This window comes from Alphaproteobacteria bacterium (assembly GCA_037200005.1).
Lineage (GTDB): Bacteria > Pseudomonadota > Alphaproteobacteria > UBA9219 > RFNS01 > JBBCGY01.
Genome location: JBBCGY010000001.1, coordinates 1237034 through 1294704 on the forward strand (window position 1 = coordinate 1237034; position 57671 = coordinate 1294704).

The 57671-nt window shown below is 59.8% G+C and carries 49 protein-coding genes and 1 pseudogene (2 of these 50 running past the window's edge); 20 read left to right on the forward strand and 30 right to left on the reverse strand.

Annotation, left to right across the window (positions count from 1 at the left end; translation table 11 throughout):
- From WDO70_06450 to WDO70_06475, 6 genes are all read right to left on the reverse strand, one after another.
- Positions 1 to 387, reverse strand: the 5' end (the start) of a protein-coding gene (locus WDO70_06450; GenBank protein MEJ0062836.1) for a hypothetical protein. 462 nt of this gene lie to the left of the window's left edge; the window shows 387 of its 849 coding nt (coding positions 1–387); its start codon is at positions 385 to 387; its stop codon lies off the left edge, out of view.
- Positions 388 to 462: 75 nt separating this feature from the next.
- Entirely contained in the window at positions 463 to 1815 is a 1353-nt protein-coding gene (gene der / locus WDO70_06455) for a ribosome biogenesis GTPase Der (GenBank protein MEJ0062837.1), read from the reverse strand.
- Entirely contained in the window at positions 1812 to 3158 is a 1347-nt protein-coding gene (locus WDO70_06460) for a PQQ-binding-like beta-propeller repeat protein (GenBank protein ID MEJ0062838.1), read from the reverse strand. The genes der and WDO70_06460 overlap by 4 nt, the downstream gene beginning before the upstream one ends.
- A 3-nt stretch (positions 3159 to 3161) precedes the next feature.
- Positions 3162 to 3812, reverse strand: a complete 651-nt coding sequence (locus WDO70_06465) for a tetratricopeptide repeat protein (GenBank protein ID MEJ0062839.1) — start codon at positions 3810 to 3812, stop codon at positions 3162 to 3164.
- An 89-nt stretch (positions 3813 to 3901) separates the two neighbouring features.
- Positions 3902 to 4786, reverse strand: coding sequence for an ROK family protein (locus tag WDO70_06470; GenBank protein MEJ0062840.1), 885 nt, complete (start codon positions 4784 to 4786; stop codon positions 3902 to 3904).
- Positions 4787 to 4855: 69 nt separating this feature from the next.
- Entirely contained in the window at positions 4856 to 5605 is a 750-nt protein-coding gene (locus WDO70_06475) for a PEP-CTERM/exosortase system-associated acyltransferase (GenBank protein MEJ0062841.1), read from the reverse strand.
- Between the two features lie 371 nt (positions 5606 to 5976).
- Between WDO70_06475 and fliF the strand changes: the two genes are divergently transcribed.
- The 10 genes from fliF (at position 5977) to WDO70_06525 (ending at position 17547) form a co-directional block, all read left to right on the forward strand.
- Entirely contained in the window at positions 5977 to 7641 is a 1665-nt protein-coding gene (gene fliF, locus WDO70_06480) for a flagellar basal-body MS-ring/collar protein FliF (protein MEJ0062842.1), read from the forward strand.
- A gap of 17 nt (positions 7642 to 7658) precedes the next feature.
- The gene (gene fliG, locus WDO70_06485) at positions 7659 to 8681 is read left to right on the forward strand and encodes a flagellar motor switch protein FliG (GenBank protein MEJ0062843.1); all 1023 of its coding nucleotides are present in this window, start codon (positions 7659 to 7661) and stop codon (positions 8679 to 8681) included.
- A gap of 2 nt (positions 8682 to 8683) precedes the next feature.
- Entirely contained in the window at positions 8684 to 9376 is a 693-nt protein-coding gene (locus WDO70_06490; GenBank protein MEJ0062844.1) for a FliH/SctL family protein, read from the forward strand.
- 12 nt (positions 9377 to 9388) lie between these two features.
- Entirely contained in the window at positions 9389 to 9715 is a 327-nt protein-coding gene (fliN, locus tag WDO70_06495) for a flagellar motor switch protein FliN (protein MEJ0062845.1), read from the forward strand.
- A gap of 7 nt (positions 9716 to 9722) precedes the next feature.
- Positions 9723 to 11096: a sigma-54 dependent transcriptional regulator gene (locus WDO70_06500; GenBank protein MEJ0062846.1), complete on the forward strand. Its 1374-nt coding sequence runs from the start codon at positions 9723 to 9725 to the stop codon at positions 11094 to 11096.
- A gap of 65 nt (positions 11097 to 11161) precedes the next feature.
- Positions 11162 to 13207: a flagellar biosynthesis protein FlhA gene (gene flhA / locus WDO70_06505; GenBank protein ID MEJ0062847.1), complete on the forward strand. Its 2046-nt coding sequence runs from the start codon at positions 11162 to 11164 to the stop codon at positions 13205 to 13207.
- A 7-nt stretch (positions 13208 to 13214) separates the two neighbouring features.
- Positions 13215 to 14195 carry a GTPase gene (locus WDO70_06510; GenBank protein ID MEJ0062848.1) on the forward strand — a complete coding sequence of 327 codons (981 nt, stop codon included), beginning with the start codon at positions 13215 to 13217 and terminating at the stop codon, positions 14193 to 14195.
- Positions 14196 to 14207: 12 nt separating this feature from the next.
- Positions 14208 to 14996, forward strand: coding sequence for a MinD/ParA family protein (locus WDO70_06515; protein ID MEJ0062849.1), 789 nt, complete (start codon positions 14208 to 14210; stop codon positions 14994 to 14996).
- Between the two features lie 69 nt (positions 14997 to 15065).
- Positions 15066 to 15944, forward strand: a complete 879-nt coding sequence (locus WDO70_06520; protein ID MEJ0062850.1) for a transporter substrate-binding domain-containing protein — start codon at positions 15066 to 15068, stop codon at positions 15942 to 15944.
- 91 nt (positions 15945 to 16035) lie between these two features.
- Positions 16036 to 17547 (forward strand): hypothetical protein, encoded by a 1512-nt coding sequence (locus tag WDO70_06525; GenBank protein MEJ0062851.1) that lies wholly within the window; start codon positions 16036 to 16038, stop codon positions 17545 to 17547.
- A 2-nt stretch (positions 17548 to 17549) separates the two neighbouring features.
- Here WDO70_06525 and WDO70_06530 read toward each other — a convergent pair whose 3' ends face one another.
- Positions 17550 to 17981, reverse strand: coding sequence for a flagellar FliJ family protein (locus WDO70_06530; protein ID MEJ0062852.1), 432 nt, complete (start codon positions 17979 to 17981; stop codon positions 17550 to 17552).
- On the reverse strand, positions 17972 to 19306 hold the full coding sequence (gene fliI, locus WDO70_06535; GenBank protein MEJ0062853.1) for a flagellar protein export ATPase FliI: 1335 nt from the start codon (positions 19304 to 19306) through the stop codon (positions 17972 to 17974). The genes WDO70_06530 and fliI overlap by 10 nt, the downstream gene beginning before the upstream one ends.
- A 178-nt stretch (positions 19307 to 19484) precedes the next feature.
- On the opposite strand from fliI, the gene WDO70_06540 reads away from it, so the two are divergent.
- Positions 19485 to 20216 carry a response regulator transcription factor gene (locus WDO70_06540; GenBank protein MEJ0062854.1) on the forward strand — a complete coding sequence of 244 codons (732 nt, stop codon included), beginning with the start codon at positions 19485 to 19487 and terminating at the stop codon, positions 20214 to 20216.
- Positions 20217 to 20244: 28 nt separating this feature from the next.
- Here WDO70_06540 and WDO70_06545 read toward each other — a convergent pair whose 3' ends face one another.
- The 7 genes and pseudogenes from WDO70_06545 to WDO70_06575 form a co-directional block, all read right to left on the reverse strand.
- Positions 20245 to 20766 carry a hypothetical protein gene (locus WDO70_06545; protein MEJ0062855.1) on the reverse strand — a complete coding sequence of 174 codons (522 nt, stop codon included), beginning with the start codon at positions 20764 to 20766 and terminating at the stop codon, positions 20245 to 20247.
- Between the two features lie 131 nt (positions 20767 to 20897).
- On the reverse strand, positions 20898 to 21731 hold the full coding sequence (locus WDO70_06550; GenBank protein ID MEJ0062856.1) for a protein-glutamate O-methyltransferase: 834 nt from the start codon (positions 21729 to 21731) through the stop codon (positions 20898 to 20900).
- Positions 21728 to 22849, reverse strand: coding sequence for a chemotaxis response regulator protein-glutamate methylesterase (locus WDO70_06555; protein MEJ0062857.1), 1122 nt, complete (start codon positions 22847 to 22849; stop codon positions 21728 to 21730). The genes WDO70_06550 and WDO70_06555 overlap by 4 nt, the downstream gene beginning before the upstream one ends.
- 107 nt (positions 22850 to 22956) lie before the next feature.
- Positions 22957 to 23334: a response regulator gene (locus WDO70_06560; GenBank protein ID MEJ0062858.1), complete on the reverse strand. Its 378-nt coding sequence runs from the start codon at positions 23332 to 23334 to the stop codon at positions 22957 to 22959.
- Between the two features lie 15 nt (positions 23335 to 23349).
- Complete coding sequence (locus tag WDO70_06565) at positions 23350 to 23850, reverse strand: chemotaxis protein CheW (protein ID MEJ0062859.1); 501 nt, start codon at positions 23848 to 23850, stop codon at positions 23350 to 23352.
- Positions 23847 to 26487, reverse strand: a pseudogene (locus WDO70_06570) (hybrid sensor histidine kinase/response regulator). The gene WDO70_06565 and the pseudogene WDO70_06570 overlap by 4 nt, the downstream one beginning before the upstream one ends.
- 202 nt (positions 26488 to 26689) lie before the next feature.
- The gene (locus WDO70_06575) at positions 26690 to 27328 is read right to left on the reverse strand and encodes a histidine phosphotransferase family protein (GenBank protein ID MEJ0062860.1); all 639 of its coding nucleotides are present in this window, start codon (positions 27326 to 27328) and stop codon (positions 26690 to 26692) included.
- A gap of 98 nt (positions 27329 to 27426) precedes the next feature.
- On the opposite strand from WDO70_06575, the gene WDO70_06580 reads away from it, so the two are divergent.
- The 3 genes from WDO70_06580 to WDO70_06590 all read left to right on the forward strand — a co-directional run bounded on the left by WDO70_06580 (position 27427) and on the right by WDO70_06590 (position 29409).
- Entirely contained in the window at positions 27427 to 28185 is a 759-nt protein-coding gene (locus tag WDO70_06580; GenBank protein ID MEJ0062861.1) for an NAD kinase, read from the forward strand.
- A gap of 108 nt (positions 28186 to 28293) precedes the next feature.
- On the forward strand, positions 28294 to 28566 hold the full coding sequence (locus WDO70_06585; GenBank protein ID MEJ0062862.1) for a hypothetical protein: 273 nt from the start codon (positions 28294 to 28296) through the stop codon (positions 28564 to 28566).
- Between the two features lie 15 nt (positions 28567 to 28581).
- A complete protein-coding gene (locus WDO70_06590) occupies positions 28582 to 29409 on the forward strand; it encodes a hypothetical protein (protein MEJ0062863.1) in 828 nt (275 codons plus the stop codon).
- 5 nt (positions 29410 to 29414) lie between these two features.
- Here WDO70_06590 and WDO70_06595 read toward each other — a convergent pair whose 3' ends face one another.
- The 3 genes from WDO70_06595 to WDO70_06605 all read right to left on the reverse strand — a co-directional run bounded on the left by WDO70_06595 (position 29415) and on the right by WDO70_06605 (position 32748).
- Positions 29415 to 31112, reverse strand: a complete 1698-nt coding sequence (locus WDO70_06595; GenBank protein ID MEJ0062864.1) for a mucoidy inhibitor MuiA family protein — start codon at positions 31110 to 31112, stop codon at positions 29415 to 29417.
- Between the two features lie 24 nt (positions 31113 to 31136).
- Positions 31137 to 32399, reverse strand: a complete 1263-nt coding sequence (gene fabF / locus WDO70_06600) for a beta-ketoacyl-ACP synthase II (GenBank protein ID MEJ0062865.1) — start codon at positions 32397 to 32399, stop codon at positions 31137 to 31139.
- Positions 32400 to 32508: 109 nt separating this feature from the next.
- Positions 32509 to 32748 (reverse strand): acyl carrier protein, encoded by a 240-nt coding sequence (locus tag WDO70_06605; protein ID MEJ0062866.1) that lies wholly within the window; start codon positions 32746 to 32748, stop codon positions 32509 to 32511.
- A 221-nt stretch (positions 32749 to 32969) separates the two neighbouring features.
- On the opposite strand from WDO70_06605, the gene WDO70_06610 reads away from it, so the two are divergent.
- Positions 32970 to 34778: an ABC transporter transmembrane domain-containing protein gene (locus WDO70_06610; GenBank protein ID MEJ0062867.1), complete on the forward strand. Its 1809-nt coding sequence runs from the start codon at positions 32970 to 32972 to the stop codon at positions 34776 to 34778.
- On the opposite strand, the gene WDO70_06615 is transcribed toward WDO70_06610, so the two are convergent.
- The 7 genes from WDO70_06615 to carA all read right to left on the reverse strand — a co-directional run bounded on the left by WDO70_06615 (position 34749) and on the right by carA (position 46841).
- Positions 34749 to 35342: a DedA family protein gene (locus WDO70_06615; GenBank protein ID MEJ0062868.1), complete on the reverse strand. Its 594-nt coding sequence runs from the start codon at positions 35340 to 35342 to the stop codon at positions 34749 to 34751. The two genes, WDO70_06610 and WDO70_06615, sit on opposite strands and share 30 nt — an antisense overlap.
- 16 nt (positions 35343 to 35358) lie before the next feature.
- Positions 35359 to 35832 (reverse strand): transcription elongation factor GreA, encoded by a 474-nt coding sequence (greA, locus tag WDO70_06620; protein ID MEJ0062869.1) that lies wholly within the window; start codon positions 35830 to 35832, stop codon positions 35359 to 35361.
- A gap of 84 nt (positions 35833 to 35916) precedes the next feature.
- Positions 35917 to 39159 (reverse strand): carbamoyl-phosphate synthase large subunit, encoded by a 3243-nt coding sequence (gene carB / locus WDO70_06625; protein ID MEJ0062870.1) that lies wholly within the window; start codon positions 39157 to 39159, stop codon positions 35917 to 35919.
- The gene (locus WDO70_06630; protein ID MEJ0062871.1) at positions 39143 to 41302 is read right to left on the reverse strand and encodes a fused MFS/spermidine synthase; all 2160 of its coding nucleotides are present in this window, start codon (positions 41300 to 41302) and stop codon (positions 39143 to 39145) included. Before WDO70_06630 ends, carB begins: the two co-directional genes overlap by 17 nt.
- Positions 41292 to 43466: a fused MFS/spermidine synthase gene (locus tag WDO70_06635; GenBank protein ID MEJ0062872.1), complete on the reverse strand. Its 2175-nt coding sequence runs from the start codon at positions 43464 to 43466 to the stop codon at positions 41292 to 41294. The genes WDO70_06630 and WDO70_06635 overlap by 11 nt, the downstream gene beginning before the upstream one ends.
- A 4-nt stretch (positions 43467 to 43470) precedes the next feature.
- Positions 43471 to 45651, reverse strand: coding sequence for a fused MFS/spermidine synthase (locus WDO70_06640; GenBank protein MEJ0062873.1), 2181 nt, complete (start codon positions 45649 to 45651; stop codon positions 43471 to 43473).
- Positions 45648 to 46841: a glutamine-hydrolyzing carbamoyl-phosphate synthase small subunit gene (gene carA, locus WDO70_06645; protein ID MEJ0062874.1), complete on the reverse strand. Its 1194-nt coding sequence runs from the start codon at positions 46839 to 46841 to the stop codon at positions 45648 to 45650. The genes WDO70_06640 and carA overlap by 4 nt, the downstream gene beginning before the upstream one ends.
- Positions 46842 to 46942: 101 nt before the next feature.
- Here carA and WDO70_06650 point away from each other — a divergent pair, with 101 nt between their 5' ends.
- Both WDO70_06650 and WDO70_06655 read left to right on the forward strand, forming a co-directional pair.
- Positions 46943 to 47410 carry a GatB/YqeY domain-containing protein gene (locus WDO70_06650; protein ID MEJ0062875.1) on the forward strand — a complete coding sequence of 156 codons (468 nt, stop codon included), beginning with the start codon at positions 46943 to 46945 and terminating at the stop codon, positions 47408 to 47410.
- Positions 47411 to 47416: 6 nt separating this feature from the next.
- A complete protein-coding gene (locus tag WDO70_06655) occupies positions 47417 to 48214 on the forward strand; it encodes a BtpA/SgcQ family protein (GenBank protein ID MEJ0062876.1) in 798 nt (265 codons plus the stop codon).
- On the opposite strand, the gene WDO70_06660 is transcribed toward WDO70_06655, so the two are convergent.
- Positions 48211 to 48855, reverse strand: coding sequence for a hypothetical protein (locus tag WDO70_06660; protein ID MEJ0062877.1), 645 nt, complete (start codon positions 48853 to 48855; stop codon positions 48211 to 48213). The genes WDO70_06655 and WDO70_06660 overlap by 4 nt on opposite strands.
- A gap of 96 nt (positions 48856 to 48951) precedes the next feature.
- Between WDO70_06660 and dnaG the strand changes: the two genes are divergently transcribed.
- The gene (gene dnaG, locus WDO70_06665; protein MEJ0062878.1) at positions 48952 to 50829 is read left to right on the forward strand and encodes a DNA primase; all 1878 of its coding nucleotides are present in this window, start codon (positions 48952 to 48954) and stop codon (positions 50827 to 50829) included.
- A gap of 66 nt (positions 50830 to 50895) precedes the next feature.
- The gene (gene rpoD, locus WDO70_06670) at positions 50896 to 53061 is read left to right on the forward strand and encodes an RNA polymerase sigma factor RpoD (protein ID MEJ0062879.1); all 2166 of its coding nucleotides are present in this window, start codon (positions 50896 to 50898) and stop codon (positions 53059 to 53061) included.
- On the opposite strand, the gene WDO70_06675 is transcribed toward rpoD, so the two are convergent.
- Positions 53058 to 53342, reverse strand: coding sequence for a hypothetical protein (locus WDO70_06675; GenBank protein ID MEJ0062880.1), 285 nt, complete (start codon positions 53340 to 53342; stop codon positions 53058 to 53060). The genes rpoD and WDO70_06675 overlap by 4 nt on opposite strands.
- 232 nt (positions 53343 to 53574) lie before the next feature.
- Positions 53575 to 53913: a hypothetical protein gene (locus WDO70_06680; protein MEJ0062881.1), complete on the reverse strand. Its 339-nt coding sequence runs from the start codon at positions 53911 to 53913 to the stop codon at positions 53575 to 53577.
- Positions 53914 to 54710: 797 nt separating this feature from the next.
- Between WDO70_06680 and WDO70_06685 the strand changes: the two genes are divergently transcribed.
- Entirely contained in the window at positions 54711 to 56243 is a 1533-nt protein-coding gene (locus WDO70_06685) for a DegQ family serine endoprotease (protein ID MEJ0062882.1), read from the forward strand.
- Position 56244: 1 nt separating this feature from the next.
- Here the strand turns inward: WDO70_06685 and serB are convergent, their stop codons facing one another.
- Positions 56245 to 57165, reverse strand: a complete 921-nt coding sequence (gene serB, locus WDO70_06690; protein ID MEJ0062883.1) for a phosphoserine phosphatase SerB — start codon at positions 57163 to 57165, stop codon at positions 56245 to 56247.
- Positions 57166 to 57179: 14 nt separating this feature from the next.
- On the reverse strand, positions 57180 to 57671 hold the 3' portion of the coding sequence (gene scpB, locus WDO70_06695; GenBank protein ID MEJ0062884.1) for an SMC-Scp complex subunit ScpB. The gene runs 168 nt beyond the window's last position; only the last 492 of its 660 coding nucleotides appear in the window; its start codon lies beyond the right edge, outside the window — the gene reads right to left on this strand; the stop codon is at positions 57180 to 57182.

A 57671-nucleotide genomic window follows, 5' to 3' on the forward strand; every position in this document is an offset into this window, starting at 1 on the left:
CCTGACGGGAAATGCCCGCATTTCATAATCCCAGATGCAGCCGACGGCGCCGAGCACGATAATTCCGCCCGCCAAAATATCGCCGGATGCAACCTTATCGCCGAACAGGAGATAACCGATTAAAAGCGTCATGAACGGGATGATCTGATAGACGGGAATGACGGCGCTTATATCCTTGTCTCGAATGGCCGCGCTGTAAGGGAATAGCGAGGCCACATACAGCGCTCCGACCAGCATCATCGACAGGGCGGAAGCCGGAGCGACATCGAAAACATCGGGCGCGGCTATCGCGATAGCGGCCAGCCAGAACACGCTGCACAGGGCGCTGACATACACATAAGTTTGCGACCGCGCCGGGAAATACCGGCGCAGGATATATTGATCCACATAATTGCATCCGACCCAAAACAAAGGCGCGGCCAAGGCGGGAACGAACCAGGGCAGCTCACTTATCATAAGGGCTCATTTATCATAGGGATTGTCGCCCTTTTTCATCTGCCAGCGGATCGGCACGCCGCGCAGGTCGAACGCTTCGCGCAGATGGTTGGTGAGATAGCGCAGATAGGCGTCGGGCAGATCGTCGAGCTTATTGCCCCATAGCGCGAACGTCGGCGGGCGGCTTTTGAATTGGGTCATATAGCGCAGCTTGATGCGCCGCCCGGTGACCATCGGCGGCGGATGATTTTCGGTCAGATGCTTGAGCCAGCGGTTGAGCGCGGGCGTGCCCGCGCGCCGGTTCCAAGTTTCGTAGGTCGCCGTCACGGCCTTCATCAGATCGTTGAGGCCGGTCTTGCGCGAAGCGGACATCGGCACCACCGCCACGCCCGCGAGCTGCGCCAGAACGTGATCGAGCCGATGCCGCGTTTGCTTGAGATAGGCGGCGCGGTCTTTCTCGCCGATCAAGTCCCACTTGTTGACGGCGATGACGAGCGCGCGGCCTTCCTCCGCCACATGCTCGGCGATGGTCATATCCTGCTTTTCCAGCGCCTGCGTCGCGTCGGCGACCAGCACGACGACATGAGCCAGCCTTATCGCGCGCAGCGTTTCCTGCACGCTCATTTTCTCGAGCTTCTCCTCCACCCGCGCGCGCTTGCGCATGCCGGCGGTATCGACCAGCCGCACCGCCTTGCCGTTATGCTCCCAGGCGATATGCACCGCGTCGCGCGTCAGGCCCGGTTCCGGGCCGGTCAGCATGCGCTCCTCGCCGACCAGCGCGTTGACCAGCGTGGATTTTCCGGCATTGGGCCGCCCGACGATGGCGAGATGCAGGGATTTTTCGGCATCTTCATCCTCTTCTTCTTCGTGGACGATAAACGCATCTTTCGGCGCGAGCGCCTTCAGCCGATCGTAAACCTCGCCGAGGCCGATGGCATGGGCGGCGGAAAAAGCGATCGGCTCGCCGCAATTAAGCGCATAGCTCTCGGTAAAGGCGGCGGGATGCCGCTGGTTATCACATTTATTGACGGCGAGAATGACCGGCTTGCCGGATTTATGCAGCAGTCGGGCAAGCTGCCTATCGTCAGGCAGCAATCCGGCGCGCCCGTCGAGCATGAACAGCGCGACATCCGCCTGCGCCAGCGATCGCATCGTCTGTTTCCACATCCGCGCCGAGAGCGTGTCCGGCGCGCCTTCCTCGTAACCGGCAGTGTCGATAAGATCGAACGCGATATCGTCGAGCCGCGCAGGAGCGATCCGCCAGTCCCGCGTCACGCCCGGCGTGTCGTCGATCAGCGCGAGCTTCTTCCCGGCCAGCCGGTTGAACAAGGTCGATTTACCGACATTGGGCCGCCCGATAATGGCGACGGTGAAGCTCATCGAAACGCCACCAGATCCCCGCCGTCGGTGACGACATAAAGCGTGCCGCCCGCGACCACCGGCGGAATCATGCTGGGATCGGGCAGGTCATGCTCGGCCAGATCCTTGCCGTCCACCGGAGAAAACTCATCCAGCTTTCCGTGCGAGCTGACGGCAAACAGCCTCCCGCCCGCCAAGACGGGGCCGGTCCATATGATCGGAGACGAGTTGTGATCTTCGGGATCGGTAAGGTCGGGCAAATCCCGGGTCCATATGACCTTGCCGTTATCGCGCCGCATGGCGAGAAGCTTATGATTGCCGCCGATCAGGAACACCGCATTGCCCGCGACGGCAGGCGTATTGATTCCTCCCACATCGACATCCCAGGCTCTTTCCCCGGTGCGTAACACCAGCGCCACGGTCTCGCCGTTCTGGCCGCTGACGAAGACGCCGCCGCGCTCGGCGACCGGAAAACCGTGGATCGCCGACATGGCGGGCAACGATCCCGCCGCTGCCGGCGCGGTCAGAAGATCGCTCCACGCCATGCGCCCGTTCTGGACGCGCAGCGCGAAAATCTCTCCCGAACCGTAGGCGACGATGACGCTATCGCCCAGAACGGCGGGACTGGGCGAGCCCATCAGCGTCGCCGGTTCGTTGATGCCGTTATGGCGCCATAATACGGTGCCGTTATGGGCGTCGAGCGCGACGGCCTCGTTGGCGATAGTGACGACGAAAACGCGGCCATCGCTTACGGTCGGCGCGGCGCGCAAGGGATGGTTCAGACTCCGCCGCCACGCCACCTGGCCGTCTTTGGCCGACAGCGCGACCACTTCGCCATGGCCCGTCGCCGCGAAGATCGTATCGTCCGCGTAGGCGATGCCGCCGCCGACGGCATCGGCGTCGCTGTCTTCAGGGGCGGTATCCGAACGCCATATCCGCTCGCCTTCTCGCGTATCGAACGCCGACACGCGCCCGCGGGCGTCCATGGCATAAACATGATCTCCCGCGACGATAGGCCGCGCCACGATGCGTAAAGCGCCGCCGGAGCCTTTGCCGATATCCGACCGCCAGGCCTTCTCGATCTTCGCGCCCAAAGCGGGATGTCCCGGCATATTGCCGCTGGCGCCGCCCGGCTGAAGCCAATCGCGGTTGGAGACGACTTCCGGCAGCTTGATCCAATCCCCGCTTGTCCCGGCATCGGTCTTCAACTGATGCGAAATCGCCATGACCGCTTCGCGCTTGCCCGGCGTCGAGCCTATGCCCTTCTTATCTTTTTCGTTGGAAAACACGGAATCGAACGTCTCGCAGGCGCCAAGCGCCAAGACCAGGCCGGCAAGCGCGGCAATACGATAAAGTTTTTTCATCGGCTAACCTTGGGTCGCGTAATACCGGGCAAGGTCATGCGCTTCTTCGCGCAGGCCGTCCGGAATCTCGGCTTCGGCCTCGAGCGCCTGGAAAATCTCCCGCGCTTTGGCATTGTCGCCGTTCTTGCCGTACAGCAAGCCCAGCAGGGTGCGAGCCGTAAAGCGCCACGGCTGCTGATCGGCGATCAGCGGCGTCAATTTCTGGCGCAGGGCGACGGCATCGCCGGTATCGAGTTGCGCCTCGACCCATAATAACGCCGCGTATTGCCGGATATATTCCGGCGCGCCTTCTTCCCGCGTCAGGCCATCGAGAATCGTCAAAGCTTTCGGCGCCTGTCCCGCATCGAGATAGGCGCGCGCCGCAGCTATTTTGGCCAGGACCGCATGGCCGGTGCCTGGAAATTCACCAGCATAGGCCGCGAACGCTTCCGCCTTTTCCTCGTCCTTTTGATCGATTCTGGAAATGATGGCATTCAGGCCGACCGAACGGCTGACGTCTCCCTGAAGCCGGTGTCCATTCCACGCCGAATAGGAAGCCGTGCCGATCAGCAGCGCGGCAATCGCAATAATGATAGGCTTGTTATATTTGTTCCAAAGCACGAGCATCCGCTCGCGCTCAAGCTCTTCATCGATTTCACGGAGAAGATCGGTCATAGGAATTCCTGCCCTGGTTCATGTCAGACAGGCAATTTAGGGCCGAAACGGCGCGGCGTCGAGGGGGGATTTATAATGGCCGTAGCGGCCTAAAGCCACGCCGCGCCGCGAACGCCGCTGTCGGCGCCGTAGAGAGCGGGCAGGATCGCGGTCTTGATCTCCTTGACGTAACTATAGCGCGGCAAACGGGCTTTAATCGCCTCGCATAGTCCCGGCAGCGTACATAACCCGCCGCCGATGACGATGACGTCGGGATCGATGAGATGCAGGATCGTGGAAAATCCTTTTGCCGCCAATTCGTAGAAATGATCCAGAGTGGCCCGCGCCGCCGGATCGCCCGCAACCGCCCGTTCGACGACCAATGGCGGCAAAAGCTCTTCTCCGGTGCAATGCCGGTGCAGCCGCGCCAGTCCCGGACCGGACACGAACATCTCGGTACAGCCCTTCAGGCCGCAAAAGCATTGCAGCACAGGCCCGTCCTCCGGCGCATGGAAGGGCAAAGGCACATGCCCCCAGCCGCCGCCGATGCCATGCGGGCCAAGAACGAGCTTTCGATCCACGGCCTGCACGCCGCCAGCGCCGGTGCCCATGATGACTCCGAAGACATGGCTATAAGACGCGCCCGCGCCGTCGGCGGCTTCCGACATGACGAAGCATTCCGCGTCATTGGCGATTTTCACCGGACGCCCCAGCGCGGCGGCAAGATCGGCGGCCACCGGGCGATGCGTCAGATACGCGACCTTGCAGACCCCAACCACGCCCTGCCGATGATCGACGACGCCCGGGAATCCCACGCCGACTGAGCAACGGGCGCCAGCCGCCCTATCCAATTCCTCAACAATATCCTTTATCTCATTCAGAAATAACGAGTAATCACCCGGCATTAACGCGTGCCGTTTGCCCGCGACGCTTCCGTCAGGGGCAAGCAAAATGGCGGCAATTTTTGTGCCGCCGATATCGAGACCGATGCGCATCAGATGACGGAAACAGATGTCAGAGGAGAAGATTTATAGACGCATCCTCGCGGTCTGTCATCCGCCGCCTTATCCGAACCGCCCGCTATCCGTAATGTAATACCAGATTTCCGGCCGTTCGGTCTTGATGCGGCGCAGAAGGCTTTCGACTTTGGCGTAACAGGGCTGGCGCAGGCCATGGCATTCGACCAGGCCGCCGACGGGAGCGAAATGAAAGCCTAGCCCCTCGAACATTTTCAGCAGCGCCGGTTCGGCCAGAGCCGCGACATGGGTAACGCCCCTCCCCTGAATGAATTCGAGCGCCACGCGCATGAGGCCGAGCGCCATATGCGGAATGCGCCGCTGATTGTCGCCCGCGAGCCACTCGCTCACCTCGCCGTAATAGCCGTCGTTCCAGCGGCGGCGAAAATCCCTGGCGACGATGAAGCGCGACAGCTCGACCGCCGCCCTCATATCGATGTCGTCATGAAGCTGCGGCGCGCGCGCGAAAACGGGCAGCGTCACGCCCGCGTCGGGAAAAATGACCCGCATGGTGGCGACGAGGCTGTTATCGGGACGGTAGCGCAATACGGCATGCATGGCATGGGCGTCAAATTCATCGCTTTCCATATGATCGGGATAGGCTTTCGCTTTCAGTATTTGCCGCTCGTCGCACAGCACGCGGTAGCGCAGGCGAAATGCCTCATTCAGCATCGGCCCGGGAAGCGCGGGCATGGCATCGAAATACTGGTGATAATGATCGGCCAATTCCTGCGGCGCGGAATGCCGGGGAAGAAGCGGTTTGCGGCCGCGCCGCTTGGTTTGGGCTTCTGTCGCCATGTTTATCACCTGCTAGAAAATGATTCGCTTCATCAATAATCCTTTCATCATGCCTCGCATAAATTAACGCGCGGTTTTTTGTGTCTCGCATTTGCCGCGCTATCGATTCAGTTTTCGTTTGAGTTTCGTCTCATTTTCCGCCGCGGATGCGAGCCGCCCGTTAAAAAAACGCTAATATTCCGGGTGCCGGAGCCGCGCGCGCGCCACAGGGAAAAAATTTCCGCCTTTGCCGTTCAACCAGGCATTTTTTGCCGGTTATCTTAATCACATCTTCATAAAATTCTCGCCATTCTTGGTTAATCGCGCGGCTTAACAGCGCGTTCAGACTCAAGATTTATAAAACAGGGGCGGTCTCATTAAGGAGCGGCGACGTGGATAATTTCTTTCAGACTTTAAAAAATCTCGGCCCGCTGCGCATGGCCGCTATCGGCATCGTGGGCGTCGCCCTGCTCGGCTTTTTCACCTTCATGACCTCGCGGATGACATCGGCGCAGATGTCGCTGCTCTACAGCGATCTCGACAGCCAGGACGCATCGGCCATCGGCAAAAAACTCGAAGGCATGAAAATCCCCTTCGACATTTCGCCCGACGGCAAATCGATCAAAGTGGCGAGCGACATGGTCGGACGGGCGAGAATGGCCGCCGCCGGAGAAGGGCTGCCGCGCGGCGGCTCCATCGGCTACGAAATTTTCGACCAGAAGGAAGGCTTCGGCACCACCAGCTTCGTTCAGAACATCAATCATCTGCGCGCGCTCGAAGGCGAGCTGGCGCGCACGATCTCGACGCTCAATTCCGTCACCTCGGCGCGGGTTCACCTGGTGCTGCCGCAGCGCGAACTGTTCAGCCGCACCGAGACTAACGCGACCGCCAGTGTTTTCCTGCGTTTGCGCTCCGGCGGCCTGTCGCAGGCCCAGATCGCCGCGATCCAGAATCTCATCGCCGCCGCCGTGCCGCAATTGCATACCGACCAGATTTCGATCGTGGACGACAAGGGCAATTTGCTCGCCAAGCCGAAAACCGGCGAGGACGCGGGGCTGATGGGCGCCGCCAACCAAGACGAAATGCGTCTCAATTATGAACAGACTCAGGCGCGCAAGATTGAAGACTTGCTGAGCCAGAGCATGGGATTCGGCAAGGTCCGCGCCAAAGTCTCGGCGGAAATGGACTTCGACCGCATCACGACGCAATCGGAAATCTACGATCCCGACAGCCAGGTCGTAAGATCGCAGCAAACCACGTCCGAGGAAGCCAAGAACGCAGAAGGCGCGGGCGGAAGCAACGCCGTGACGGTGCAGAATAATCTCCCCGCCGGAATCGAGCAGAGCGGCGCGCCCGGCGCGAGCAATAACTCGAACAACCGCACCGAGGAAACGCTCAATTACGAAATCAACAAAACCGTGCGCAACCAGGTACGCGAAGCCGGGCAAGTGCGGCGGCTGTCCGTGGCCGTCGTGGTGGACGGCAAATACGAAACCGACAAGGACGGCAAGCAGACCTATGTGCCGCGCACCACGGAAGAAATGGACCAGGTCAAGGCGCTAGTGCGTTCGGCGGTCACGTTCGAAGCCTCGCGCGGCGATACGATCGAGGTGGTCAACATGAAATTCCAGCAGGCCGAAGCGCCGCCGGAACAGCCTTTGATCGACATGATGTTCGGCGTGCCGAAGGAAGATTTATTCCATCTGGTCGAAATCCTGGTCATGGCGGGCATCGGCGTCCTTGTGCTGCTCCTGGTGGTCAGGCCCCTGCTCAACCGCGTTCTGGAAGCCGCCAACACCATGGGCGCCAGCGCCAATGCGGAAGGCGGCAATGCCGCTCTGACCGGCGGCGGCATGGCGCAACTCGCCGGCCCGGGAGGCAGCTTGAGCCCCATGGACGAGGGCGGCGACAGCGCGCTCGAGCAAATGATCGACATCGGCCGCGTCGAAGGCCGCGTCAAGGCGTCGTCGCTGCGCAAGATCGGCGAGATTATCGAGAAACATCCGGAAGAATCCGTATCGATCCTGCGCAATTGGATCTACCAGGAAACCCGTTAAACTGAGGCAAGAGAAATATGGCTGTTCGCGTTCGTGACGACATTCGCGGCCTGAGCGGGGCGGAAAAAGCCGCCATCGTCATCCTGTCGCTGGGCGAGGAGCAGGCTGCGCGGATTTTCTCGCATATGAACGATGACGAGATCAAGGAACTGTCCCAGGTGATGGCCAATCTCGGCAATGTCAGTTCCAACCTCGTCGAGCGGCTGTTCGTGGAATTCGCCGAGCAAATGTCCTCGACCGGGTCGCTGTCGGGCACGCTCGAATCCACCGAGAGGCTGCTGATGAAGGTTCTGGACAAGAGCCGCGTCAGCAACATCATGGAAGACATACGCGGCCCGGCCGGTCGCACGATGTGGGACAAGCTCGCCAACGTCAACGAGGCCATGCTGGCCAGCTATCTCAAGAACGAATATCCCCAGACCGTGGCCGTCGTGGTTTCGAAGATCACGCCCGAACATGCCGCCCGCGTTCTCTCGCAGCTTCCGGAAAATTTCTCCATGGAAGTGGTCAACCGGATGCTCAGCATGGAATCGGTGCAGAAAGACGTGCTTGACGATATCGAGCGCACGCTGCGCAACGAATTCATGAGCAATCTCGCCCGCACCAACCGCCGCGATCCGCATGAAATCATGGCCGAAATCTTCAACAATCTCGACCGCGCCAGCGAAGCGAAGTTCCTCACGGCCCTGGAAGAGCGCAACCGCGACGCCTCGGAGAAGATCAAGGCCCTGATGTTCACGTTCGAGGATTTGGGCAAGCTCAAAGGTCCAGCCGTCCAGGCGATGCTGCGCGTCGCCGACAAGACGAAGCTGCCGACGGCGCTCAAGGGCGCGTCGGAAACCATGCGCGACCTGTTCTTCAGCAATATGTCGGAACGCGCCGCCAAGCTGCTGCGCGAAGACATGCAGGCGCTCGGCCCGGTCCGCATCCGCGATGTCGAGGAAAGCCAGCAGCATCTGGTGCAGGTCGCCAAAGACCTCGCGGCGAAAGGCGAAATCGTCATCAGCAAGGATGAAGAAGAAGACGAGATGTTGTACTGACCATGACCACACCTCAGCCACCCACCCGGCAGAAATTCCTTTTCGACCGTTCCTTCGACGGGCTGCAGCCCGACGACGCGGGCGCGCAGAAAATAGAGCCGACCTTCTCGCAGGCGCAGCTGGACGAAGCCAGGCAGGCCGCTTACGCCGAAGGCCATGCCGCCGCCGAGCAAGCCTCCATCAAGACCCAGACGGCGGCCGTCCTGACGGCGGCGCAGCAAATCGAACGGCATCTGGAACGCCTGCTCGATCAGGCGGCCAAGGACAGCGCGGAACAGAAAGCCGATATCATGGCTATCGCCCTGACCATCGCGCACAAGCTTTTGCCGGACTTCGCGGCGCAGCACGGCTTCGGTGAAATTCAGTCGCTGGTCAACCGGGCGCTGGAGGCCATGGCGCGCGAGCCGCGTCTGGTGATCCGGGTGCATGACGAGCTGCTCGACTCGCTGAAAATCGCGCTTGAATCCATCACGACGCGCCACGCCTATGCCGGAAAGATCGTTCTGCTCGCCGACGACATGCTGGGACACTACGATTGCAAGATCGAATGGGCGGATGGCGGCATGGAACGCGACGCCAATCTCATCTGGCAGGAAATCGACCGCGCCGTCGCGCAAGCTAAAGGAACGGCCACGGCAAGCTCCGGCGCGCCCTCGGCCACTGTTCCGGAATCCACCACTGATGTTGCTGTTTAGGAGTGAAAGACCATGACGAATAACGACCCCTTAACGCTAAGCGAGCTTGAAGGCCAGGCTGTCGAACAGCCGCAACAAGCCGCGCCCGTCGCCACGGTGGAAGACCTTGGCGCGGTCTACGGCATCCCGGTGCAGGTGTCCGCCGTCCTCGGCAAAGCGGAAATGCCGGTCAGCCATTTGCTCAAGCTGGGCCGCGGCGCGGTGATCGAGCTTGATCGCAAGGTCGGCGAAGCCGTCGACATCTACGTCAACAACCGTCTCGTCGCGCGCGGCGAGGTGGTGGTGGTCGAAGACCGCCTGGGCATTACCATGACGGAAATCATCAAGACGGAGCAGTAGAAACATCATGCGGTTATTGATCGTCGGTCATTTGGAAGGCTATATCACCGAAGCGGGGCGCATCGCCGTCAGCCGCGGGGCCAAGGTCGCCCATATCCACGACGTCGAGCCGGCGCTTGCCGCGCTGCGCGGCGGCCAGGGCGCCGATCTGGTCATGTGCGACATCAAGCTGGATATCGCGACCTTGATCACCAGCCTGAGAACCGAGCGGATTACCGTCCCGGTCGTCGCCTGCGGCATCGGCACCGACGCCAGCGCCGCCGTTCGCGCCATCCGCGCGGGCGCCAAGGAATATGTGCCCCTGCCTCCCGACGCCGACCTGATCGCCGCCGTTCTCGAAGCCGTGGCCGAGGAAAACAACGCCATCATCGCCCGCGACCCGGCCATGAGGCCCGCCATCGAGCTCGCCGAAAAAATCGCCCCCAGCGACGCCTCCGTCCTCATTACCGGCGAAAGCGGAACCGGCAAGGAAGTCATGGCGCGGCTGATCCACCGCAAGAGCAAGCGGGCGCATCATAATTTCGTGTCGGTCAATTGCGCCGCCATTCCCGACAATCTGCTGGAATCCGAACTGTTCGGCCATGAAAAGGGAGCCTTCACCGGCGCCGTGGCGCGCCGGATCGGCAAATTCGAGGAGGCCAACGGCGGCACACTGCTGCTCGACGAAATCAGCGAAATGGATTTGCGCCTGCAGGCCAAGCTGCTGCGCGCCGTTCAGGAGCGCGAGATCGACCGCGTCGGCGGCACGCAGCCGGTGAAAATCGATATCCGCCTGCTGGCCACGTCCAACCGCAATCTGGAAGCCGAGGTCAAGGCCAAGCGGTTCCGGGAGGATTTGTATTACCGCCTGAACGTCGTGAATCTCGCGCTGCCTGCCTTGCGGGAGCGTCCGGGCGACATTCCGCTGCTGGCGGAGCATTTTGCCGAGAAATATTCCAAGACCAACGGCGTGGCTTCCCGGCCTCTTACCCCCGCGACGATCAATCTTCTGGTCGGCCACCACTGGCGCGGCAATGTCCGCGAACTGGAAAATACCATGCACCGCGCCGTGTTGCTGGCGCGGGGCAACGAGATCGGGCCGGAAGCGATCATGCTCTCCGGGCAGGATATGGCGCCCGACCATGTATCCCCCGCCGCCATAGCGGCCCAGCTTACCGGACGGTCGCAAGGCGGCCCCGCCGGATCGCAGGTGGGACGCACGGTCGCCGACGTCGAACGCGATCTCATCATCGATACGTTGCAGCATACGCTCGGCAATCGCACGCATGCCGCCAATATTCTCGGCATTTCGATCCGCACCTTGCGCAACAAGCTCAAGCAATATTCCGAAGACGGCGTGCCGGTTCCCGCGGCGGGTGAAGCCGAGCGGGCCATCTCATGATCGAGACGACCGGAACCAATCTGGCCGTTGCCGGAGGTTCGGGCGGCGCGAATGACAATGTAAGCATGTGGCGTCGCGGCGAAGTATGGCTGGCGATAGCGCTCATCACCATTTTAAGCGTCCTGATGGTGCCGCTGCCGCCCGTGCTGGTGGATTTCGGCCTTGCTATCTCCATCACTTTCGCCGTCATCATCCTGATGATCGTTCTGTTTATCACCAAACCGCTCGATTTCAGCTCTTTTCCGACCGTCCTGCTGATCGCCACGCTGCTTAGGCTGTCTCTCAACCTGGGCACGACGCGCCTGGTTCTCTCTCACGGCAATGAAGGCACGGAAGCGGCGGGACAGGTCGTCAGCGCCTTCGCCAATTTCGTCATGGGCGGCGATTTCATCATCGGCGTCATCGTGTTCGCCATCATCACCATCGTGAACTTCGTCGTCATCACCAAGGGTTCGGGACGCATCGCCGAAGTCGCGGCGCGCTTCACTCTCGACGCGATGCCCGGCAAGCAAATGGCGATCGACGCCGATCTGTCCTCCGGCCTCATCGACGAAGCCACGGCGCGCGCAAGGCGCAAGGAGCTTGAAGACGAGAGCAGCTTCTTCGGCTCGATGGACGGCGCGGCGAAATTCGTGCGCGGCGACGCGGTCGCGGGCCTGATCATCACCTTCATCAACGGCATCGGCGGCATCGCCATCGGCGCCATCCGCCACGACATGAAAGTTCTGGAAGCGGCGGATACCTATGTCCGCCTCACGGTCGGCGACGGCCTCGTTACGCAAATTCCCGCGCTGCTCGTTTCCGTCGCCGCCGGTATGCTGGTCTCGAAGGCCGGCCAGACGGGCTCGACCGACAAGGCGCTGTTTACCCAGCTCGGCGGCTATCCGGTCGCGCTCGGCCTGGCCTCCGGGATGCTTGCCATTCTGGCCGTGGTTCCGGGAATGCCCATATTTCCCTTCATGCTGCTCGCCGGCATTTCCGGATACGGCGCTTATTATGGCGGCAAGAAACAGCGCGATACCGCCACCGCCAAGATCAAAGCCGACGCCGATAAAATCAAGGCCATACCCGTGGCCGAGGAGCCGATCACCAAGTCCCTGGCCATCGACATCGTGCGGCTCGAACTCGGCTATTCGCTGCTGGCGCTTATCAACAGCGACCAGGGGCATAAGCTGACCGAACAGATCAAGGGACTGCGCAGGCAATTGGCCAGCGATATGGGATTCATCATGCCCGCCGTGCGCATCCAGGATAATCTGCAATTGCCGCCGAACAGCTATGTCATCCGCTTTAAGGAAATCGAGGCGGGACGCGGCGAATTGCGGCCCGGCATGCTACTGGTCATGGACCCGCGCGGCGACGCCATCGCCCTGCCCGGCGAAATGACGACCGAGCCGGTCTTCGGGCTGCCCGCGATGTGGATCGATCAAACCTATCGCGAGGAGGCGCTGTTCAAAGGCTATTCGGCGGTCGATCCGCCGACCGTCATCACCACGCATCTGACCGAACTGGTCAAGGACAACATGTCGGAAATGCTGTCCTACGCCGAGACGCAGAAGCTTCTCGACGAGCTCGGCAAGGAACAGCAGAAACTGGTCGCCGACGTCATTCCCGCCCAGATCACCGTGACGGGGCTGCAGCGCGTGCTGCAAGGACTCCTCGCCGAGCGCATTTCGGTCCGCGATCTTTCGACCATCCTCGAAGGCATCGCCGAGGCCGCCAACGCGACGCGCAATCTGACCATGATCGGCGAGCATGTGCGGATGCGCCTCGCCCGGCAAATCTCCGACCAGCATGCCAATGAGATGGGTTACATCCCCCTTCTCACTCTGTCGCCGGAATGGGAGCGGGATTATATTGAAGCCTTGGTCGGGCAGGGCGACGAAAGGCAACTCGCGCTAGCCCCCAGCAAATTGCAGCAATTCATCCGCAGCGTCCGGGAAACCTATGATAGATTCGCGGCGATGGGCGAGCAGCCCGTCCTGCTGACCAGTCCGGCCATTCGCCCTTATGTGCGCTCGATCATCGAACGCTTCCGTTCCAACACGGTCGTGATGTCGCAGAACGAGATCCACCCGAAGGCCAAGATCAAGACATTGGGACAGATTTAGGTAGCGCATGCGTCTGAAATCCTTCCACGGCCCGACTATTGCCGACGCCATGCGCCAGGCGCGCCAGGCGCTGGGCGACGACGCCATTATCGTGGCGACGCGGGAAGACGACATGGGCGGCGTGCGCGTCACGGCCGCTCTCGACGACGCGCCCGCCATGCCGTCCGCCAAGCCCGCCGCGGAATCTCAAGATATTATCGAGCCGATCACCGACGCGCTGTACCGCCACGGCGTCCATGCCGCGCTGGCCGAAAAACTTATCTCCAGCGCGATCAATTTCGCCGAAGAAGACGCGGTGATCGCCCTGGCCGCCGGATTCGACGCGCATATGAAGTTCAGGCCGCTTGACGATGTCCCGGCCAGGCCGCTGGTGCTGGTGGGACCGCCGGGCGCGGGCAAGACCTTGGCCATCGCGAAACTGGCGACCGAAGCGAAGATGAAGAAACGCCCGGTGACGGTCATTACCACCGATCTTTCGCGCGCCGGGGGAATCGAGCAGCTGGCAGCTTTCACCAACCTGCTCAAAGTGAGACTGCTGGAAATCGAGGAGCCGCAAGCGGTGCGCGACACGATGATCGAGCTTTCCGCCGGCAGCACGGTCTTGATCGATACCGCCGGACGCAATCCCTATGACGAGAGCGAACGGCACGAATTCCTGCAAATGATCGGCGATGCGGTCTGCGATATCGCGCTGGTGCTGCCCTGCGGCTATGACAGCGAAGACGGCACCGCGCTCGCCAAGGCATTCCGCAGCCTCGGCGCGGCGCGCCTGCTGCTCACGCGCGGCGATGTGGCGCGCCGGCTCGGCACCATGCTCAATATCGCGCATGAAAGCGGGCTGCCGCTCGCCAATATCAGCCGCTCGCCCAAAGTCGCGGAGCCGCTCGCGCCGCTCAACCCCATTATCGTGGCGCAAACGCTGCTGACGCCGTTGCAGCGCGATGAAACCGCGCGTCCCCTTCTGCCGCAAACCGGCACTCATGCGTAAAGAGAGGTTCCGATGACCGATCCTATCCCCCTGAACGCCGGAGCGCCCGCCGCGCTGCGCGTGCCGAACCTTTACGCCGTCGCCAGCGGCAAGGGCGGCGTCGGCAAGACCTGGTTCTCGATCAGCCTGTGCCACGCGCTCGCCGCTCGCGGCAAAAAAGTTTTGCTGTTCGACGGCGATCTCGGCCTCGCCAATATCGATATCCAGCTCGGCCTCACCCCCGCGCAAGACCTCGGCGCTGTCATCGACGGCAGGGTCACGCTGGCGGGCGCGATCACGCCCTATGCCGAAGGGAAATTCGACGTGCTGGCGGGCCGCTCCGGCTCCGGCAATCTTGCCTCGCTGCCGACGCAGAAACTGAACGATTTGCGCGCCGATCTCATCGCGCTCGCCAGGAATTACGATCATGTGGTGGTCGATCTTGGCGCGGGCGTCGACCGTTCGGTGCGATATATGGCCGGGCCCGCCGCGATCGGATTCGTCGTCGTCAATGACGAGCCGACGTCGCTCACGGATGCCTATGCCTTCATCAAGCTGGTGCGCGCCGCCAACCCGCAAGCCGACCTTCGGATCACGGTCAATATGGCCGCGAACCAGGCCGATGGGACGAGAACCTACGAAACCATCAAGAAAGCCTGCGAAAACTTCCTGCATTACGCGCCGCCGCTCGCGGGCATCATCCGTCGCGATAACAAGGTGCGCGAGGCCATCCGCGCCCAGACCTCCATATTCGTGCGTTCGCCCGAAGCCGAAGCGGCGACCGATGTGACCGCTCTGGTCAATCAGGCGTTCGGGAAGTAAAATGCCCGTCTTGCAATAGACTTGCCTATTGTCTTACTTATTCAAAGACTTCCGCAGAAAGGTTCGGACATGAAGAATATCGTCATAACCGCAATCGTTGCCGCCATTGTTTCGCTTGCAGTTAGTTTTTATCATCCCGGCACCGAACCTGCCGCGCCATCATCCCCGGCAGCCAAATTAACCGCCTATGAACGTGTATTGAAAACCGGCGTTCTGCGTTGCGCTTACGCATCTTATGAACCGATGCTGATCATCGACCCGAACACGCGCCAATTCTCCGGCATATTCTATGATCTGCTCAATGAGATCAGCAGCCGCCTGAATCTCAAAGTCGAATGGGTGGAGGAAGTCGGTTATGGCAACATCAATGCCGGTTTCGTTACCGGACGCTATGACGCCTTTTGCGCCGGACTATGGCCATCGGGAAACCGGGCAAGAAACACCGTTTTCTCACTGCCCCTTTTCTATGATCCAATCAGCGTATGGGTACGGGGCGATGATGCGCGCTTTGACGGCAATGTTTCGGCTCTCAACGATCCGGCCTACAAAATTGCCGTCACCGACGGCGACGCGACCGTTACAATGGCAAACGCCATGTTCCCGCAAGCGGGGAGGATCAATATGACACAAAATAATTCCATCGCCGACGAGATCAACCAGGTTACCACGGGCAAAGCTGACGCTATGTTCAGGGACTATTTGCTGGCAGCCAGCTATCTTGCGAGCAATCCAGGGAAGCTCAAGGACATATCGCCGGAAGCGCCATTATTGAACTATCCGCTTACGATCGGCTTCAACGACCATGAGCTTGAGCTTAAGAAAATGATCGATACGGTTATCAGCGAAATCAGCAGCGACGGCACTGTTGCCCGCATCGTCAAGAAACATCTCGGCGATAAATCCAACATGCTGTTCCAAACAAAGACCACCTATGAATCGTTTCAATGACGCTGGAATTATCCTTGAAGCGATGAATACGAGACGGAGCAATAATGCCGTTTAAATGGGCCGGACTCTAATGGCAGACGCAATCCCACCGGTGCCAATCACCCCCCCGACGGCGCAGCCCGTTCCGGCGGCCATTCCTCCCGCGCTGCCGGTGCAGATCATCGACCTGCCCGCGCCGTTGCAGACACTGGCCCAGCCGGCGGTTCTGGAAGGGCAGTTGCAGCTGGTGGCGCGCAACACCATGGCGCTGGATACGCCTCTCGGCCTCATTTCATTCAGTCTGCCCTCGCTGCGCGCCAATCCGCAGATGGCGCAATTGCTGATATCTTATATCAGCGACGGCGCGCCGCTCCAACTGCAGCTCAACCCGGCAAGCGGCGGCCCGACCGCCAATCTGCTATTTCAGCCGGTAACCGCCGCAGCGGCGGGTCAATCTCCGGCAGCGCAAGGCGCGATGCGCGGCAGCATCGAGGGCACGACCTTGCAAGCGGTGGTTCTGCCCGCAAATCCTTCTGCCAATCCGGCCAGGCCAAATCCATCTTCCTCCATGCCGTCGGTCATGAACGACATCAAGGACAGCATGCTGCGCCAGGCGGTAAAACTCAGCCAGCAATTCCTGCAGGCCGTGACCGGCAACCAGGCGGACGCGCCGAAACCGCCGGGCGGCGCTCAAACTTCTGCCGCGCCCGTGCAGAATTCCGGGCCGACTCTGCCGCAGCTTAATCAGGGACAATTGCTGAACCTGAAGATTCAGCATGTCGTTCAGCCCCGGCAGCCTCTGCCGGAATTGGCCGAAGGCGAATTCGCCGCCGTCGTCGGCAGCAGTCCTCTGGGACAGCCCATAGCCACCGCCGGAAATACCTCCATCCTGCTGAAAACCAATGCCGCCTTGACGCCCGGCAGCACGCTGATCCTGAAACTCATGTCCGGCCGCGAGGACGCGCCCATCGCCGATCCCGCGGCGCAATCATGGCCCGCGCTCCGGCAATTGCTGGCGCAAGGTTTCGATCCGGTCGCGCAGCAGAATTTCCTCAGCCAGCGCATGCCGCAAATGAACCAGGCCCTGCCGGGCGCGATGCTGTTTCTGATGTCGGCGCTGAATCAGGGCGAATTGCGGCAATGGCTTGGCGACAAAACCATCGGGGCGCTGGAAAAGGCGGGCAAGAAGGCACTGCTCGACGAACTCCAGAATGAATTGCGCCGAGGCGCGGAAACCACGACCGACCCGACGGTAGGAAACTGGCGGGTTTATCATCTGCCGTGGCAGGACCAAGGGCAGCTTACGCAAATGCATATCTATGTGCATCACAATGACGAGCGGCAGCAGGACCAGCAGGAGAAAGACGAGAAACAAACGCGCTTCGTCATCGACGTGACTTTCACCCGGCTCGGCGTGCTTCAACTCGATGGATTCGTCCAGCAGAAAAAGTTCGATCTAATGCTGCGCAGCGAGCAGCCGCTGGAGCAGACGCTGCGCCATGAGCTTCAGGCCGCGTTCGCCAACACGCTCAGTGCGACAGGCTATACGGGCACGCTGCTGTTTCAGCAAGGTTCGCAGAACTGGCTGCGGCTGGGAAGGCAAGGAACGGGGCTACGAGTTTAGGTTTACTCCTCCCGCTTCCTCCGCTGGTGCCCCTGCGCGGCGGTTTCGTCGAGTTCCATTTGTTCCTGGCGGTTTTCCTCGGCGAGCGCGGCGGCTTCGCGCTGCTCGCTGATGATCTCGTAGCGTTTTTGCGCCTCGAACAGTTCCGCCAGCTTCTCGCGGGCTTTTTCGACTTCTTCGACCGCCTGCTGTTTCGCCGCCATCAAGCGTTCCAGCCTCGCCTTGACCGTCATGATGAACAGCGAGAATGTCTGCCGCGCGACCGGCTCGGCGTCGCGCACGACGCCCTCCTCCCTCGCCTGCGCGACGGTCAGTTCCACGATCTCATGATCGATGCGGTCGAGAATGTTTTGCAAATCCGTCAGCATCCGCCGTTGTTCGTCCACCAGCGATTTTTGCAGCTTGATGAGCGTGCCGAGGGTCTTCATGGCCATTGCAGATTAAAAATCTTCGCCAGCCCGGCATAACCGGAGGCCAGGTCGGCGCGCTCGTCGATTCGCTGGTGAATGAATTCTTCAAGCTGCGGATAAACGTCGATGGCGGCGTCGGTGTCGGTGTCCGAGCCGCGGCGGTAAGCGCCGAGGCGGATGAGCTCCGCCATGTTCTCGTAATTCGCCAGGCTACGCCGCGCCCGGTTCACGATCTGGTTTTCCGCCGCGCTGTTGCAGTTCGGCATGGTGCGCGAGATGCTGCGCAGCACATTGATGGCGGGATAGCGCCCACGTTCAGCAATGGCGCGGTCGAGAACGATATGCCCGTCCAGAATGCCGCGCACCGCGTCGGCAATCGGCTCGTTATGATCGTCGCCGTCGACCAGCACGGTGAACAGGCCGGTGATCGACCCCTGCCCCGTCGTGCCCGGCCCGGCGCGCTCCAGCAGCTTCGGCAGTTCGGCGAACACGGTAGGCGGATAGCCTTTGGTGGTCGGCGGCTCGCCCGCCGACAGGCCGATTTCCCGCTGCGACATGGCAAAGCGCGTCACGCTGTCCATCAGGCACAGCACGGATTTTCCCCGATCGCGGAAATATTCCGAGACCGCGAGCGTCATATAGGCCGCCTGCCGCCTGAGCAGCGCGGCTTCATCGGACGTCGCGACGATCACCACGCTGCGCGCCAGGCCTTCCACGCCGAGATCGTCATGGATGAATTCCTGAACCTCGCGTCCGCGCTCGCCGATCAGGCCGATGACGGAAATATCGGCGGACGTATAACGGGCGATCATCGACAGCAAACTGGATTTTCCGACGCCCGACCCGGCGAAAATTCCCATGCGCTGGCCCTGGCAGCAGGTCAGGAACGTGTTGAGCGCGCGCACGCCGAGGTCGAGCTTGCCGCCCACCCGCTGCCGCGCATTGGCGGGCGGCGGGGTGTTGCGGATCGGCATGGCGATCTGCCCCTGAGGCAGCGGCCCCTTGCCGTCGATAGGCTCGCCCAGCGCGTTGATGACGCGCCCCAGCCATGCATCGGTCGGTGAAATCGTCGGCTGGCTTTCCGCCACTTCGGTTTTGCAGCCGAGGCCGATGCCATCAATCGTGCCGAAGGGGAGCAGCAGCACCCGGTCATCGCGGAAGCCGACCACTTCGGCCAGCACGCGGCGTCCGCCGCGCGCGCTGATCACGCAGCGCCCGCCGACGGCGACGTAATGCTCAAGCCCCGCAGCTTCGATCAAAAGACCCTGCACGGCGGCAACGCGGCCATAGACTCGGTGAGTCGGAATGGTTTCCAGACGGGCAATCAGGCGTTGGGCTTCGGTAATCATAAAAGATTCAGTTCCATGGCTAAGGCACTGAATTCTGCGACTAAAATGGTTACCAAATCATCATCATTTCCGGAAATGTTAACGGTCTTTAGAATTTGTTAATCTTTTTCGTTAATTTTATAATTGATTAATACTGACAGCGTGAGTTTAATTTCTTTAATCAGATACGAGGCATGTCATGCGCGTTCTACTCGTTGAAGACGATACCTCTGTCGCCAAGAGCATCGAACTGATGCTCCAGGCCGAAGGCTTCATTGTCGATATTACCGATCTCGGCGAAGACGGCCTCGAAATCGGCAAGATCTACGATTACGACATCATCATCCTCGACCTCATGCTGCCTGACATCGACGGCTATGAAGTCTTGCGCCGGCTGCGCTCGGCGCGGGTATCGACGCCGATTCTGATTTTATCGGGCCTTACCGAACTCGACAACAAGATCAAAGGCCTTGGCGTCGGCGCGGACGATTACCTCACCAAGCCGTTCGACCGGCGCGAACTGGTGGCGCGCATCCACGCCATCATCCGCCGCAGCAAGGGGCATTCCGACAGCGTCATCCGCACCGGCCGCCTGACGGTCAATCTCGACACCCGCACGGTGGAAGTCGATAGCGCGCCGCTGCATCTCACCGGCAAGGAATATGGCATCCTCGAACTGCTGTCGCTGCGCAAGGGCACGACGCTGACCAAGGAAATGTTCCTGAACCACCTTTATGGCGGCATGGACGAGCCTGAGCTCAAGATCATCGACGTCTTCGTCTGCAAGCTGCGCAAGAAGCTCGCGACCGCCACCAGCGGCGACAACTACATCGAAACGGTCTGGGGACGCGGCTATGTGCTGCGCGATCCGGCCAGCGCCGAAGCCGCCAAGCCGGGCGCGGCCAAAGCGGCGGGCGCGGCGACGGCTTAGACGGACTGCTCCGAAGCCGAAATGCGGTTTATTGCGCAGTAAGCTGCAACAGGCTTTCCGTGACCCGCGACAGTGCGAGAGGCCGACGCGAATTCTGGAGTCCTTTGTCGATAGCTTTCTCCAGCGACTGACACCAATTCGGCCATGTCCTTGCCGCAACTTCCTTCGCAACGGTTCGCATGGCCTTCGCAAAATCGGGACGGTGCTCGACAATCACTCTCGCCGTATTCAGCGCCACCATGCATGAGTCTTTCTGCATACCTGAGGCGGCCCCCATTGCAACGCCTACCGCCATTTCGTTATCCAGAAGATCGGGCCGCGCCTCGGCGATCACATCCAGAGTCCGATACGCTGCCTGCCGCACGCTGGGAGTGTTTCCCCTGTTAGCGGTGTCCACGATCCTCTCGGTCAACGCAGGATCACCAAGTTCGGGATGTGTAGGAAGAGCCCCCCTATATGCCTCAAGAAACGCCTTATAATCCGCATTACTATTGCTCGCGGCTTCGTAGGCGGCGGCAATGAACGATGGTACAAGATTGGCCTGCGTCATAACCATTCTCCTTGATGTTATTTGGGATCAAAAAACCGCTATGACTATAGCCACGCGCATCGTCGGGCCGCAAGCGTCGCAGCCGGTTTTATTTATGGTTAATGGGGATGATAAGCAGAACGGCGGGGCTTTTACTTATAATGATCCGCGGCCAGCTTCTGCGGCACATAAAGCCCGCGATGGGTATCGAGCGGCTTGAACTTCTCGCTGACGCCCAGCACCGTCTCGGCGCCGCCGAGATAGAGCGCACCGTCAGTCTGTATGACATTACCGATCGCGTCGAGGACTTTGGCCTTGGTCGGCTGGTCGAAATAAATCAGAACATTGCGGCAGAAAATCACATCAAACGTGCCGATAGGGCCGAAATCCTGCAGCAGGTTCAGTTCCCTGAAACTTACCATGTCGCGCAGATTCTGGTTGATCTGCCACTTATCGCTCTGCTGCGTGAAGTGCTTCACGAGATGCGTAACCGGCAAGCCGCGCTGCACCTCGAATTGACTATAGATGCCGCTCTTGGCGCGCTCGACCATTTCCGCCGAAAGATCGGTGCCGATGATCTCGATCTTCCAGCCGTTCAGTTTAGGCGCCATGTCCGCCAGGACCATGGCGATCGAATAAGCTTCCTGGCCGCTCGACGAGGCCGCCGACCAGATGCGGATATTCCTGCGCGCCGTTCGCGTTTCGAGCAGTTTCGGCAGCACGACCTGTTTCAACTGGTCGAACGGTCTCTGATCGCGGAAAAAGGAGGATTCGTTCGTGGTCATCGCCTCGGTAACGTCGCGCCACATCGTTTCGTCGCGCTTCATGCGCAGCGCGGTCGCAAGATCGTCCAGGCCCTTCAGATTCCATTTGCGCGCCACCGGCATCAGGCGCGATTCAAGCAGATAAGCCTTGTCGCGGCTCAGCACCAGGCCGGAGCGCTGCTTCAAGGTCGAGGCGAAGAAATCGAAATCTTCCGGTTTCATGTTGCCCCCACGATCTTGCGCACGCACCTGCCGATATCTCCCACCGGAAGAACGGCCGAGCAAATCCCGGCATGAGCCGCCGCGCCCGGCATGCCCCAGACAACGCTGGTAGCCTCATCCTGGGCGATGACGGCCCCGCCTGCTTCGACGACTTTCGTTCCGCCCAGGCAGCCATCCTGACCCATGCCGGTCAAAATCACGACCAATATTCTCTGCCCGTAAACCGCCACGGCGGAACGCAGCATCGGATCGACGGCAGGGCGGCAAAAGTTTTCGGGCGGATCGCGATTGATGGTCAAAATGGTCTTTCCGGAACGATTCTGAACCAGCATATGATAATCGCCCGGCGCGACATAATAAATTCCGGCCTCGCAGGCCATGCCGTCCTGGGCTTCGACGCAGGTCACGCCGCATTCCTTGGCAATGCTTTGCGCCATGATCGTCGTAAAATTCGGCGGCATATGCTGCGTGATGATAACCGGCTGCGATATCGTACCGATATCCTTGATGACGCGCATGAGGGCCTGAGGCCCTCCGGTGGAGCTGCCTATCGCCACGATATGCGGACGCTGAAGCGGCATCGGGCGCAGATTGATCTTGCCCCTCGCTTCCGGCGGAGGTCTGACAGGAAGGCTCGCGACTTTTGCGATGGGGGCCGGCGCCGATACGGCTACCTGCGGCTTAGGGGGCAGAGTCGCGGGATCGGCGCGCCGGACGCCCGCCTTTCTGGCGGCGATGGCAAGCGCCAGGACTTTCTCGATCAATTCGTCCTTGAAATCGCGCGCCGTCGTCAGCTCCCGCGTCGAGCTTGGCTTCGGCATATAATCGGTCGCGCCGAGCTCAAGCGCCTTCATGCTGATGGCCGCATTTTTCAAGCTGAGCGTGGAAGCCACGATAACTTTGACCGCCGGATCGATCGCCAGAAGTTTTGGCAAGGCCGTCAGCCCGTCCATGACCGGCATTTCGATATCGAGAATGATAACATCGACAGGCGTAACCTCGAGGGTCTTGACCGCTATCTCGCCATTGGCGGCGGAGGCCGCGACCTGCATCAAAGGATGCCCATCGACGGCGCGCGCGATCAATCCCCGCACCACCGCGGAATCGTCCACGATCATGACTCTGTAACATCCCGAGCCAGAAGCATTCGCGGAATTATCGGAACGGGTCTTCTGCCCGTCCGTTTTGGCTATGGTGTGAAGAGGGTCTGTCATCGCGCCTGACTTCAGTTCAATTTGTCGATGAGGCCAAGCTGCTGCAGCTTGCCGCCGATAATTCCGCTGTCGAAGGGTTTCATGATATATTCGTTGGCGCCGGCGGCCAGCGCTTCCTGAATATGCTTCAGATCATTCTCGGTCGTGCAGAACACGACGATGGGGTTCTGCCCGTTCGGCAATTTCCTCAAGGCGCGGCTGAATTCTATGCCGTTCATGTTCGGCATGTTCCAATCCAGAAGGACAAGATCGGGAAGTTTCTTGATGCATTCGTCCAGGGCGACCTTGCCGTCCTCCGCTTCGGTGCAGGCAAAGCCGAGATCCTCCAGGATCTTGCGCGCCACCTTTCTGACCACGCGGCTGTCATCGACAATCAAACATGTTTTCATTGCGTGGCTCCTGCGTTAAACGGCGTCATCGGTATTCACGAAATCCAGCAGCCTGGCAACATCCAGCACGACCAGAAGACTTTGCTGCAGCCGGTAGATCCCCAGCGCCACTTCGCGCCAGCGTTTATCGAGCGTCGGCGGATTAGGCTCGAAATCGGCATTGGACAGGCTCATGACCTCACCGACCTGATCGATGAGCAGGCTGTATAATTCGCCGTGATGATCGACGACGATGCTCATGCGTTCCAGCTTCGCGTCGAGCTGTGGCAGGCCAAGGCGGCTACGCACGTCGATCACGGTCACGATCCGGCCGCGCAGATTGAGCGAACCGGCGATTTCCGGCGGCGTGAGCGGAATGCGCGTGATTTTTTGCGGGCTCAGGACATCGTTGACCTGCAGCACCGGAATGCCGAACATCTGGTCGGCGATCTTCATCGTGACAAGATCGCTCGACTCCCCGGCATTCGCCAGAGGACGGGCGGCATTGGCCGCGGCGGGAAGATTTGCCGTGCTCATGCGCGCGCCTCCACTCTCGGCGACAACGTATGTTCGAGCGCATGGAGCAGCCCGTCGCGGTCGAACTTCGCCACGTAATCCGTAAACCCGGCCTGGCGGCCGCGCTCCAGATCGCGCGCGGTGGGCGTGGGCGGACAGCGCGATCATCGGCAACCCTTGCCACGGGCCGCTTTTGCGCACTTCGACCGCGAAGTCGAAGCCGTTCATGCCCGGCATTTCGATGTCGCTGACGATCACGTCGAACTCATGGCCGTCTTCCTGCATCCGCAAGGCCTGGGCCGGGTTTTCGGCCGTGGTCACCTGATATCCCGCCACATTGAGCAGCGGCACGAGCAGATTGCGGAAGAACGGGCTGTCATCAACCAGAAGAATGCGGTTATGCCGCTCGCCGCCGAAACCGGCGTCTTCGGCGCTGCCGAACCAGTCATTGAAAGCCTGCGTCAGATAATATCCCGTATCGACGACCTCGGTGGCTTTGCCCGCGATAATGGCGCTGCCCAGCAAGCCGGGCTTGTCGGTAGAGATTTCTACATGCAGCCTGTCGTCGACGATATCGACGATCTCGTCGACAAGAATGCCCATCGAATGATCGCCGTCGGAAAACACCAGCACCGGCTGGTTGCCTTCGCGGCGAATTTCGTGGCTGGGATCCATGGTCATCAGCGGCATCAGTTTTCCGCGATACTGCACCATGGGGTGGCGAGCGGAAAACTCAACCTGATCCATCATCACATCCTCGAGCCGGGCGACGAGCGCGAGCGGCACCGCCTTAGGCGCGCCCTGCCCGGCGGTAAACAACAGCAGGTCCTGCCGATCCTCCCGCTGCGCGGTTTCCGTATGGGCTTCCTGCTGCCGCAGGGTATCGGTGCCCTTGATCTCGCCGGCGGCCTGGACGATGCCGTTGAGATCGAGAATCATGATGACGCTGCCGTCGCCGAGAATGGTATTGCCGGAGAACATGGTAATGTTCCGCAAGATCGGCGAGACCGGCTTGACGACGATTTCTTCGGTATCGAACACGCGATCGACCATGACGCCGAAAACCGTCTGTCCCACTTGGGCCACCACGATGAAGCAATCGCCTTCCGCCTCGGTTTCACCGCCGATCTTCAGCAATTTGCGCAAGGAAACGAGGGGCAGCAGACGATTGCGAAGCCGCAGCACGGGCGTATCGTTGATGCGCTCGATCTTGTTCTCGCTGATGGCTGAGGTGCGGACCAGCTCGACCACGGTGATCTGCGGCACGGCGAAACGCTGGCCGGCGCATTCGACGATAAGCGCGGAAACAATCGCGAGAGTCAGTGGAATCTTGATGAGGAATCGGGAGCCCTTGCCGAATTCGGAATGCATGTTGACCGTGCCGCCGATTTTTTCGATGTTGGTCATCACCACGTCCATGCCGACGCCCCGGCCCGAAACGCTGGTGACGGCGGCGGCGGTCGAGAAGCCCGGCTTGAAAATGAACTGCATGATCTGCTGATCCGACATGCTTGCAAGCTCGGCCTCGGTGGCAAGGTTGTTCTGCAGCGCCTTGGCCTTGATCTTGTCGATGGCGAGGCCGCGTCCGTCGTCGGAAATCTCGATGATGATATGGCCGCCTTCATGATAGGCGTTCAGCGTCACCCTGCCGGTCTCGGGCTTGCCCGCCTTGAGCCGGTCGGCGGGAACCTCAATGCCGTGATCGGCGGAGTTGCGCACCATATGCGTGAGCGGGTCTTTGATGAATTCAAGCACCTGCCGGTCGAGTTCGGTTTCGGCGCCAATCATCTGCAAGTCGATCTTCTTGTTAAGCTCGACCGATAAATCGCGAATGATGCGCGGCAGCTTCGACCAGGCATTGCCGATCGGCTGCATCCGGGTTTTCATCACCCCTTCCTGCAATTCCGATGTCACATGGTTGAGACGCTGCAACGGCACGCTGAATTCGCTTTCCTTCTGATGCCGCAATATCTGCAAAAGCTGGTTGCGGGTCAGCACCAGTTCGCTGACCATCGTCATCAGATTTTCGAGCAGCTCGACATTGACGCGGATCGACTGGTTCGCGACGGCGGATTCTTTGTGGCCGTGATCGTCGCCACTCGCCGCGGGTTTTGCTGCCGCGGCGGCAGGCGGAGGAGCGGCAGGTTTCTCTTCTGCTTTCGTCTCCTGGATTTCTTGAACGGCAGGCGAAGGAGCTTGCGCGGGCGCGGGAACAGGTTGGGCGAATTCCACGCTCTCGAAAACCGGCATCGGCACTTCAATGGCCGGCGTAGCCCCCGCCGCGCCCTCCGACATCGCGTTCAAATCGGCAATCAGGGCGGCATCGGTGCCGTCCGGTTCCTTTTCAGTGGCCTCCAGTTCGCCCAATAAATATTTGATCGCGTCCATCGACCGGAGAATAAGCGAAACCGCGTGCGGCGAGACGAGCAATTCGCCGTCGCGGAATTTCCCCAATACGTTTTCGGCGGCGTGGGCGACTTTTTCCAGGCGCGGCAAACCGAGAAATCCGCATGTCCCCTTGATCGTGTGCACCAGCCGGAAGATGCTGCTCAACAACTGCGGATTGTTGGGATTCTGCTCCAACTGCACCAGTTCGACATCGATCTGCCCCATGCTCTCGGCAGTCTCGGTCAAAAATTCGCGTAGCAGATCATCCATATATTGCCTCGACGACAAAACCCCGGCGAACGCAGGCCGGAGAATGCGAGATTAAAGAAGAAGCGCAGCAGCGACGCCGCCGCGTCTTCTACCGCGAACGAACAGAAGCATCATGGTTAGGAATGTTTAATAAGGGATTACCGCACGACGGGAATATCAATCTTTTATAGAGCACGGCTGCGACCGCATTGGCCCTCATTGCCTATTGGGGCACGAAAAGAAAAGCTATCTGTTCGGCCTGCGACGCCTCGATGGCCGATTTGAACCCGAAATGAGCCATGAATTTGCCGGTCACATAAGCATGCACCGTGCGCGGCGCGATTTCATCGACGGCAACCGCGCCGTCCAGCGCGGCAGCCGAGGCGGGCGCCAGTCCGGCGGCGCGCCCGATTGCCGTAATGACCGTCCCGGCCTCGAACGCGCCCGAGCCTTTCCCGATCTTGATCTCGCCGCCGTAAGGAAGCGCTTCGTCGGCCAGCAAAATGAGATTAAGGATCACTTTAAGCGCGCCATGACGCTCCGCAAGCCCGGCAACCGAAAGATCGGGAGCGAAATTCAATTTGATCTTGGTGCCGTCGAAATGCGCGGCGATGGTTTCGGCCATATCCTTGAAAGTCAGATTGCCTTCGCTGCCGGCGCGGCCATAAGCGAGCCGGAACAGCCGCAAACGCCGCGATGCCTGCGTGGCGCTATCGCCGATCAGCTTCATGGCTTCATCCACGACGCTGCCCCCGACATCTTCGATCAATTCAACCCCGTTATTGATGGCGCCCACGGGACTTACCAGGTCATGGCATATCTTGGACGTCAGCAATTCGAGAATACGGATATCGATTTGCATTAACCTTCTCCCGATGCCGCGAAATGCCGCAATCTAAGCCATGCGTTGACAGTGGTTACAAAATCTTTAACGGTAGGGCCTAAGGAGCTTCTATCCACATGAAAATTTCTTTCCAAGCAGCCGAGCAGGCCGAAGCCCAAGCCGCCCTGGCCGAATGCATCGCCCGGTATGGCCAATCGGACATCGACGAGGCCGATTATGCCGTCGCGCTGGGCGGCGACGGATTTCTGCTTGAAATCCTTCATCTCATGCTGACGCACCACAAGCCGGTGTTCGGAATGCGGCGCGGCTCCGTCGGCTTTCTGCTGAACGAATATCGTTCCGACGGCCTGCCCGAACGGCTTAAGCAGGCCCAGGACGTCTTGCTGCATCCGCTGGTCATGGCGGCGCGGAACGCCAAGGGCGAGACCGCCACGGCCTTCGCCTTTAACGAAGTGTCGTTGCTCCGCGAAACCCGGCAGGCGGCCAAGCTGCGGGTCGGCATCGACGGCGTAGACCGGATTCGGGAATTAATCTGCGACGGGGTGCTGGTCGCCACCCCGGCGGGCAGCACGGCCTATAATCTCTCCGCGCACGGCCCGATTTTGCCGCTGACGGCCAATGTGCTGGCGCTGACGCCCATCAGCGCTTTCCGCCCGCGCCGCTGGCGCGGCGCGCTGTTGCCGACGAATGCCAGGATTACATTCGAGGTGCTTGAGGCCGAAAAGCGGCCCGTCAGCGCGGTGGCCGATTTCACCGAAATCCGCGAGGTTCTCTACGTCGAAGTCAAGCAGGAGAAGGACGTCAACGTCACCCTGCTCTTCGATCCCGAAGCAGCCCTGGAAGAGCGGATTATCCAGGAACAGTTTTTGGAATGACTGGTTAATGAAACTATTGAGGACGTGAAAGTATTTAAAAAGCTATTTAAAAGCCGTTTGTATGCTACATTAAAGAGGTAAGAAGTAACTCTTTTTAGGCATATTAAAATGTGCAAGATGTTAGTCAGAAATAACGAAGAAGGAACGCCGATCATCAGCATTAACGAAATGCTGCGGGCTGAACCCCTCGGACTTTATTTTAACCATACGACGGGCGAGATCAATCTCTCGATGACCGACGGCAAAAGCTTCGCGCTGGGCCGGATCGAAAAAGATCAGCAGTCGGAATGGCTTACCAGCATGAGTGAAATCACCATCCAAAGCGAACTGGCGGGCCTTCTCGCCGCCGGATATCGCGTCGGCGTGCATAGCGCACATTAATCAAAAGATATCCGCATGCATGGACTTCTCACCTTGTGGCGTCATAACAAGACGCAGACCACCCCGGCAGAGGCAGGCTTATCCAAAGATCGAGCGCCCGAAACCGCCCTAACGCCGTTTACGCCCGAATTCTGGGACTCGGCGCCGCCAAGCGTTCAATCTCTCAAAAAACAAGTGGACGGATGGCTTGCCGCCGCGGCGAATAATGGCGCGCAATCCCTGGAAGACATGAAAATCATGCCCGTGGGCATGGGCGATTTCCCGAACATCTATTTCGACCTTCGCGAGACGGTGAAATTCGCCGAATCCAACGGCAATAATCCGTTGGCCTATGCCGCAATCGGGAATTTGATCGATAACGGCCTTAAGGGGTCGGTTCTCTATAGTTTTTTCAGGGACAGCGGATCGGAGCGCGAATGGTCTTATAACGGCTGCGTGCGGACCTGCGCCGATCTATTGAAATTGACGGCGCCGGGATCGCCCTTGGAGGAAAAAATTTCCAGCCGGTTCGCAAGCACCCTGAAATCAGTTTACCAGAAGAAAGTCCTGAACGGCACCGGCCTTGATGCGGATTATCTTCTGAACACGGTCGGAACCTACGGCTTTCAGCCTGACAACCCGCCCGCCACGCAGGCAGCGGTGATCGGGGCTTTCCGGGACATATACGCGGCCTCTACCGACGAGCAGCGCCTGCATATCAAGAGCAGGCTCCATGACCCCGAGCGTCGCCTGTATAATCCGGAATTCGCCCCATGGGTGGAATCCCTGATAGGCGGATCGACGGAGCCTGAGCGCAAAAGCAAGGCTTTCGGCTCGCGGCCCCTGCCGGAATTGAATCCGTAAGTGGTTTAGAACCCGCCCACCTTGCTTCCCTTGGGATATTTGACGCGGAAGGCGACGTCGAAGGATTTCTCCTCCTGCGGCTTATAGTCGCCTTTCCACACCAGAACGCCCTGGCGGTTTTCCTCATCCTTGATGAAACCGCGCGTGGTTTTGTCCTCAAGCAATTCGGTCTTGATGTCGGGATCGCCCGCGACCGGATATTGGTCATAGACCGTAATGCTGATCGGGGTTTCGTGCAGACTCTTGACCTTGGTCTTATAAGCGCGCTCCACGGTGATATCGCCGACGAACATCAGCGTCGGATTATCCTGGGACTGGCTGACCTTCTGGAAATCAACTTTCACCCGGTCGTCGACCCCGAACGACAATCCCTGCGCCTCGCCGGGCCGCAGCAGTTTCATCGCCGCGTTGCCCATGAAAGCGCCGTCGCGGTATTTGGCGGCCATGCCGGGAATGATCGGAAATTTCTCGGCATTCTCGATTCGGGCGAACAAATAGGCTTGCGACCCGAGGCGCGGGGTGGTTTGAGCATAGAGCGCGGCCTTCATCACCTGTTTGCCGACGAAGAATTTGGCGGGCTCGGAAATCGATTTCACGTCGACGCGGCCGGGCACCTTGAATTCGGCGCTGTAGTCCGTGACGACCACTTCGGCGCTGTCGGCGCGCGCCTCTTCCTTGACTTTTTTGAGTTCCTGCAAGCCGTCCGCGGCATCCATGACGGCGGACAATTCTGCCGCCACGGGCGCGGCAGCCACGTTCATCGCCTGCCTCTTGGCGGCGAAAGCGGCGTTCTGGGCGTAAATCTCGCGCAGGGTCTGGATATACCAGGTCTCCAGGCGCGGCATTTCGGTGCCGAGTTCTGGCCGCGCCGTGGAAAGCGTCAGCGCCGCGTTATGCCAATCCTCGCCGGTCTGCTGGGCGACCTGACCATATTGCTCAAGCAACAGCTCGCCCTTGCCGGTATCGAGCCGCGCGTCATAGACGGGCCTCCACCATGCGCCAGGCGTCTGATAGGTCAGCGTGAAATCGAAATCGGTATCGGCCTTCGCCTCGACGCGGATATACACGTCGCGCCGCTCGCGCTGCGCGGTCTGCACCTGGCGGTAATTGTTTTCGAGCTGCGCGATGTCTTCGTCGATCTTGCGGATGGCGACGGCCTTGGCGGCAAGCTCTTTCTGCGTTTCCGCCATGCCGGTTTGCAGCGCCGTCCATGCCTGCGCCCATTTTTCCGGGGCGAAATCCAGCTTCGCCAGATCGGCCTGAGGACGGGTAATCGCGCCCGCCTCGGCGACGCGCTGGATGAATCCGGCGCGGGTCTGCAAAGCCGTGACTTCGGCCTCGATCATCGCCCTCTCGTCGCGCTTGGCCTGCAGGGCCTTGGCCCTGTCACGCTCCGCCGCCTGAGCCAGTTCCGCGAGATAGATATGTTTGACCTCCACCGCGCCGATCTTCACAGCGGCATCGGCGCTGCCCTGCACCCGCAGCGAGCTTTCATTAAAACCGGCGGGCATGTTCTCGGCGATAATGATATGCGCGCCCGCGGGCAATTTGACGCTGCCCTCGCGGTTGATGAGCGCCCGGTCGGCATATATGGTAGCGGCGGCGACGGAGGTGGTTGAGCGGATTTCAGCGGCCCCGGCCAAGCCGGAACCTCCGAGACTGACTGCCAGAACCATAAGAAAAGTTTTCAGAACGTTGCTCATGATCCTGTTCCCCTGTGATTTTATTTAATTCGCTTCCTTGAAGATCAGGCAAGCGTTGGTGCCGCCGAAGCCGAAGGAATTGGACAGCGCAATCTTGATGTCGCGCTCCTGCGCCTTATGCGGCACGAGATTGATGCCCTGGCATTCCTCGGAAGGATTGTCGAGATTGAGCGTCGGCGGCGCGATATTCGTCTTGGCCGCCATGATGCAATATATGGCCTCGACCGCTCCCGCCGCGCCGAGCAAATGCCCGATCGACGATTTGGTCGAGGACATAGCCGCTTTGCCCGCGCTATCGCCGAGCAGACGCATGACGGCCTTCAGCTCGATCTCGTCGCCCTTCGGCGTCGATGTGCCGTGCGCGTTGATATAATCGATTTCGTCCAGAGAAATCCCCGCGCGCTTGACCGCCATCTGCATCGCCCGGAAACCGCCATTGCCGTCTTCGGCAGGCGCGGTCATGTGATAGGCGTCGCCTGAAAGCCCGTAGCCGATCAGTTCGGCGTAAATCTTCGCGCCGCGCTTCTTGGCATGCTCATATTCTTCCAGCATGACGATGCCCGCGCCTTCGCCCATGACGAAACCGTCGCGATCCTTATCGTAAGGACGCGAGGCTTTTTCCGGCGTGGCGTTAAAGCTGGTGGACATGGCCCGCGCGGCACAGAAACCCGCGACGCCGATGCGGCACAGCGCGGATTCCGCGCCGCCCGCCAGCATGACGTCGGCGTCGTCCAGCATGATCATGCGCGCCGCGTCGCCGATGGCATGCGCGCCCGAAGCGCAGGCCGTGACGACGGCGTGATTGGGGCCGCGAAGATCGTGGATGATCGAAACCTGTCCCGCCGCCAGATTGATCAGCGAAGCGGGAATGAAGAACGGCGATACCCGCCGAGGGCCGCGCTCGAACAAGGTGACCGAGGTATCATAGATTTCAGGCAGGCCGCCGATGCCGGAACCGATCAGGACTCCGGCGCGGTTGCGGGCCTCGTCATTGGCGGGCACATAGCCGCTGTCCTTCATCGCCTCATGCGCCGCCACGATGGCGAAATGGATGAAGGCGTCCATTTTCTTCTGGTCCTTGACCGGAATGTAATGGTCGAGATTCACCTGTCCCTCGGCGTCGCCGAACGGCACTTGCCCGGCGACCTGGCAGGGCAAATCATCGCAGGGAAATTTTTGGATCCTGCTGATGCCGCTTTCGCCCGCCGTCAGTCGTCGCCAATTATGCGCGACGCCTGCGCCAAGCGGCGACACCAAACCCATGCCGGTTACAACAACTCGCCTCATCGTCCTGCTCATAGCCCTGGATTAATAAAAAAATCGCACGCCACATGGATTCATGTGCGTGCGACTATTTTCTACCATGATTGCCCGGCGGTCAAATCCACGCGGGAAATCATGCAGCCTTTTTCTGATTGATGAAATCGATGGCGTCCTTGACGGTGGCGATCTTTTCCGCCGCGTCATCGGGAATTTCCACGCCGAACGCCTCTTCAAAGGCCATGACGAGTTCGACCGTATCCAGGCTGTCCGCGCCCAGATCGTCAACAAAACTGGCATTCTCCGTTACCTTGACGGCATCGACGCCCAAATGCTCGACGACGATCTTTTTAACCTGTTCGGCCACATCACTCATGTTACGCTTGCCTTTCGATAAATTAAAACCCGTCAATCGGGGAATCGGTTATGCATACCTAAGCAATTGTCTATGCTTGAAATGTATGGCTGTCCAGTCTCTTGCCGCAATAGCGCAAAACCCCGCTCCCCGTTCGGGGGTAACGAATAGCGCATGACAAACCCCATGAAAAGAGATTATTTTTCATTGCGTTCAATGGGTTAATATGAAGGTTAGAGCAAATGCATCCGGCGGTTGACAGCCAAAAGGCAAGCAATGGCGAAAGATTGCGCCCTCTTCGCCAGATCGCGCCCTATCTCAAACCCTATCGTCCGGCCATGGCGGGCGCGGCGATCGCGCTGATCGTCGCCGCAGGCACGGTGCTGGCCGTCGGTTCGGGATTGCGGGCGGTCGTTGACCAAGGGTTCATCACCGCCAATCCGGCGATGCTCGATCATGCCCTGCTCACGCTGCTTGTCATGATCGTGCTGCTGTCCATCGCGACCTATATGCGTTTTTCGCTGGTGTCATGGCTGGGCGTACGCATCGTCTCCGACCTGCAGCGGGCGCTATACAGCCATATGCTAAAGCTTGATCCTGGATTCTTCGAGACCGCGCGCAGCGGCGATATTCTCGCGCGCCTGTCGGCGGATACCGCTATCCTGCAGACGGTGGTGGGATCGTCGGTCTCGATGGCGCTGCGCAACTTTCTGCTGCTGGCCGGAGGGATGATCATGCTGATCGTCACCAGCGGCAAGCTCACGCTGCTGGTGCTGGTCGTCACGCCGCTGGCCGTCGCGCCCATCGTCGTGATCGGGCGGCGGGTGCGCCGCCATGCCAAGAATACGCAAGAGCGCGTGGCCGACATCGCCTCCTATGCCGAGGAAACCGTCCACGGCATCAAGACGGTGCAGGCCAACACGCATGAAGCCCGCGCCCGCGAGCGCTTTTATGCATGCGTGGAAGACGCCACCGCCGCCGCCATGCGGCGGATTCGCGCCCGCGCCCTGATGTCCATGCTGGTCATCGCGCTGGTGTTCAGCGCCATCGGCATGGTGCTATGGGCCGGAGGCCATGACGTGCTGACAGGCCGCATGACGGCGGGCCAGCTTTCATCTTTTATTTTCTATGCCGTGCTGGTCGCGGGCGCGGTCGGCGCGCTCAGCGAAGTGATGGGTGATCTGCATCAGGCCGCAGGAGCTACCGAACGCATCTTCGAACTGCTGGCCGTCGCGCCCGCCATCGCCGCGCCGCCATCGCCGATGCCGATGCCAGAACCGCCGCGCGGCTCCATCGATTTCAAGGACGTGACTTTCTCCTATCCCTCGCGTCCGTCGCAACCGGCGCTGCAAGAACTTGGCTTCGCCGTGCAAGCGGGCGAGAGGCTGGCGCTGGTCGGGCCGAGCGGCGCGGGCAAAACCACCATCTTCCAGCTTCTTCTCCGTTTTTACGATCCGCAACAGGGAAGCATCGCCATCGACGGCGTCGATATCAGCAAAGCCGATCCCGCCGAAGTGCGGCGGCGCATCGGCCTCGTAGCACAGGACCCGGTTATTTTCTCGGCCAATGCCTGGGACAATATCCGCTACGGACGCCCCGAGGCTTCGGACGTCGAAGTCATGGACGCCGCGCGCGCCGCCCATGCCGACGAATTCCTGCTCAGGCTGCCCGACGGCCTCGACAGTTTTCTCGGCGAGAAAGGCGTAAGACTGTCAGGCGGGCAGCGGCAGCGTATCGCCATCGCGCGCGCCATCCTGCGCAATCCGCCGATATTGCTGCTCGATGAAGCGACTTCGGCGCTGGATGCGGAGAGCGAGCGGCTGGTGCAAAACGCGCTGGAGAAGCTGATGCGAAACCGCACGACGCTGGTCATCGCCCACCGCCTCGCCACGGTCGTGAGCGCCGACCGTATCGCCGTCATGGAGGACGGGCGGCTCGTCACCACCGGCAAGCATCATGAATTGATCGAAGAAGGCGGATTATATGCAAGGCTGGCGGCGTTGCAGTTCAACAAAGATATATCATTCGACCGGCAGGCCGGACTTCTCTGATTTCCGCTTCTTCCATTGCGCCAGCAAATACCGCACGACCATGATCGCCGCGAACAGCAGCAGAACGGCGATCATGATGCTGATGACGGGATTTTCCTCGCGGGCGAAAATATCGCCGAACAGATAGCCCGCGCTGGCGAAACTAACCGCCCAGATTCCCGCGCCGCAGAAATTCAGCAGGAAATACCGCTGCCAGGTCAGATGGCTCATGCCGATGGCTACCGCGCTGATATTCCGCACGCCATAAATGAACCGGTAGGTCAGGATGAATCCGACGGCGTGGCGCTCCATCCAGCCGATCACGACATCGCGGCCTTTTTTCAATTTCGGCCACTTCTCAATCAGCCACCCGCCGGCATGCCGCCCTAGCAGGAAGAATCCGAAATCGCCGCAAGCCGTGCCCAGCCACGCGGACAGGATCAAAAGATGGAGGTCGAGCAAGCCTTGCGACGCGGCCAGACCGGCAAACAGTAGAAAAGTTTCGCCTTCGAGAAATGCCCAAACAAAACAAATGACATAGAACAGCGCCCCGTATTCTTGCGCGAGTTGCTGAATTTCATTCATGCCATGCAACCGGGGGTCATTTATACGCGACTTTAATAATTTCGTATGATTTCGAACCGCCGGGGGTGCTGACCTCAACCTTATCCTTGACCGTCTTGCCGATGAGCGCGCGCGCGAGCGGCGCGGTGACGGACAGGCGGCCTTCCTTGATGTCGCTCTCGTCCTGGCCGACGATCTGATACTTGACCTGCTCTTCGCTGTCCTCGTCGACCAATACGACCGTCGCGCCGAATTTGACGACCTTGCCGGCCAATTTGCTGACATCGATGACATCGGCCCGGCTGATCTTGTCTTCAAGCTCCTGAATCCGGCCTTCGACGAAGCTCTGGCGCTCGCGCGCCGCATGATATTCGGCGTTTTCGGACAAGTCTCCATGCTCGCGCGCCTCGGCAATCGCCTTGACGATGGCAGGGCGCTCGCTGGATTTCAGGTGTTTCAGCTCTTCTTCCAGACGCTCGAAACCAGGCAGCGTCATTGGAATCTTTTCTATCATTTACCGGCCCCGTGATCATTATAACATTACGAATAGCAACAACCATCCCCGACGCAAAGCATGCGCGAGATGGTTATTCTTTCAGCAGACGTCCTTAAGATAACTCTGAAGCGTCTCCGGCGCAAGTATGCCGGATTGCATGGCCGCGATGGCGTCGGCAACGGCCCGTGCCCCGGCAATCGTCGTCTGATAAGGAATTTTCCCCATGAGCGCCGTTCGCCGCAGGCTATAGCTATCGGCAAGCGCCGCCTTACCGGCTTCGGTCGTATTGATCATGAAATGAATTTCATCGTTAATGATGGCATCCACGATGTGCGGCTGGCCTTCATATACCTTGTTAATTCGGCGCACCTGCAATCCGCTTTGCTCCAGAATCTTCGCGGTTCCTGCCGTCGCCATGATCTTGAAGCCAAGCTCATGCATACGCCGGGCAATCGGCAGAATCGCCGTCTTGTCGCGGTCGCGCACCGAGATGAAGCAGGTGCCGCCGGTCGGCAATTGCTCTCCCGCCCCCATCTGCGCCTTGGCATAGGCGCGGGCGAAATCGCGGTCGAGTCCCATGACTTCGCCGGTCGATTTCATCTCCGGCCCCAGAACGACATCGACTCCGGGAAAGCGCGCGAAGGGAAATACCGCTTCCTTGACCGCCACATGCCCAAGGGTGGCCGGACGCAGCTTGAAAGAGGCGAGAGCTTCACCCGCCATGATTCGCGCCGCGATTTTGGCAATGGGAATTCCCGTCGCCTTGGCGACGAAGGGCACGGTGCGCGAAGCGCGCGGATTGACTTCCAGAATATAGACCGTCTCGTCCTTGACCGCGAACTGCACGTTCATCAGCCCGACGACGCCGATGGCCCGCGCCAGCACGTCGGACTGCCGCGCGATTTCATCCACGATGGATTTGGGCAGGCTGTAGGGCGGCAGGCTGCATGCGCTGTCGCCGGAATGAATGCCCGCTTCCTCGATATGCTCCATGATGCCGGCGACGAATACATCTTTGCCGTCCGCCAGCACATCGACATCGACCTCGACCGCCGCCTGCAGATAGCTGTCGATCAGCACCGGATTGTCGCCGGAAACCTGCACCGCATGTTCCAGATAACGCTCGATCCCGGCCTGGTCATAGACGATTTCCATCGCCCTTCCCCCAAGCACGTAGGACGGACGGATCACAACGGGATAACCGATCCTGTTCGCCGCGCGCACGGCTTCTTCCATAGTGCGCGCCGTGCCGTTATCCGGCTGCCGCAAATTCAGTTTTTGCAGCAAGGCCTGGAACCGCTCGCGGTCTTCGGCGAGATCGATGGCATCGACGCTGGTGCCGAGAATGGGAATGCCCGCGTCTTTAAGCGCATGGGCGAGCTTCAGCGGCGTTTGCCCGCCATATTGCACGATGACGCCGAGCAACTCGCCCTTGCGCTGTTCCACGCGGATGAGCTCGATCACGTCTTCGGCGGTCAAAGGCTCGAAATACAGCCGGTCGGAAGTATCGTAATCCGTCGATACGGTTTCGGGATTGCAATTGACCATGATGGTTTCGATTCCAGCCTCGCGCAGCGCGTAGGCCGCGTGAACGCAGCAATAATCGAATTCAATCCCCTGCCCGATCCGGTTCGGCCCGCCGCCGAGAATAACCACCTTGCGGCGGTCGCTCGGCACGGCTTCGCATGATCCCGCCTGCTGTCCGTCGCCCTCATAGGTCGAATAGAGATACGGCGTATGCGACGCGAATTCCGCCGCGCAGGTATCGATCCTCTTGTAAACCGGCGTAACCCCCGCCGCGCGCCGGGCGGCGGCGATTTCGGATTCCTTGCGGCCGGTCAACAGCGCCAGCCGCTTGTCCGAGAAGCCCATTTTCTTGACCTGTTGCCAGCTTCGCGCATCGCCGGGCGCGCCCTTCTGGCGCAATTCGGCTTCCATGGCAACGATTTCAGCGATCTGCTCCACGAACCAGGGATCATATTTGCATACGGCGCAGACGTCCTCGACGCTCATGCCTTCCCGCAACGCCTGCGCAATCACGAGAATCCGGTCCGGCGCGGGGCGCGCGAGCATGCTGCGCAGGGCCTGCGCGTTGCCGCTTTCCACCTTGATTTCGGTAAACCCGTCATAGCCGTATTCCAGGCCGCGCAGCGCCTTCTGCATCGATTCCTGGAACGTGCGGCCGATGGCCATGACTTCGCCGACGGATTTCATCGACGTGGTCAGCAACGCGTCGGTGCCGGGGAATTTCTCGAATGCGAAACGCGGAATCTTGGTGACGACGTAATCGATCGTCGGCTCGAACGAAGCCGGCGTCGTGCCGGTAATGTCGTTCTGAAGCTCGTCGAGCGTATAGCCGACCGCGAGGCGCGCGGCCACCTTGGCGATGGGAAAGCCGGTAGCCTTGCTCGCCAGCGCCGAAGAGCGGCTGACTCGCGGATTCATCTCGATGACGACCATCCTGCCATTCGCGGGATTGACCGCGAACTGGACGTTCGAGCCGCCGGTATCGACGCCGATCTCGCGCAAGACCGCGATCGAGGCGTTGCGCATGATCTGATATTCTTTGTCGGTCAGCGTCAGCGCGGGGGCCACCGTGATGCTGTCGCCGGTATGCACGCCCATCGGATCGATATTTTCGATGGAACAGATGATGATGCAATTGTCCTTGCTGTCGCGCACCACCTCCATCTCGTATTCTTTCCAGCCGAGAACGGATTCCTCGACCAGCACTTCGCGCGTCGGGCTGGCCGCAAGCCCCTGCTCGACGATGTCGGTGAATTCATGCCGGTTATAAGCGATGCCGCCGCCCGTTCCGGCCAAGGTGAAACTGGGACGGATAATGGCGGGAAGGCCGACTTCCACTAAAGCTTCAGCCGCTTCGGCAAGCGATTTGACCATGCGGCTCTTCGGTGATTCCAGGCCGATCTTCTCCATCGCCTGGCGGAACAGCAGCCGGTCCTCGGCCTTCTCGATCGCCATCTGATTGGCGCCGATAAGCTGGATGCCAAGACGCGCAAGCGTTCCGTCTTTGACCAGCGCCATGGCGGTATTCAGAGCCGTCTGGCCGCCCATGGTCGGCAGCAAGGCGTCCGGCTTTTCGCGCTCCAGAATCTTGGCGACCATCCCCGGCGTAATCGGTTCGATATAGGTCGCGTCGGCCAGATCGGGATCGGTCATGATCGTCGCGGGATTGGAATTAACCAGGACAATCCTGTATCCTTCCTGACGCAGCGCCTTGCAGGCCTGCACGCCGGAATAATCGAACTCGCAGGCCTGGCCGATGACGATCGGGCCCGCGCCTATGATGCAAATGGATTTGATATCAGTGCGTTTGGGCATTGTGAAACACCTTTAAGCTTCCTAACAGATTGACATAATCGTCACGCCAGACGGGATAACCGTCGTCGTCTATTCTACGCCATCCCGACGTTTCCAGATGGCTTAAATCCTGATCGCCGCGCGCCAGCAGCACCCAGTTGCTCATGATCGTATTATAGAGGGGATTATAAAGGTCGTCATTACGGCGCCAAGCCTGCCATCCGGCCTCATGGGCGATGGCCGCGAGAGGCTCGTTAAAATCATAAAAAAGACTGTTGATATTGAAAACCGCGATTCCGTCGCGCTTCAGATGGGCATCATACACGGCAAGCGCTTCGCGCGTGAGCAAATGCACGGGAACCGCCGTGCCGGCGAACGCATCGACCATCAGCAAATCGTAACGCGCGTCTTTATCGCGCTGCAATTCCAATCTGCCGTCGCCGAGCCGCCAGCGCGGCTCGCCGCATTCCTCGATATAGGTAAATTCGTTTCTCGCGAAGTTTATGGCTTTTTGATCGATCTCATACACCGTGAATTTCCTGCCCGGCTTTTTAAAACATAAAGACATGCCCACTCCCAAGCCGATCAGACCCACGTCTTTAACATTGTCCCGGTCGAATAACTTTTGCAGCGACGTAAAATTCATGCCCGGCTCCACATCCGGCTGAGGCGTCATGCGCTGCATGCCATGCACGCCCGATCCCGACACAAGGAGATGCCACAGATCGCCGTTATAATCGGCTCGTTCGCGCACAAGCAGCGTCCCGAAAAAATCGCGCGCGACGGCGATGGGGCGATGCCCGCCCGGAATAGCCACGCCCCAAAAAACCGCCATGGCCATCACCGCCATGGCCAAGGCCACCGCCGCGAACTGCCGCGGCAAAGGCATCAAAAGGAGCAATCCGGCCAGCATCGCAATGGACTGAAGCGATATTCCCATAATCTTGCCGGGTATCGCCGGAACCGCAAGCCCGTACAAAAAAACGCCGAGGGCAAGCACGTTCCTCCACTTCCATAGAAATCCGGCAGGCTTAATCTGCGCATAGGAAAACATGCTGGCAATCGCGACGAACCAGAATTCCATCGGGTAAGGAAACAAAGCCGGCGCCAGGAATGCGTTGAATATCCCGCCGAGCGCCCCGCCGAGCGCAAGCCACAGATAAAACTCCGTCAGCCTGCTCTCGTCCGGCGCGAGCGACGCAAGCCGCGTGTGGAATCGCAAGGCAGTCAGCAAGAATATCGCGATCGGCAGAACGGCATAAATCCAGCCGATCATAAATATGCCGACGCTTTGCAAGACGACGATTTGTATTGCCAGCAGAACGCCGGCAATCAGTTCCAACCACCCCTCATCCGGCTTCCAGCCGCGCCCGAAAGCAATAACGAAAGTAAGCAGATAAAGCGCCAGCGGCACCACCCAGAACAGCGGCACCGATCCAAGGTCCGCCGTGATCAGCGCCGTCAGCCCCATGCTCAGGCTCGACGGCACGAACGCCAGCACCAGCCATTTCAGCTTCAGTTTGATCGGCGTCGGCAGTGCGGGTTCGGCTGGCGCAGATATTTCGGCCGCAGCTTCCTTCTTCACCGGCAGCAGCAGCAATCCTCCCACCAGCACGATCAGCAGCCCGTAACCGCAGGCCCACACCACGCTCTGCGCCGTCAGCGGCAGCGACGGCTCCACGATAAACGGATAGCTCAGCAATCCCGCGAAGCTCCCCAGATTGCTCGCCGCGTACAGGAAGTACGGCTTCTCGCCCGCCGTCTTCTCTCCCGCCGCGTATAATCTTTGCAGTCCGCTGCTCACCGTCGACAGCGCCACATAGGGCAGCGATATCCCCGTCAGCAGCAAGGTCAGAACTTGCAGCGCGCTGCCTATGTTAGAGTCCGATCCTGCCGTCAGGTGCGGCGGCAGCATGACCGCGCCCAGCACCAGCAGCCCCAGCGTCGCATAGCCCTGCGCCCGCGCCGGATACCGCGACAGCATATGCGCCACCCAGTATCCCCCCAGCAGCCCGATCTGGAAGAACGCCAGCGCCGTCAGCCACCCGCTCGGCGCTCCTCCCACCATCGGCAGCAGCATCTTCCCCAGCATCGGCTGCACCGCGAACATCAGTCCCGCAGACAAAAACAGCGTTAGCGAGAACATGCCGCTTTTATTTGTCATTCTGCATGACCTTCATCGCCTTCAGCAGATTCGTATAATCGTCGCGCCATATGGTGAAGTTCCGGTCACGTATCTTGTGCCATCCCATGGCCTTGAACCGGCTTAAATCCTGATCCGATGGAGCCAAAAGCACCCACTTGCTCGCGCCGATGCCATGAAAGATATCATCCTGATCCGCGCCGTGCCGCCATGCCTGCCATCCGGCATCGCGCGCAAGAGCGGCGAGCGGCGCATGAAAATCGTAATAACGGTTGTTGATATTATAAAGAATGAATCCGCCCGGCTTAAGGCGCGCTCCATAGAGCGCCAGCGCCTCCCGGGTCAGCATATGCGTCGGAATCGATCCGCTGGAGAAAACGTCGATGATCAGCACGTCGTACCGGGCTTCGGCATCGCGCTGCAGTTCCAGTCTGCCGTCGCCGATCCGCCAGCGCGGCTCGCCGCACTCCTTGATATAAGTGAACCACTTTTCCGCCATCTCTTTGACCAGCGGGTCGATCTCGTACACCGTGAAATGCCGGCCGGGCGCTTTGAAGCATAACCCCATCCCCGCTCCCAGGCCGATGACGCCCACATCTTGAATGCGGCTGTCATGGAACATCTCCTCCAGCGGCTTGAAATATATCGGAGGCGTTACATCAGGAGGTTCCGGAGCTACCCGCTGCAGGCCATGCACGGTCGAACCATGAATGAACAAGCGCCATGTTTCTCCTTCGGGATTATGGAAATCGGCAATCGTGGATACGCCGAAAAAATTCCTCCCGCGCGCGACGCGGTTGGTTTCCAGCAAAGGCGAGATCAACAAAACCACGACAAGAAGGCCCGTAATCGCCAGTTGGCGCGGGAAGTATCCCAGCAATAGAAAACTGACAAGCGTTCCGACGCTATATGCAACCAACGTCACAAAACCAGCCGCGCCGAAAACGCCGAACCGAATCAACACGAAGACAAACGCCGCGACGGCGATGACGTTGCTATATCGCGCAAGCCGCGCCGGCGGCGTTTTGCGCAGCAATAAGACGCTGGCCGAGGTCACCAGCATAAATTCCACCGGATAGGAAAACAAAACCGGCGCCAGGAACGCGTTGAATATCCCGCCGAGCGCCCCGCCGAGCGCAAGCCACAGGTAAAACTCCGTCAGCCTGCTCTCGTCCGGGGCAAGCCCGGCCAGCCGCGTATGGCACAGAAGGGCAGTCGTGAAAAAAACGGCGAGCGGCAGGAGCGCGGATATCCAATCGGGGGCCAGCAATCCGCCATTTAAAACATAAACCGCCGTCATCAGGCCGATAAGCAACAGCGTCAGGGACGACAAGCCCCCCTCATCCGGTTTCCAGCCGCGCCCGAAAGCAATAACGAAAGTAAGCAGATAAAGCGCCAGCGGCACCACCCAGAACAGCGGCACCGATCCAAGGTCCGCCGTGATCAGCGCCGTCAGCCCCATGCTCAGGCTCGACGGCACGAACGCCAGCACCAGCCATTTCAGCTTCAGTTTGATCGGCGTCGGCAGTGCGGGTTCGGCTGGCGCAGATATTTCGGCCGCAGCTTCCTTCTTCACCGGCAGCAGCAGCAATCCTCCCACCAGCACGATCAGCAGCCCGTAACCGCAGGCCCACACCACGCTCTGCGCCGTCAGCGGCAGCGACGGCTCCACGATAAACGGATAGCTCAGCAATCCCGCGAAGCTCCCCAGATTGCTCGCCGCGTACAGGAAGTACGGCTTCTCGCCCGCCGTCTTCTCTCCCGCCGCGTATAATCTTTGCAGTCCGCTGCTCACCGTCGACAGCGCCACATAGGGCAGCGATATCCCCGTCAGCAGCAAGGTCAGAACTTGCAGCGCGCTGCCTATGTTAGAGTCCGATCCTGCCGTCAGGTGCGGCGGCAGCATGACCGCGCCCAGCACCAGCAGCCCCAGCGTCGCATAGCCCTGCGCCCGCGCCGGATACCGCGACAGCATATGCGCCACCCAGTATCCCCCCAGCAGCCCGATCTGGAAGAACGCCAGCGCCGTCAGCCACCCGCTCGGCGCTCCTCCCACCATCGGCAGCAGCATCTTCCCCAGCATCGGCTGCACCGCGAACATCAGTCCCGCAGACAAAAACAGCGTTAGCGAGAACATGATGGTCTGCGGACTCTCGCGTTGCCCCTCTTTCGCTATCTCTGTCATGGCCTTACGGCTTCTCCACATTCTGCAAGATTCTCATTGTTCTCAGCAGATTTGCGTAATCGTCGCGCCAGATGGGGAATGAGTGTTCAGTCAGAGGCTGCCAACCATAAGTTTGCAACGCGCCTGCATCCGATCCAGGCGGCGCGATAATAACCCATTGGCTCGCGAGCTTCCCAAGCTTGAAGTCTACCCTCCGATCCGTAAACAACCACGCTTGGCTGTTCAAGTCATGAGCCAGAGCACTGATCGGGCCGATAAGATCGTAATAGCGATTGCTTATGTGAAGCGTGAGCAATCCGCCAGAATTAAGCCTGCGAAGATATAACTCCAGCGCCTCCCGAGTCAGCAGATGCACCGGAATCGAGTCCGACGAAAAAGCATCCGCGATGATCATATCGTACCGTGCCTCGGTATCGCGCTGCAGTTCCAGTCTGCCGTCGCCGATCCGCCAGCGTGGCTCGCCGCATTCTTTGATGAAGGTGAACCACTTCATCGCCATCTCCCGCACCAGCGGGTCGATCTCGTACACCGTGAAATGCCGGTCGGGTGCCTGGAGGCAAAGGATAATCCCGGCGCCAAGCCCCAGAACGGCAACGTCGCGAGGTTTCTGAACCTCGAACACATTGCGCAGCGGCGCGTAATAGGAGACAACCGAAGTCTCCACCGTTGGCTTGATCATCTGCATGCCGTGGATCGTCGACCCATGCATGAACCGTCTCCAAACTTGACCCTCCCAAGGGGAATCGACGATCTTCATGACTCCAAAGAAGTCGCGCTGAATATCGACCGGCTGGCGAATATTGAGCGGCGATACTATGAGCGCCATCAGAACGATGCCTGTGACGGCCAGCAGGTGCGGAAATAAGGCAGCCATGGCGATCCCGGCCAACACCACCAGGCCCATAGGCCGCATAAAGAATTCTACGAGTTGATACTGCGCTTTGCCTGCCTCCGGATCGACGGAAAGAGTGCTCGCGCCCGCGACGATGAAAATTAAAGTGCCAAGCGTTCCCGAATACACCAGCCATCTTTTTCTGGGCATCGGATGCAGCATGACGCTCATCAGCAAAATCAGTACGAACTCCAGCGGATACATAAACAAAACCGGCGCCAGGAACGCGTTGAATATCCCGCCGAGCGCCCCGCCGAGCGCAAGCCACAGATAAAACTCCGTCAGCCTGCTCTCGTCCGGCGCGAGCGACGCCAACTGCAAATGACACCAGAGGGCGGTTACGAAAAACACCCCCACCAAAGGCGCCGCCATGGTCCATGAAGATACGCTACAATTGCCGAACGCGACAAATATGAGTATCACCATGCCGGTGAGAATAAGATGGGAAATATCCAAATCTTCCGATTGCAGTTTTCTGTTCCGCCCGAAAGCAATAACGAAAGTAAGCAGATAAAGCGCCAGCGGCACCACCCAGAACAGCGGCACCGATCCAAGGTCCGCCGTGATCAGCGCCGTCAGCCCCATGCTCAGGCTCGACGGCACGAACGCCAGCACCAGCCATTTCAGCTTCAGTTTGATCGGCGTCGGCAGTGCGGGTTCGGCTGGCGCAGATATTTCGGCCGCAGCTTCCTTCTTCACCGGCAGCAGCAGCAATCCTCCCACCAGCACGATCAGCAGCCCGTAACCGCAGGCCCACACCACGCTCTGCGCCGTCAGCGGCAGCGACGGCTCCACGATAAACGGATAGCTCAGCAATCCCGCGAAGCTCCCCAGATTGCTCGCCGCGTACAGGAAGTACGGCTTCTCGCCCGCCGTCTTCTCTCCCGCCGCGTATAATCTTTGCAGTCCGCTGCTCACCGTCGACAGCGCCACATAGGGCAGCGATATCCCCGTCAGCAGCAAGGTCAGAACTTGCAGCGCGCTGCCTATGTTAGAGTCCGATCCTGCCGTCAGGTGCGGCGGCAGCATGACCGCGCCCAGCACCAGCAGCCCCAGCGTCGCATAGCCCTGCGCCCGCGCCGGATACCGCGACAGCATATGCGCCACCCAGTATCCCCCCAGCAGCCCGATCTGGAAGAACGCCAGCGCCGTCAGCCACCCGCTCGGCGCTCCTCCCACCATCGGCAGCAGCATCTTCCCCAGCATCGGCTGCACCGCGAACATCAGTCCCGCAGACAAAAACAGCGTTAGCGAGAACAGCGTCGTCGGCGATATCTTCGGCAATTTGCTCACTTGTTTTTCTCCATCATGTCCATAAACCGCCCAAATAAATGCTGACTGTCATGCGGACCTGGGGAGGCTTCGGGATGATACTGGACGGAAAAGACCGGACGATTTTTCAGCCTTATGCCCTCATTGCTACCGTCGAACAGACTGACATGCGTGATTTCCGCATCGGCCGACAGGGTTTCCGGAACGACCATGAAACCGTGATTTTGGCTGGTGATCTCGATCTTGCCCGTCGCCAGTTCCTTGACCGGGTGATTGGCGCCACGATGGCCGCGAGGCATTTTTACGGTTTTGGCGCCAAGGGCAAGCGCGAGCAATTGATGCCCAAGACAAATGCCGAAGATAGGAATGTTGCGTTCAAGCAAGGCATGAATGAGAGGCACCGCATAAACGCCGGTCGCGGCAGGATCGCCGGGACCGTTGGATAAAAATACGCCGTCAGGCTTGAGCGCCAGAATGTCCTCTGCCTTGGTCTGGGCCGGCACCACGGTAACCCGGCAGCCGCTTTCCGCCAGAAGCCGCAGGATATTCCGCTTCGCCCCGTAATCGACGGCGACGACATGACGGCGAGGATGAGCTTGCTGGCCGTATCCCGCGCCTTGTTCCGCCCAACGCCACGCCGTTTCCTGCCATCCGTAAGTCTCGGCGCAAGTGACTTCCTTGGCGAGATCCATGCCTTCGAGACCAGGCCAGTCCCGCGCCTTGGCGATCAAGGCTTCGACATCAAAGCGCCCTTCGGGATCATGCGCGATCACGGCGTTGGGCGCGCCGATATCGCGAATGCGGATCGTCAGCGCTCGCGTATCGAGACCGGTGATGCCTATCAGGTTGTTGGCGGCGAGCCAGGGCGACAGATGCTCAAAGGCGCGCCAGTTGGAAGGCGACGATATATCGGCCCGCAGAACCAGCCCGCGCGCCGTGGGGCGCACGGTTTCGATATCCTGGAGGTTCGCGCCGACATTGCCGATATGGGGAAAGGTAAAAGTGATGATCTGGCCGGCATAGCTGGGATCGGTCAAAATCTCCTGATACCCTGTCATGGAGGTATTGAAGCATAGCTCGCCGACCGCCGAACCGGCGGCCCCTATTCCCCGTCCCCGGAATACCGAGCCGTCCGCCAGAACCAGAATGCCTGTCATAATGTCGGAACTGGGCGCGCATGAAACGGCGCGCTGGTGAGGCGTACTTGGCATGAGCATATATTTACGGCTATGTTGGATATCAATGGCAAAGGCCATATCAAGGTTGAGAATATGGCCGATGCATCATACCGATGCAAGAAGGATTATCGAAAATGTCGCTACGTCAACGAATTATGGATGCCCTCAAGGACGCCATGCGCGGCAAGCAGGAGCGGGAAACCGCCACCATCCGCATGATGATCGCCAAACTGCGCGAGCGGGATATCGAGGTCAGGCCGAGCGGCAATATGGACGGCATCGGCGAAGCCGCGATTCTGAGCATGCTGGAAGGCATGGTCAAGCAGCGCCGCGAATCGGTGGTCATGTATGAAAAAGGCGGGCGGGCCGATCTCGTGAAGCAGGAGAGCGAAGAAATCGCCATCATCGAAAGCTTCATGCCGAAAAGGCTGAGTGAAGAGGAAGTTAAAGCTGCTATCGCCCAAGTTGTGGCCGCCATCGGCGCCAAGGACATCAAGGATATGGGCAAGGTCATGGCCGAACTGAAGAACGCCTATGCCGGACAGATGGATTTCGCCCAGGCGGGCGCGCTGGTCAGGGCGCAGCTCGGCGCGGCGGCTTAATAATCTATGCCCGCAGCCTCCCTCTTCTCCCGCCGCTGTCCGATCATCGGCTGCGTTCATCTGCCGCCGCTGCCGGGCGCGCCGCTTTATGACGGCGATATCGAGCGCGTCTATGAGACCGCCTTTGCAGAGGCGAAAATTCTCGCCGGGGCGGGCATCGACGGGCTGATCGTCGAGAACTTCCACGACACGCCCTTTTATCCCGACAGCGTTCCGGCTGAAACCGTCGCCGCGCTGAGCGTCATCGCCCGGCAAATCGCCAAGGCGTTCAATATTCCGCTCGGCGTCAATGTCCTGCGCAATGATGCTCACGCCGCCGTCGCCATAGCCGTGGCCGCCGGAGCCGCCTTCGTGCGGATCAATATCCATATGGGAGCCGTCGTCTCGGAGCAGGGATTGATCCTGGGCAAGAGCCATGAAACGCTGCGCCTGCGCGCGGCGCTAAAATCCAGGGCGCTGATTTTCGCCGATATCGGCGTCAAGCATGCCGCGCCGCTGGTGGATCGCGGGCTTGCCACGGACGCCATCGATGCCCAGCAGCGCGGCCTCGCCGACGCCCTGATCGTATCGGGCACGAGAACCGGCCAGGCCACCGATCCGGGCGCCATAGAAGCGGTCAAATCGGCGTCGAGCCTGCCGGTTTACATAGGCAGCGGCATCACGGCGGACAATCTGCCGGACTATGCCGGAAAAATCGACGGCGCGATCGTCGGCAGTTATTTCAAGCAAGACGGCAAAGCCGCCAATCCGGTCGATCCAGCGCGGGTGGCGGCATTGATGGCAGCCGCGCGGAAATTAGCCTAAACGAATTTCACTACCGGCCCCTTTCTGGGCACCAAATAGCCGAAGGCGATGGAATCGCGGTCGGGATGCGGGACGATAAGGCCTCTGATTTCCGACGGACTGAGCAGAACATTCCCGACGAAATCCTTCGTCGCGGCATGCGCCTGCTGCGCCATCCGGAAACGCGCGCGGATGTCTTCTTCGGCGAAAATATCGTTATGCAACCTCACACCGAACAGTCCGGCATGGCCGTAAGCGAGATCGGCCGCCGCGCGCCAGTTGACGTAATAAGGGTTAAAGATGCCGCGCTTTTTCCCGGTGTGCGGATCGGCCAAGCGAATGGTTTTTCCGTCAACGACTTTCCGTAAGCCCTCGCAGTGCTTTTCTTCCGCTTGCCCACCCTTCGTGTACAGCTCGCTATACTCGGCACATATATTCATGAAGGCGGTATTCCATTGAATCCGCGCTTCCACAGGCAATCCATCGATGGTCTCGGTTACCTTGCCAAAAATCTTGTCCATGACCGTAAGATCGGCATTCATTTTCCCCACTTCACGGAGGGATGCGACGACTCCCGACCGCGCTTCATGTAAAATATCCGAGGTTTCGGTTGCAGGGGCAAAATCCTGCAAGCGGGCAAGCACCCTTTCTCCATGCGACATCTAAAATCTCCGTTTTAAATGAATATCATGGGGACAATTTCTCGCACGAAAGTAAAACCATTGCCAGAAAATTGCTTTTACGCTTATTCATAATCCATGCCCCTTCCCCCTTCCTTCCTCGAAGATATTCGCAATCGGCTTCCGGTGTCGGAAGTCGTCGGGAAGGCCGTGCGCCTGACCCGCGCCGGGCGGGAGTTCAAGGCCTGCTGTCCGTTCCATAACGAAAAGACGCCGAGCTTTTACGTCAATGACGACAAGCAGTTTTACCATTGCTTCGGCTGCGGCGCGCACGGCGACGTGATCGGCTTCGTCATGAAGCAAGGCGGGCTGACCTTCCCCGAGGCCATCGAAAGCCTCGCGGCGCAGGCGGGGCTGAGCGTCCCGCAATCCGACCCGAAAGAGCGCGAGGTTTATGACCGGCAAAAATCCTGGAGCCAGTTGATCGAGCGGGCGGCGCGATTCTTTCAGCAGCAGTTGCGCACCGGGCCGGGCCGCGCCGGGCTGGATTATTTCCATAATCGCGGCCTCGACGATGACGCCATCGAGCGGTTCCGGCTCGGCTATGCGCCGCAGGACGCCCAGGCGCTGATCGTCGCCCTCAAGCGCGAAGGCTTTAGCGAAGCCGATATGCTGGAACTCGGCCTGATAAAAAAATCAGAAAATTCAGAAGGTTATTATAGCTTCTTCAGGAATCGAGTGATTTTTCCGGTCGGCGACCGGCGCGGCAATATCGTCGCGTTCGGCGCGCGGCTGCTGGCGGGCGAAGGGCCGAAATACATCAACTCGCCCGACCATCCCCTGTTCCATAAAGGGAAGCTTCTTTTCGGCCTGTCGCGCGCCCGCGCCGCCGTGCAGCAGAAGCAACCTTTGATCGTCGCCGAAGGCTATATGGATGTGATTGCCTTGGCAGAAGCCGGTTATATCGGCGCGGTCGCGCCGCTCGGCACGGCGATGACCGAGGATCAGATGCTGGCGCTGTGGAAACTGCTGCCGAAGCCCGAAGACCGGCAGCCGGACTATGATTACAGCCCGATCCTGTGCTTCGACGGCGACAATGCCGGGCAAAAGGCCGCCGGACGGGCACTGGAGCGAGCCTTGCCGCTGATCAGCGCGGCGCAGACCCTGCGAATCGCCTTCATGCCCCTGGGCGAAGACCCGGACAGCCTGCTGCGCCGATCCGGCAAACTGGCGCTGCAGAACATCCTGGATCAGGCCCGCCCTTTAATCGACGTCATCTGGCATCAGGCGCTAGAAGGACGGCGGCTGCAAACCCCCGAAGACAAGGCCATGCTGAAAACTGTTCTGCGGCAATATATAGGCATGGTCGGCGACGAAAGCCTCCGTCGTCTTTATGAAAAAGATATACAGGATCGCCTAAGCCATTTATTTGGTTATAAAAATTACCAAAAGCAGGGGGCGGGCCAGACATCTGCCTTTACGCGCAACAAGCCGGAAACCGGCTTTATTGCCCGCCGCCTGCCGCCTAAGCCGAATGAAAGATGGGAGCGAATTATCCTGGCGACGCTTATTAATCATCCCGATCTCATGGAGGAATTCGGCGAAGATTTGGCCCGCCATCCCTTCTCGCGCTCCGATTATCGGGACATAAGCGCCCATATGGACAGGATTTTTGCCGAATTTAATCACGAACCCCTTGACGCAGCACAATTTTACGGCCATTTCTCGCAGGCGATAAAAAGTGCGCCAGATGCCGAAAGGCTCCAGGTTGGCTTGTCGGAGCTGCTGTCCGAAACAACCTACATCCACGCCGAGTTCGCGCGGCCGGAGCAAGGATCGGAAACGGCGCGCAATGGCCTTCGTGAAACCTGGAGTCACATACACGCCAAGCAAACCGACTCGGACATCGAAGCGGCCCGGCTGCGTTTCAATGCCGATCCCAGCGAGGAAAATGAGCAACGCCTGTTCGCCATCGTTAACGCCCAGCAGACATGGCAGAAGGCCGACGACGAATGATCTAACGCGACGCGACATAACCCGACGACGCCCCACAACAGGGCCCCACAGCAGGATTGACTAAGCATGGCAGCAGCAAAGAAGGTCAAGAAGTCCATCAGCACCGCCCCCGCATCGAGCGAGGATGACGGCGCGCTGCGCGACACCACCGCGAAGGCGATCAAGCGCCTGCTCAAGATCGGCAAGGAACGCGGTTATGTGACCATCGACGAGCTCAACGCCGCCTTGCCGCAGGGCAAGATCACGTCCGAACAGATCGAAGACACGATGGCGCTGCTGTCGGATATCGGCATCAATGTCATGGATGGCGACGGCGACGATGACGACAAGCCCGCCGCCAAGGGCAAGACCGGCGAAGATGGCGACGAAGAGGGCAAGGAAGACGAGGAAAAAGAAGAAAAAGAAAAAGAGGAGGAAGAATCTTCCGGCGGCAATATCGACGAAGAAACCGCCAGCCGCACCGACGATCCCGTCCGGCTTTACCTGCGCGAAATGGGCACGGTCGAGCTTCTGAGCCGCGAGGGCGAAATCGCCATCGCCAAGCGGATCGAAGCCGGCAAGGAAATGATGATCAGCGGCATTTGCGAATCGCCGCTGACGATTCAGGCAATCCTGGCCTGGCACGACGCGCTCGAAGGCGGCAAAATGCTGCTGCGCGACATCATCGATCTCGAAGCGACCTATGGCGGCGGCGAGCCCGGCGCCGAAGCCGGCCTGCCCGCCGAAGCCGCCGCCCCCAAGGAAGAAGAGGAAAAAGAGGAAGCGGTTGAAAAACCGGAAACCGAGGACGGCACCTTCGACGACGACGATGAGGAAAACAATCTCTCGCTGGCGATGCTCGAAGACCGGCTGAAGCCGCAAGTCATCGAGACATTCGATAAAATCGCCGTGGCCTACGCCAAATTATTCAAATTGCAAGCCCAGCGCCATACCGCCGCGCAAAAGGGCCAGGATATCATCCGCCAGTCCGACAAAAAGTTCCAGGCGATCAAAGACGAGCTGGTCGATCTGGTCCGCACGGTTCGGCTCAATCAGCACCGCCTCGAGCAACTGGTGCAACAGCTTTATACGCTGAACAAGCGCCTGCTCGGCATCGAAGGCAAAATCCTGCGCGTCGCCGTCGAGAGCGCCATCAAGCGCGAAGAATTCCTGGCCTATTATTTCGGCAACGAGCTTAATCCGGACTGGGTCAAGTTCGTTTTCGACCCGGCACACAGCAAGCCCGCCAAAAAAGAAGAAAAGAAAAAAGACGTCAAAACCGGCAAGGGCGGAAAAACCGGCAAGGCTGGCGGCAAGTCCCCGGCCAAGGCCGAGAGCGCCGATGGGGAGGAAAGAGCCCCGCTGCCGATTCCCCAGCTTAAGAACTGGACGAAATTCTTCGAGCATCACGGCGACGAGGTCGACCGCCTGCGTGCCGAAATCGCGTCGATCTGCGACGAGGCCGGCCTGCCGCTCGGCGATTTCCGCCGCATCGTTCTCACGGTGCAAAAGGGCGAACGCGAGGCCGCCAGGGCCAAAAAGGAAATGGTCGAAGCCAATCTGCGACTCGTCATCTCCATCGCCAAGAAATACACGAACCGCGGCCTGCAATTCCTGGATTTGATCCAGGAGGGCAATATCGGCCTGATGAAAGCGGTCGATAAGTTCGAATACCGCCGGGGCTATAAATTCTCGACCTACGCCACATGGTGGATCAGGCAGGCGATCACCCGTTCGATCGCCGATCAGGCGCGCACGATCCGCATCCCCGTCCATATGATCGAGACGATCAACAAGCTGGTGCGCACCAGCCGCCAGATGCTGCACGAAATCGGCCGCGAGCCGACGCCGGAAGAACTGGCCGAAAAACTGCACATGCCGCTGGAGAAGGTGCGCAAGGTGCTTAAGATCGCCAAAGAGCCGATCAGCCTCGAAACCCCCATCGGGGATGAGGAGGATTCGCATCTCGGCGACTTCATCGAGGACAAGAATGCCGTCATCCCCATCGACGCGGCGATTCAGTCCAATCTGCGCGAAACGACCACCCGCGTGCTGGCGACCCTGACCGCCCGCGAGGAACGGGTGCTGCGGATGCGATTCGGCATCGGCATGAACACCGACCATACGCTGGAAGAAGTCGGGCAGCAGTTCAACGTCACCCGCGAGCGCATCCGCCAGATCGAAGCCAAGGCGCTGCGCAAGCTCAAGCACCCCTCGCGGTCGCGCAAGCTGCGCAGCTTCCTGGATACCTAATCCATTTGCCGGCAAAGGATTTTTCGGATCGGCTCCCAGCCTTTTGATCGGGTTTGGCTGCCCTTCGGCTTGCTTATGGGGATATACCCCGCGCAACCCCACTCGCCATCTTCGCTCGTCAGCGCAAAATCGATGGTCAAGGCTCCATCGGGAAGCTTTTCCACGAACGGCCTTAATCGGTCGGCATCGATGACCAGCCGGTTAGCGCGCGGCTCAAGCCGCCATAAAAAGGCAAGATCGATGACCTGATTGCTGCCGTCTTTCTGCCTGAAAATAGTCATTGAAGAGGCGCGGGCATCTATGAGGCGGCGACCGGTGCTTTTGAATATCAAACGCGGTCCGATGATCGTGCCATCCGCCTCAATCCCCATAACCACGACGTGAGGAGCAGATGAAGAATCCTGTTGAGGCTCTTTTGCCGCCGCCGCGCCGGCATGAAATGCCAGCGCGCATAACAATGCTCCGCATAGGCGCCGGGACGGCAATCGAAAACGAATCATCGCGCTGTTCCTTTCATCCCCCCGCAAGCAGCACGAGGGCAACCAAGCCCAGGCTGATTCCCAAATATTCGCGGACTCCGAGCTGTTCTCCGAAAAGCAGCGCTCCCAGCACGACAAGACCCAGCGCATTGGCGACCGGATAGAGCGAACCGAACACCGCCAGCTTTCGCGTCTGCAGCAAAACGAACCAGCCTACGCTGGTCGCCGAATAGGCGACGAATCCGGCGGTAAACCACCACCAGTCCGTCTGGCCCTGCCCGGCTCGCTTCATGGCCACATCGCCGAACAGGCCGACCGCGACGGAAACCGTGAATATCAGCCACCATGCGGTTTTGGTGATGGATTCGGCCATGGCTGCGCCTTCTTTTGCATATCCCCAAACGAAAAACCCCCGTCCGATATTTCTGCCAAAGCGAGATTTATCGAACGGGGGCTGAAGCGTTAGCTTCGATAACGAAGCGTCCCTAAGGACGCCGTGAAGTTACTTCTTCTTCTTCACGACTTTCTTCGTTGCTTTTTTCACAACCTTTTTAGGGGCAGCTTTTTTCTTCGCAGGCATGTTGTTCCTCCTCGTAAGTGAAGTGCCGTCATGTTGTTGATTGTTACGCGAACAGTCAACAACATATTCACATCATCATCGTCATTCATGCTCATTCTATGTTGTTTGCCCGACTCACGTTGCAAGCTTGCAACAGATTCCTGCATACGACTTATCACGAACATGCATCACGCGATGCGTGGATCATTTTCAAAACATCGCAGTGTCGCATCATGCGAATCATTTTTCTGCGCGCCTTGAAGATATGATCATGATCATTTTGCCCTCGAGATACTAACGAAAAGTAAAATTGGTGGATGAAATAGCGACATGGCCATCACGGCAAGCATGACGACATGCTATGCGTTCGATCATTATCGGCGCTTAAGAGTCGGCGAGCCTCATGGAAGCATCGACGGCGCGGCGCAAGATTTCCGAACGCGCCGCTGCCAGTTCTTGAGCCGCGATAGGCGGAGATTTCTTACATCCGACTCTTCATTGTCCTCTCCTGCCCCCATAATATCCCCGCTCTTTCTTTGTCCATAAAATTGCCGTAAATTTCCGCCTTAATGCGCCCGCCGCGTCAATCCGCATCAATGGAGTGTGCCTAAATGTCCCATTTGCCGAAAATTTTCCTGTGCCTTCTGGTCGCCGGCCTGCTGGCTCCCGTGCCGAGCGCGCCCGCCAACGCCGCGGCCCCCATGGCCGGGTTTGCCGACATCGCGGAAAAGCTGCTTCCTGGCGTGGTCAATGTTTCGACGACCCAAAAACTCGATCCCGCGGCCGCCGCCGAGGATATGATGGAAGAAGACATGCCTAAATTTCCGCCCGGCTCGCCGTTCGAGGACTTCTTTCGGGAGTTTTACGACAAGCACCGCAAGGGAATGCCTCAGGAACAGCCCCAGAAGGTGACATCTCTCGGCTCGGGCTTCATTATCGACGCGGCGGGCTATATCGTCACCAACGGCCATGTGATCCAGGACGCCGATGAAATCAATGTCATTCTTCAGGACAATACGAATCTGAAGGCCGAATTAATCGGCGTGGACAAGAAAACCGATCTTGCCGTCCTTAAAGTCAAATCGTCCAAGCCGCTTCATGCCCTTGCCTGGGGCGATAGCGAAAAGATGCGGGTGGGCGACTGGGTGCTGGCGATCGGCAATCCCTACAGCATGGGCGGCACAGTAACGGCGGGCATTCTTTCCGCCCGCGCCCGCGATATCGGCGCGGGGCCTTATGACGATTTCCTGCAAACCGACGCCGCCATCAATCGCGGCAATTCCGGCGGCCCGATGTTTAATTCCGGCGGCGAGGTGATCGGCGTCAATACCGCCATCTTCTCGCCCACGGGGGGATCGGTCGGGATCGGCTTCGCCATTCCGTCTTCGCTGGCGCAGGGAGTCGTCGAGCAGCTTAAGACCAACGGCCATACCCGGCGCGGGTGGCTCGGTGTGCGTATCCAGGTGGTCACGCCGGAAATCGCCGAAAGTCTTGGCCTCGGCGCGCCGCGAGGCGCTTTAGTTAATAGCGTCACGCCCGGAGGCCCCGCCGACGCGGGAGGAATTAAATCCGGCGATATCGTGCTGAGCTTCGACGATAAGGATGTGACCGAGATGCGGCGCCTGCCGCGCATTGTCGCCGAAACCGAAGTCGGGAAAACCGCCCCGATGAAAGTCTGGCGCGATGGCAAGGAGGTATCGCTGAAAGTCAAAATCGGCGAGCTTGAAAGCCAGGAGAAGGCCGAAGAGAAGCTGGCGGCCGGCGAAGAGAAGCCACCCGCTCCCGGTATGCCTAAAAAGGAAAAGCTCGAGGGTCTGGGCGTATCGGTTGCCGCGCTTACGTCCGAAACCAGGAGAAAGTATGAGATCAAGTCCGAGGTCAAGGGCGTGCTCATCACCGATGTCGCGCCCGACGGTCCCGCCTCCGAGCGGGGCATCGTGCCGGGAGACGTGATCATGGAAATCTCTCAGCAGGAGGTCGGTTCCGTCGCCGAGGTTACTCAGGCCGTCAAAGCGGCCAGAGACAGCGGCAAGCCCTTGCTGCTGCTCGTCCACCATCAAGGCGACGCCCGTTTCGTCGCGGTGCCTCTGAAGAAGGAAAAGGAAAAGGCAAAAGAGAAGGAAAAGGCGAAGGAGAAGGAATAATTCACTTCGCCGCGAATTCTTGCGCAAATTCTTCCACCCGGTAGCCTTGGGCGTAAAGCAGCGCGGTCAGATCGCCGTGCGCCACGCGATGCGCGGCCTTGGCCGCCACGGCGGGCTTGGCATGAAACGCGATGCCGAGGCCGCCATCCGCCGCGCAAGCCTCGATCATCGGCAGATCGTTCGCGCCGTCGCCGACGGTAATTGCTTCGCCGGGCGCGATGCCCAGTTGCTCCATGCCCTGCCGGTAAAGCAGCAGCTTGGCGTTTTTGTCGAGAATCGGCTCCGCCACTTTCCCCGTGATCTTGCCGTCCTCGATTTCGAGATCATTGCCAAAATGGGCATCAAATCCCAATCTGGAAGCGATCAGGCCGGTGAAGCACCGGAATCCCCCCGATACCAGCCAGCATGTCCCGCCATGACGGCGCATGGTCGTCACCAGCGCCCGCGCGCCCGGCATGATCGTGATGCGTTCCGCCATTTGCTCCAGCAAGGCGGCGGGCTGTCCCGCGAACAGGGCCACACGCTCCCGAATGGCGGCGGAGAAATCGATCTCGCCATTCATCGCGCGGCGGGTGATCTCGGCGACATGCGCGCGGCAGCCGATGGCATCCGCCATTTCATCCAGCATTTCCTGCTCGATGATGGTCGATTCCATGTCGGCGACCAGAAACCGCTTACGGCGGCGCGAGGCGTCCTGGACCAGGGCATCGACCGGCCTGTCCGCGATCAACCCGTCGACGATATCGCGGACGGCGGTTTCGGCGTCCGTTTCCAGCAGCAAATCATGGGCTTGATGGGGGCACAGTTCGGCGCGTTCCGCGACGGGAAAGCCGCGCCTTGCCAATTCGGCGGCGCAATCATCGGCAAAAGAAGAAAAATTTTTGTCGCTCTTGGCGGCAATAAGCGTGACGGCAATCGGCATGATGGATGGGCCGTCTATTCCGCCGCCGTTTGCGCCGCGTCATCTTCCGCCACCCAGTGCGCGGGCTCTTCGGTATCGGTGGTCACGTTATGGTCGCGCAGCGTCGTATCGTCGTCCGGCGCGCCCAAGCCCGCGAGAACCGGCTGGGCGTTCAGAAGGCCGGAGGCTTTCAGCTCCTCAAGCCCCGGAAGGTCATTGAGCGAGGAAAGGTTGAAATGGCTCATGAAATCGGTGGTGGTCACCCAGGTGACCGGACGGCCCGGCGTGTCGCGCCGCCGTCCCGGCCTGATCCAGGCGCGCTCCAACAACAGGTCGAGCGTGCCGGTCGCGGTGGCGACGCCGCGAATGGCTTCGATCTCGGCCCGCGTGACCGGCTGGTGATAGGCGATGATCGCCAGGGTTTCCGACGCGGCGCGCGGCAGCTTGCGGCGCGGCTCGGTCACGATTTGCAATTGATCGGCAAGATCGGGCGCGGTGCGGAAGCCGTAGGCGTCGCCGATGGCGAC

What these genes read in the sequence shown, in the direction of transcription:
- WDO70_06650 (MEJ0062875.1), top strand. Translation starts at nt 46,943, where the DNA reads ATGTCGCTACGTCAACGAATTATGGATGCCCTCAAGGACGCCATGCGC.
- WDO70_06490 (MEJ0062844.1), top strand. Translation starts at nt 8,684, where the DNA reads ATGACCACACCTCAGCCACCCACCCGGCAGAAATTCCTTTTCGACCGT.
- WDO70_06555 (MEJ0062857.1), bottom strand. Translation starts at nt 22,849, where the DNA reads ATGATCGTGGACGATTCCGCGGTGGTGCGGGGATTGATCGCGCGCGCC.
- fliN (MEJ0062845.1), top strand. Translation starts at nt 9,389, where the DNA reads ATGACGAATAACGACCCCTTAACGCTAAGCGAGCTTGAAGGCCAGGCT.
- carB (MEJ0062870.1), bottom strand. Translation starts at nt 39,159, where the DNA reads ATGCCCAAACGCACTGATATCAAATCCATTTGCATCATAGGCGCGGGC.
- WDO70_06660 (MEJ0062877.1), bottom strand. Translation starts at nt 48,855, where the DNA reads ATGTCGCATGGAGAAAGGGTGCTTGCCCGCTTGCAGGATTTTGCCCCT.
- WDO70_06610 (MEJ0062867.1), top strand. Translation starts at nt 32,970, where the DNA reads ATGCATCCGGCGGTTGACAGCCAAAAGGCAAGCAATGGCGAAAGATTG.
- WDO70_06520 (MEJ0062850.1), top strand. Translation starts at nt 15,066, where the DNA reads ATGAAGAATATCGTCATAACCGCAATCGTTGCCGCCATTGTTTCGCTT.
- WDO70_06630 (MEJ0062871.1), bottom strand. Translation starts at nt 41,302, where the DNA reads ATGACAAATAAAAGCGGCATGTTCTCGCTAACGCTGTTTTTGTCTGCG.
- dnaG (MEJ0062878.1), top strand. Translation starts at nt 48,952, where the DNA reads ATGCCCCTTCCCCCTTCCTTCCTCGAAGATATTCGCAATCGGCTTCCG.
- WDO70_06550 (MEJ0062856.1), bottom strand. Translation starts at nt 21,731, where the DNA reads ATGAAACCGGAAGATTTCGATTTCTTCGCCTCGACCTTGAAGCAGCGC.
- WDO70_06465 (MEJ0062839.1), bottom strand. Translation starts at nt 3,812, where the DNA reads ATGACCGATCTTCTCCGTGAAATCGATGAAGAGCTTGAGCGCGAGCGG.
- WDO70_06615 (MEJ0062868.1), bottom strand. Translation starts at nt 35,342, where the DNA reads ATGAATGAAATTCAGCAACTCGCGCAAGAATACGGGGCGCTGTTCTAT.
- WDO70_06590 (MEJ0062863.1), top strand. Translation starts at nt 28,582, where the DNA reads ATGCATGGACTTCTCACCTTGTGGCGTCATAACAAGACGCAGACCACC.
- WDO70_06510 (MEJ0062848.1), top strand. Translation starts at nt 13,215, where the DNA reads ATGCGTCTGAAATCCTTCCACGGCCCGACTATTGCCGACGCCATGCGC.
- WDO70_06565 (MEJ0062859.1), bottom strand. Translation starts at nt 23,850, where the DNA reads ATGAGCACGGCAAATCTTCCCGCCGCGGCCAATGCCGCCCGTCCTCTG.
- WDO70_06580 (MEJ0062861.1), top strand. Translation starts at nt 27,427, where the DNA reads ATGAAAATTTCTTTCCAAGCAGCCGAGCAGGCCGAAGCCCAAGCCGCC.
- WDO70_06545 (MEJ0062855.1), bottom strand. Translation starts at nt 20,766, where the DNA reads ATGACGCAGGCCAATCTTGTACCATCGTTCATTGCCGCCGCCTACGAA.
- WDO70_06585 (MEJ0062862.1), top strand. Translation starts at nt 28,294, where the DNA reads ATGTGCAAGATGTTAGTCAGAAATAACGAAGAAGGAACGCCGATCATC.
- WDO70_06460 (MEJ0062838.1), bottom strand. Translation starts at nt 3,158, where the DNA reads ATGAAAAAACTTTATCGTATTGCCGCGCTTGCCGGCCTGGTCTTGGCG.
- WDO70_06470 (MEJ0062840.1), bottom strand. Translation starts at nt 4,786, where the DNA reads ATGCGCATCGGTCTCGATATCGGCGGCACAAAAATTGCCGCCATTTTG.
- WDO70_06605 (MEJ0062866.1), bottom strand. Translation starts at nt 32,748, where the DNA reads ATGAGTGATGTGGCCGAACAGGTTAAAAAGATCGTCGTCGAGCATTTG.
- der (MEJ0062837.1), bottom strand. Translation starts at nt 1,815, where the DNA reads ATGAGCTTCACCGTCGCCATTATCGGGCGGCCCAATGTCGGTAAATCG.
- WDO70_06530 (MEJ0062852.1), bottom strand. Translation starts at nt 17,981, where the DNA reads ATGGCCATGAAGACCCTCGGCACGCTCATCAAGCTGCAAAAATCGCTG.
- fliI (MEJ0062853.1), bottom strand. Translation starts at nt 19,306, where the DNA reads ATGATTACCGAAGCCCAACGCCTGATTGCCCGTCTGGAAACCATTCCG.
- WDO70_06560 (MEJ0062858.1), bottom strand. Translation starts at nt 23,334, where the DNA reads ATGAAAACATGTTTGATTGTCGATGACAGCCGCGTGGTCAGAAAGGTG.
- serB (MEJ0062883.1), bottom strand. Translation starts at nt 57,165, where the DNA reads ATGCCGATTGCCGTCACGCTTATTGCCGCCAAGAGCGACAAAAATTTT.
- fliG (MEJ0062843.1), top strand. Translation starts at nt 7,659, where the DNA reads ATGGCTGTTCGCGTTCGTGACGACATTCGCGGCCTGAGCGGGGCGGAA.
- fabF (MEJ0062865.1), bottom strand. Translation starts at nt 32,399, where the DNA reads ATGAGGCGAGTTGTTGTAACCGGCATGGGTTTGGTGTCGCCGCTTGGC.
- WDO70_06575 (MEJ0062860.1), bottom strand. Translation starts at nt 27,328, where the DNA reads ATGCAAATCGATATCCGTATTCTCGAATTGCTGACGTCCAAGATATGC.
- WDO70_06675 (MEJ0062880.1), bottom strand. Translation starts at nt 53,342, where the DNA reads ATGACTATTTTCAGGCAGAAAGACGGCAGCAATCAGGTCATCGATCTT.
- WDO70_06540 (MEJ0062854.1), top strand. Translation starts at nt 19,485, where the DNA reads ATGCGCGTTCTACTCGTTGAAGACGATACCTCTGTCGCCAAGAGCATC.
- flhA (MEJ0062847.1), top strand. Translation starts at nt 11,162, where the DNA reads ATGTGGCGTCGCGGCGAAGTATGGCTGGCGATAGCGCTCATCACCATT.
- WDO70_06635 (MEJ0062872.1), bottom strand. Translation starts at nt 43,466, where the DNA reads ATGACAGAGATAGCGAAAGAGGGGCAACGCGAGAGTCCGCAGACCATC.
- WDO70_06680 (MEJ0062881.1), bottom strand. Translation starts at nt 53,913, where the DNA reads ATGGCCGAATCCATCACCAAAACCGCATGGTGGCTGATATTCACGGTT.
- WDO70_06515 (MEJ0062849.1), top strand. Translation starts at nt 14,208, where the DNA reads ATGACCGATCCTATCCCCCTGAACGCCGGAGCGCCCGCCGCGCTGCGC.
- WDO70_06685 (MEJ0062882.1), top strand. Translation starts at nt 54,711, where the DNA reads ATGTCCCATTTGCCGAAAATTTTCCTGTGCCTTCTGGTCGCCGGCCTG.
- carA (MEJ0062874.1), bottom strand. Translation starts at nt 46,841, where the DNA reads ATGCCAAGTACGCCTCACCAGCGCGCCGTTTCATGCGCGCCCAGTTCC.
- rpoD (MEJ0062879.1), top strand. Translation starts at nt 50,896, where the DNA reads ATGGCAGCAGCAAAGAAGGTCAAGAAGTCCATCAGCACCGCCCCCGCA.
- WDO70_06595 (MEJ0062864.1), bottom strand. Translation starts at nt 31,112, where the DNA reads ATGAGCAACGTTCTGAAAACTTTTCTTATGGTTCTGGCAGTCAGTCTC.
- WDO70_06655 (MEJ0062876.1), top strand. Translation starts at nt 47,417, where the DNA reads ATGCCCGCAGCCTCCCTCTTCTCCCGCCGCTGTCCGATCATCGGCTGC.
- WDO70_06500 (MEJ0062846.1), top strand. Translation starts at nt 9,723, where the DNA reads ATGCGGTTATTGATCGTCGGTCATTTGGAAGGCTATATCACCGAAGCG.
- WDO70_06475 (MEJ0062841.1), bottom strand. Translation starts at nt 5,605, where the DNA reads ATGGCGACAGAAGCCCAAACCAAGCGGCGCGGCCGCAAACCGCTTCTT.